52 protein-coding genes and 2 pseudogenes (1 of these 54 running past the window's edge) are annotated in these 57,671 nt (G+C 40.8%); 28 read left to right on the forward strand and 26 right to left on the reverse strand.

What is annotated here, in order from left to right:
• Nucleotides 1-95: 95 nt before the first annotated feature.
• From I8751_RS20865 to I8751_RS20875, 3 genes are all read right to left on the reverse strand, one after another.
• Complete coding sequence (locus I8751_RS20865) at nt 96-542, reverse strand: response regulator (protein ID WP_214441025.1); 447 nt, start codon at nt 540-542, stop codon at nt 96-98.
• Nucleotides 496-2,793: a sensor histidine kinase gene (locus tag I8751_RS20870; RefSeq protein WP_214441026.1), complete on the reverse strand. Its 2,298-nt coding sequence runs from the start codon at nt 2,791-2,793 to the stop codon at nt 496-498. The genes I8751_RS20865 and I8751_RS20870 overlap by 47 nt, the downstream gene beginning before the upstream one ends.
• A 516-nt stretch (nt 2,794-3,309) precedes the next feature.
• Nucleotides 3,310-4,782 carry a dolichyl-phosphate-mannose--protein mannosyltransferase gene (locus I8751_RS20875; protein WP_214441027.1) on the reverse strand — a complete coding sequence of 491 codons (1,473 nt, stop codon included), beginning with the start codon at nt 4,780-4,782 and terminating at the stop codon, nt 3,310-3,312.
• Between the two features lie 169 nt (nt 4,783-4,951).
• Between I8751_RS20875 and I8751_RS20880 the strand changes: the two genes are divergently transcribed.
• Both I8751_RS20880 and I8751_RS20885 read left to right on the forward strand, forming a co-directional pair.
• The gene (locus I8751_RS20880; RefSeq protein ID WP_214441028.1) at nt 4,952-6,601 is read left to right on the forward strand and encodes an ABC transporter substrate-binding protein; all 1,650 of its coding nucleotides are present in this window, start codon (nt 4,952-4,954) and stop codon (nt 6,599-6,601) included.
• A 342-nt stretch (nt 6,602-6,943) separates the two neighbouring features.
• Entirely contained in the window at nt 6,944-7,969 is a 1,026-nt protein-coding gene (locus tag I8751_RS20885; protein ID WP_214441029.1) for an ABC transporter permease, read from the forward strand.
• A 96-nt stretch (nt 7,970-8,065) separates the two neighbouring features.
• Here I8751_RS20885 and I8751_RS20890 read toward each other — a convergent pair whose 3' ends face one another.
• From I8751_RS20890 to hemL, 4 genes are all read right to left on the reverse strand, one after another.
• Entirely contained in the window at nt 8,066-8,842 is a 777-nt protein-coding gene (locus I8751_RS20890; RefSeq protein ID WP_214441030.1) for an SDR family NAD(P)-dependent oxidoreductase, read from the reverse strand.
• A gap of 110 nt (nt 8,843-8,952) precedes the next feature.
• The gene (locus I8751_RS20895; protein ID WP_214441074.1) at nt 8,953-9,738 is read right to left on the reverse strand and encodes an FHA domain-containing protein; all 786 of its coding nucleotides are present in this window, start codon (nt 9,736-9,738) and stop codon (nt 8,953-8,955) included.
• Between the two features lie 433 nt (nt 9,739-10,171).
• Nucleotides 10,172-11,785: a serine/threonine-protein kinase gene (locus I8751_RS20900; RefSeq protein WP_214441031.1), complete on the reverse strand. Its 1,614-nt coding sequence runs from the start codon at nt 11,783-11,785 to the stop codon at nt 10,172-10,174.
• A 405-nt stretch (nt 11,786-12,190) separates the two neighbouring features.
• On the reverse strand, nt 12,191-13,489 hold the full coding sequence (gene hemL / locus I8751_RS20905) for a glutamate-1-semialdehyde 2,1-aminomutase (RefSeq protein ID WP_214441032.1): 1,299 nt from the start codon (nt 13,487-13,489) through the stop codon (nt 12,191-12,193).
• A 119-nt stretch (nt 13,490-13,608) separates the two neighbouring features.
• Here hemL and I8751_RS20910 point away from each other — a divergent pair, with 119 nt between their 5' ends.
• The 4 genes from I8751_RS20910 to I8751_RS20925 all read left to right on the forward strand — a co-directional run bounded on the left by I8751_RS20910 (nt 13,609) and on the right by I8751_RS20925 (nt 16,348).
• Entirely contained in the window at nt 13,609-13,803 is a 195-nt protein-coding gene (locus I8751_RS20910) for a ChaB family protein (RefSeq protein WP_214441033.1), read from the forward strand.
• A 103-nt stretch (nt 13,804-13,906) separates the two neighbouring features.
• The gene (gene hisIE / locus I8751_RS20915) at nt 13,907-14,557 is read left to right on the forward strand and encodes a bifunctional phosphoribosyl-AMP cyclohydrolase/phosphoribosyl-ATP diphosphatase HisIE (RefSeq protein WP_214441034.1); all 651 of its coding nucleotides are present in this window, start codon (nt 13,907-13,909) and stop codon (nt 14,555-14,557) included.
• Nucleotides 14,554-15,570 carry a FecCD family ABC transporter permease gene (locus I8751_RS20920; protein ID WP_214441035.1) on the forward strand — a complete coding sequence of 339 codons (1,017 nt, stop codon included), beginning with the start codon at nt 14,554-14,556 and terminating at the stop codon, nt 15,568-15,570. Before hisIE ends, I8751_RS20920 begins: the two co-directional genes overlap by 4 nt.
• 1 nt (nt 15,571) lies before the next feature.
• A complete protein-coding gene (locus I8751_RS20925; RefSeq protein ID WP_214441036.1) occupies nt 15,572-16,348 on the forward strand; it encodes an ABC transporter ATP-binding protein in 777 nt (258 codons plus the stop codon).
• Nucleotides 16,349-16,443: 95 nt separating this feature from the next.
• Here I8751_RS20925 and I8751_RS20930 read toward each other — a convergent pair whose 3' ends face one another.
• Nucleotides 16,444-18,303: a sensor histidine kinase gene (locus I8751_RS20930; RefSeq protein ID WP_225894297.1), complete on the reverse strand. Its 1,860-nt coding sequence runs from the start codon at nt 18,301-18,303 to the stop codon at nt 16,444-16,446.
• 147 nt (nt 18,304-18,450) lie between these two features.
• Here I8751_RS20930 and I8751_RS20935 point away from each other — a divergent pair, with 147 nt between their 5' ends.
• Nucleotides 18,451-20,085, forward strand: a complete 1,635-nt coding sequence (locus I8751_RS20935) for an alpha/beta hydrolase (protein ID WP_214441038.1) — start codon at nt 18,451-18,453, stop codon at nt 20,083-20,085.
• A 111-nt stretch (nt 20,086-20,196) separates the two neighbouring features.
• Here the strand turns inward: I8751_RS20935 and I8751_RS20940 are convergent, their stop codons facing one another.
• Nucleotides 20,197-21,801, reverse strand: a complete 1,605-nt coding sequence (locus tag I8751_RS20940) for a peptide ligase PGM1-related protein (protein ID WP_214441075.1) — start codon at nt 21,799-21,801, stop codon at nt 20,197-20,199.
• Nucleotides 21,802-22,226: 425 nt separating this feature from the next.
• Here I8751_RS20940 and I8751_RS20945 point away from each other — a divergent pair, with 425 nt between their 5' ends.
• Nucleotides 22,227-23,165 (forward strand): phosphoribulokinase, encoded by a 939-nt coding sequence (locus I8751_RS20945; RefSeq protein WP_214441076.1) that lies wholly within the window; start codon nt 22,227-22,229, stop codon nt 23,163-23,165.
• 116 nt (nt 23,166-23,281) lie between these two features.
• On the opposite strand, the gene I8751_RS20950 is transcribed toward I8751_RS20945, so the two are convergent.
• Nucleotides 23,282-23,476, reverse strand: a complete 195-nt coding sequence (locus I8751_RS20950) for a hypothetical protein (RefSeq protein ID WP_214441039.1) — start codon at nt 23,474-23,476, stop codon at nt 23,282-23,284.
• Between the two features lie 287 nt (nt 23,477-23,763).
• On the opposite strand from I8751_RS20950, the gene radC reads away from it, so the two are divergent.
• The 6 genes and pseudogenes from radC to I8751_RS30500 all read left to right on the forward strand — a co-directional run bounded on the left by radC (nt 23,764) and on the right by I8751_RS30500 (nt 27,702).
• Nucleotides 23,764-24,495: a RadC family protein gene (radC, locus tag I8751_RS20955; RefSeq protein WP_214441040.1), complete on the forward strand. Its 732-nt coding sequence runs from the start codon at nt 23,764-23,766 to the stop codon at nt 24,493-24,495.
• 207 nt (nt 24,496-24,702) lie between these two features.
• On the forward strand, nt 24,703-25,107 hold the full coding sequence (locus tag I8751_RS29790) for a type I restriction-modification system subunit M N-terminal domain-containing protein (RefSeq protein ID WP_225894298.1): 405 nt from the start codon (nt 24,703-24,705) through the stop codon (nt 25,105-25,107).
• A 189-nt stretch (nt 25,108-25,296) separates the two neighbouring features.
• Nucleotides 25,297-26,319 (forward strand): annotated as a pseudogene (locus I8751_RS29795) (HsdM family class I SAM-dependent methyltransferase).
• A 94-nt stretch (nt 26,320-26,413) separates the two neighbouring features.
• Entirely contained in the window at nt 26,414-26,806 is a 393-nt protein-coding gene (locus I8751_RS20965) for a GIY-YIG nuclease family protein (protein ID WP_225894299.1), read from the forward strand.
• Nucleotides 26,803-27,243: pseudogene (locus I8751_RS30495) on the forward strand (DUF1016 N-terminal domain-containing protein); the annotation flags it as partial. The gene I8751_RS20965 and the pseudogene I8751_RS30495, both read left to right, overlap by 4 nt.
• On the forward strand, nt 27,241-27,702 hold the full coding sequence (locus I8751_RS30500) for a type I restriction-modification enzyme R subunit C-terminal domain-containing protein (RefSeq protein WP_404800447.1): 462 nt from the start codon (nt 27,241-27,243) through the stop codon (nt 27,700-27,702). The pseudogene I8751_RS30495 and the gene I8751_RS30500, both read left to right, overlap by 3 nt.
• 446 nt (nt 27,703-28,148) lie before the next feature.
• On the opposite strand, the gene I8751_RS20980 is transcribed toward I8751_RS30500, so the two are convergent.
• The 3 genes from I8751_RS20980 to petC form a co-directional block, all read right to left on the reverse strand.
• On the reverse strand, nt 28,149-29,534 hold the full coding sequence (locus tag I8751_RS20980) for a carotenoid oxygenase family protein (protein WP_214441042.1): 1,386 nt from the start codon (nt 29,532-29,534) through the stop codon (nt 28,149-28,151).
• Between the two features lie 634 nt (nt 29,535-30,168).
• Entirely contained in the window at nt 30,169-31,170 is a 1,002-nt protein-coding gene (petA, locus tag I8751_RS20985; RefSeq protein ID WP_214441043.1) for a cytochrome f, read from the reverse strand.
• 105 nt (nt 31,171-31,275) lie between these two features.
• Complete coding sequence (gene petC, locus I8751_RS20990) at nt 31,276-31,815, reverse strand: cytochrome b6-f complex iron-sulfur subunit (protein ID WP_214441044.1); 540 nt, start codon at nt 31,813-31,815, stop codon at nt 31,276-31,278.
• A 229-nt stretch (nt 31,816-32,044) separates the two neighbouring features.
• On the opposite strand from petC, the gene I8751_RS20995 reads away from it, so the two are divergent.
• Nucleotides 32,045-32,353 carry a DUF3067 family protein gene (locus tag I8751_RS20995; protein ID WP_214441045.1) on the forward strand — a complete coding sequence of 103 codons (309 nt, stop codon included), beginning with the start codon at nt 32,045-32,047 and terminating at the stop codon, nt 32,351-32,353.
• A gap of 69 nt (nt 32,354-32,422) precedes the next feature.
• Here I8751_RS20995 and bioD read toward each other — a convergent pair whose 3' ends face one another.
• Together bioD and I8751_RS21005 are read right to left on the reverse strand one after the other, a co-directional pair.
• On the reverse strand, nt 32,423-33,112 hold the full coding sequence (gene bioD, locus I8751_RS21000) for a dethiobiotin synthase (protein WP_214441046.1): 690 nt from the start codon (nt 33,110-33,112) through the stop codon (nt 32,423-32,425).
• Nucleotides 33,113-33,167: 55 nt separating this feature from the next.
• The gene (locus I8751_RS21005; protein ID WP_214441047.1) at nt 33,168-34,859 is read right to left on the reverse strand and encodes a serine/threonine-protein kinase; all 1,692 of its coding nucleotides are present in this window, start codon (nt 34,857-34,859) and stop codon (nt 33,168-33,170) included.
• Between I8751_RS21005 and I8751_RS21010 the strand changes: the two genes are divergently transcribed.
• On the forward strand, nt 34,858-34,995 hold the full coding sequence (locus I8751_RS21010; RefSeq protein WP_214441048.1) for a hypothetical protein: 138 nt from the start codon (nt 34,858-34,860) through the stop codon (nt 34,993-34,995). The genes I8751_RS21005 and I8751_RS21010 overlap by 2 nt on opposite strands.
• Nucleotides 34,996-35,545: 550 nt before the next feature.
• Nucleotides 35,546-36,562, forward strand: coding sequence for a ribose-phosphate pyrophosphokinase (locus tag I8751_RS21015; RefSeq protein ID WP_214441049.1), 1,017 nt, complete (start codon nt 35,546-35,548; stop codon nt 36,560-36,562).
• A 186-nt stretch (nt 36,563-36,748) separates the two neighbouring features.
• On the opposite strand, the gene I8751_RS21020 is transcribed toward I8751_RS21015, so the two are convergent.
• Nucleotides 36,749-37,171 carry a hypothetical protein gene (locus I8751_RS21020; RefSeq protein ID WP_214441050.1) on the reverse strand — a complete coding sequence of 141 codons (423 nt, stop codon included), beginning with the start codon at nt 37,169-37,171 and terminating at the stop codon, nt 36,749-36,751.
• Between the two features lie 422 nt (nt 37,172-37,593).
• Here I8751_RS21020 and rpsU point away from each other — a divergent pair, with 422 nt between their 5' ends.
• Nucleotides 37,594-37,773, forward strand: coding sequence for a 30S ribosomal protein S21 (rpsU, locus tag I8751_RS21025; RefSeq protein ID WP_086686558.1), 180 nt, complete (start codon nt 37,594-37,596; stop codon nt 37,771-37,773).
• A gap of 152 nt (nt 37,774-37,925) precedes the next feature.
• On the opposite strand, the gene pth is transcribed toward rpsU, so the two are convergent.
• The 3 genes from pth to psbH all read right to left on the reverse strand — a co-directional run bounded on the left by pth (nt 37,926) and on the right by psbH (nt 39,437).
• The gene (pth, locus tag I8751_RS21030) at nt 37,926-38,561 is read right to left on the reverse strand and encodes an aminoacyl-tRNA hydrolase (RefSeq protein WP_214441051.1); all 636 of its coding nucleotides are present in this window, start codon (nt 38,559-38,561) and stop codon (nt 37,926-37,928) included.
• 33 nt (nt 38,562-38,594) lie between these two features.
• The gene (locus tag I8751_RS21035) at nt 38,595-38,867 is read right to left on the reverse strand and encodes a TatA/E family twin arginine-targeting protein translocase (RefSeq protein WP_214441052.1); all 273 of its coding nucleotides are present in this window, start codon (nt 38,865-38,867) and stop codon (nt 38,595-38,597) included.
• 366 nt (nt 38,868-39,233) lie between these two features.
• A complete protein-coding gene (gene psbH / locus I8751_RS21040) occupies nt 39,234-39,437 on the reverse strand; it encodes a photosystem II reaction center phosphoprotein PsbH (RefSeq protein ID WP_214441053.1) in 204 nt (67 codons plus the stop codon).
• An 85-nt stretch (nt 39,438-39,522) separates the two neighbouring features.
• Here psbH and psbN point away from each other — a divergent pair, with 85 nt between their 5' ends.
• Complete coding sequence (psbN, locus tag I8751_RS21045) at nt 39,523-39,654, forward strand: photosystem II reaction center protein PsbN (protein ID WP_214441054.1); 132 nt, start codon at nt 39,523-39,525, stop codon at nt 39,652-39,654.
• A 48-nt stretch (nt 39,655-39,702) separates the two neighbouring features.
• On the opposite strand, the gene I8751_RS21050 is transcribed toward psbN, so the two are convergent.
• Complete coding sequence (locus I8751_RS21050; protein ID WP_214441055.1) at nt 39,703-42,870, reverse strand: alpha-mannosidase; 3,168 nt, start codon at nt 42,868-42,870, stop codon at nt 39,703-39,705.
• 106 nt (nt 42,871-42,976) lie between these two features.
• Here I8751_RS21050 and I8751_RS21055 point away from each other — a divergent pair, with 106 nt between their 5' ends.
• The gene (locus I8751_RS21055; RefSeq protein WP_214441056.1) at nt 42,977-44,611 is read left to right on the forward strand and encodes a hypothetical protein; all 1,635 of its coding nucleotides are present in this window, start codon (nt 42,977-42,979) and stop codon (nt 44,609-44,611) included.
• A gap of 193 nt (nt 44,612-44,804) precedes the next feature.
• On the opposite strand, the gene I8751_RS21060 is transcribed toward I8751_RS21055, so the two are convergent.
• On the reverse strand, nt 44,805-45,704 hold the full coding sequence (locus I8751_RS21060) for a lysophospholipid acyltransferase family protein (protein WP_225894301.1): 900 nt from the start codon (nt 45,702-45,704) through the stop codon (nt 44,805-44,807).
• Nucleotides 45,705-45,886: 182 nt separating this feature from the next.
• Between I8751_RS21060 and I8751_RS21065 the strand changes: the two genes are divergently transcribed.
• Nucleotides 45,887-46,768: an alpha/beta hydrolase gene (locus I8751_RS21065; RefSeq protein ID WP_214441057.1), complete on the forward strand. Its 882-nt coding sequence runs from the start codon at nt 45,887-45,889 to the stop codon at nt 46,766-46,768.
• A gap of 427 nt (nt 46,769-47,195) precedes the next feature.
• A complete protein-coding gene (locus I8751_RS21070) occupies nt 47,196-47,429 on the forward strand; it encodes a Nif11-like leader peptide family natural product precursor (RefSeq protein WP_214441058.1) in 234 nt (77 codons plus the stop codon).
• 138 nt (nt 47,430-47,567) lie between these two features.
• Here the strand turns inward: I8751_RS21070 and I8751_RS21075 are convergent, their stop codons facing one another.
• The 4 genes from I8751_RS21075 to mnmE all read right to left on the reverse strand — a co-directional run bounded on the left by I8751_RS21075 (nt 47,568) and on the right by mnmE (nt 50,747).
• On the reverse strand, nt 47,568-47,897 hold the full coding sequence (locus I8751_RS21075; RefSeq protein ID WP_214441059.1) for a hypothetical protein: 330 nt from the start codon (nt 47,895-47,897) through the stop codon (nt 47,568-47,570).
• A gap of 50 nt (nt 47,898-47,947) precedes the next feature.
• Entirely contained in the window at nt 47,948-48,718 is a 771-nt protein-coding gene (locus I8751_RS21080) for an SDR family NAD(P)-dependent oxidoreductase (RefSeq protein ID WP_214441060.1), read from the reverse strand.
• Nucleotides 48,719-48,794: 76 nt separating this feature from the next.
• On the reverse strand, nt 48,795-49,298 hold the full coding sequence (locus I8751_RS21085; RefSeq protein WP_214441061.1) for a GNAT family N-acetyltransferase: 504 nt from the start codon (nt 49,296-49,298) through the stop codon (nt 48,795-48,797).
• A 57-nt stretch (nt 49,299-49,355) separates the two neighbouring features.
• Nucleotides 49,356-50,747, reverse strand: a complete 1,392-nt coding sequence (gene mnmE / locus I8751_RS21090; RefSeq protein WP_214441062.1) for a tRNA uridine-5-carboxymethylaminomethyl(34) synthesis GTPase MnmE — start codon at nt 50,745-50,747, stop codon at nt 49,356-49,358.
• A 211-nt stretch (nt 50,748-50,958) separates the two neighbouring features.
• Between mnmE and I8751_RS21095 the strand changes: the two genes are divergently transcribed.
• Nucleotides 50,959-51,159, forward strand: a complete 201-nt coding sequence (locus tag I8751_RS21095; RefSeq protein ID WP_214441063.1) for a hypothetical protein — start codon at nt 50,959-50,961, stop codon at nt 51,157-51,159.
• Here the strand turns inward: I8751_RS21095 and I8751_RS21100 are convergent, their stop codons facing one another.
• Entirely contained in the window at nt 51,160-51,849 is a 690-nt protein-coding gene (locus I8751_RS21100; protein ID WP_214441064.1) for a Uma2 family endonuclease, read from the reverse strand.
• Between the two features lie 254 nt (nt 51,850-52,103).
• Between I8751_RS21100 and I8751_RS21105 the strand changes: the two genes are divergently transcribed.
• The 5 genes from I8751_RS21105 to I8751_RS21125 all read left to right on the forward strand — a co-directional run.
• Nucleotides 52,104-53,072, forward strand: a complete 969-nt coding sequence (locus tag I8751_RS21105; protein ID WP_214441065.1) for a phosphate/phosphite/phosphonate ABC transporter substrate-binding protein — start codon at nt 52,104-52,106, stop codon at nt 53,070-53,072.
• 13 nt (nt 53,073-53,085) lie between these two features.
• Nucleotides 53,086-55,332, forward strand: a complete 2,247-nt coding sequence (locus tag I8751_RS21110; protein ID WP_214441066.1) for an ATP-binding protein — start codon at nt 53,086-53,088, stop codon at nt 55,330-55,332.
• Nucleotides 55,329-56,729, forward strand: coding sequence for a hybrid sensor histidine kinase/response regulator (locus tag I8751_RS21115; RefSeq protein WP_214441067.1), 1,401 nt, complete (start codon nt 55,329-55,331; stop codon nt 56,727-56,729). The genes I8751_RS21110 and I8751_RS21115 overlap by 4 nt, the downstream gene beginning before the upstream one ends.
• A gap of 107 nt (nt 56,730-56,836) precedes the next feature.
• Complete coding sequence (locus tag I8751_RS21120; RefSeq protein ID WP_214441068.1) at nt 56,837-57,127, forward strand: hypothetical protein; 291 nt, start codon at nt 56,837-56,839, stop codon at nt 57,125-57,127.
• Between the two features lie 134 nt (nt 57,128-57,261).
• On the forward strand, nt 57,262-57,671 hold the 5' end (the start) of the coding sequence (locus I8751_RS21125) for a CHASE2 domain-containing protein (protein WP_214441069.1). The gene runs 1,810 nt beyond the window's last position; only the first 410 of its 2,220 coding nucleotides appear in the window; the start codon lies at nt 57,262-57,264; its stop codon lies off the right edge, out of view.

Genomic DNA, 57,671 nt, shown 5'->3' on the forward strand with positions numbered 1-57,671 from the left:
GGGTAAAGGGTTTGTTTCTTCATCCTTTACCCTTTAACCTTTCCCCCTGCTCCCTGCCCCCTGCACCTTGTCCTCTTTCCCCTGCTCCCCTACCCTCATTGCGACGGTAAGGTGACGATAGAAAGCCAAAAATCTTCAATTCCCTTAACAATTTGGAAGAGTTGGCTGAGGTTGCGAGATTTAGTGATGTAGCAGTTTACATGCAAGTCGTAGCTATAGAAAATGTCATCCTCGTTTTTTGAGGTTGTCAATACTACTACTGGTATGCGTTTGAGTACAGGGTCAGCTTTAATTTCGGCCAGCACCTCTCGACCATCTTTTTTAGGCAAGTTTAAATCCAGCAAAATCAAGTCAGGGCGGGGTGCATCAGCATACTCGCCCTCTTGGCGTAAAAAAGCCATAGCGTCCACGCCATCCCTAACTGTCACCACTTGATGCGGCACTAAGCTATTTTTTAAGGCTTCTTGAATTAAGCGGATATCGGCTTTATTGTCCTCAACCAAAAATATTGTTTTGTGTTTTTCTTCCGTTTCTACGCTCACGCTCACGTCCTCCGACTGGAATCGTAAAATAGAAGGTTGCGCCTTCACCTAGTTGTGACTCAACCCATATCCGACCCCGGTGACATTCAATAATCTTTTTGCATATAGCTAGGCCCATACCTGTACCAGGATACTCATCCCGCGTGTGCAGACGTTGAAAGATAACGAAAATGCGATCGCTAAATTGGGGATCAATGCCAATACCATTATCTCTTACCCAGAACAACCATTCATCCTCTAGTCTTTCTGCCCCTACATGAATTTGTAGTGGTTGGTCACTACGGAACTTAATGGCGTTGGCAATCAGGTTCTGAAATAGCTGCATCAGTTGCGTGCTACCAGCCATTACCGTCGGCAGAGCATCGTGGGTGATTGTAGCCCCAGTTTCCAAAATGCGTTGGCGTAAATTGCTGAGGGCACGTTCTAAAGCTGTCTCTACTTGAGTGGGTTGAAAAGCGATCGCCTGAGTATCCACTTTAGAGTATACCAGTACGTCATCAATCAACGTCTGCATGAGGCTGACTCCCTCTACAGCGTAGGTAATAAACTCATTAGCATCTTCGTCGAGTTCTCCTTGATAGCGCATCTCCAATAACTGCACGTAATTTGCTACTTGATTGAGTGGTTCTTGCAAATCATGGGAGGCGACGTAGGCAAACTTTTTCAGTTCGGCGTTAGAACGTTCTAAATCTTGAGCTAACTGGGCCAATTCATCGGCTTGACGTAGCACAATATTTACAATGGCTTTGCGTAGTTCTAAGGCTGCTTTTATTTCTACAGCTTGCCAGGGTAAAGAGGTGAGACGAACGGTTTCTTTCCACAGTTCAAATGATTTGCGCGGACACAGGCGCACATTTCCTTCTGTTTGGCTAACTTCAAATGCTTTATGAGGATCACCACCCCAATTAACAGTTTGAATTACTTCCGGTCGAAACCACAAAACATAATTGCGCCGAGAAATGGGAATTGCTAACAAACCGCTGGCAACATTCTTAAATCTTTCGGCATCTGGATAAATTTGTGGGAGAGAATCTGTGTAGAAAACTTCTTCATCAACGTTATTCTTTAACCACTGAACTAAATAATTGAGGTCTTCTTCTTTAGGAGTCTCACCAATTACTGTACAATGGTCGCCAAAACATACAGCGGCTCCTTGAGCGCTGGTTAAATTGAGGAGATTTGGCTGATATTTAACTAAACCATCAATAAAGTTTTCTTCTTGAGACATATATTCAACCAAAAGTGATTGAATATGTGTCAAACTCATTCGATAGTCGTAGTCTTCTGTTTCTTCTCTGGCTGAGATTTCTGAAAATATGACTCGCCCTAAAAATTCACAGGCTTTCCGCAACTCGTAAGAAACATATTTGGGTGATTGATGATGACAAGCAATTAATCCCCAAAGTTTTTGGTCTTTAATCAACGAGATAGTCAACGAAGCACCTACACCCATATTATGTAGGTATTCTGTATGACAAGAAGCAGCACTTCTAAGAATCGAGTTAGTTAAATCAACAGGGCGATCGCTAACCGGATTATTCGCAGGTAAAATCTGTACAGGTTCCGCGTAAGAATCCGGAATTAATCTAATTGAATTGGAAACAAATAATTTTCTGGCTGGTTTGGGTATATCCGATTCGGGATAATGTAGCCCTAGATATGGTTCCATGCTTGCTAGTTTTTCTTCTGCAATCACAGAACCATGTCCATCATCATCAAACTTATAAAGCATCACCCGATCAAATCCAGTGACTTTCCGCACTTCCTGGACAATTATTTGGCAAAAGTCGCGCAAATTAGATGTTTTTTCTAACTGATTAATGGAAGCTCTAGCCAGATGATAAAAGCTTAAAAAGGGAATATTTTCTCGCGAAATCGCGGGTTCTAACTCTAAAATCAAGAATCCTTCGGCATTACGGTGAAAAACTGCGTCGAATACTACGTAATCATCGCCTTTCTTTCTCACCCAAATTTTTGTGGGATTGATAAATTCAAGATTATCTTCTGATAATCCAGTTTTAATTCTCTCAATTTGGAAGGGATCAAGTAAATCTTCAAGCTTTTTGTGCAAAACATTTTCGGGATTAATGCCGAAAATATTCCAAGTATTACTACTAATTTGTAATATTTTTAGCTCAGGTTCCTCTAAAACTAAAAGCACACCGTGGGGCTGAATTTGTCTAAAAAAATGAATCGGAGCTTCTTTTAAGCTAGTTACATTAATATCGGGCAATTGTAAGTCTATTCCCATGATCATCCTCCATTATTTGGGAGCATCCAAAGTAGAGTATATATTCAGGTTGAAACACTACTTAGATGTTAGGTATATAATATTTCTTCGTTTTTACAAGTTGAACTAAATGAAATGATAAAGGCTGCAAAATCTGCCTATTATTTCTTCATTAGGCATTTTGGGTCAATTTTTATCTGATTATAGATATCAGATTCTGAATTTTTCTAACTTGATTAAATTTATAGTCCCTCAGTTAAATTTTGCAGTGTTTACTTTAAGTCACTTGCGATTTACAGTCTAACAGGCAGTAAAGCTTAATTACAGACAAGAAATATAAAAAAATAAGTGATTAGATAATATATCTAATATGTATTAATATTACAAAGCAATACATTTTTTATCAAAATCTTTAGATTATTTTGCTAATCCCAGCTAGAAACTCAGATTAAGTCTGCTAAAAATCAAGATAATTGGCGATTGATACCAGATTTGCCATAGCAACAATGCAACGAATTAACCTTGACACTATGCAAATTAAATCCAAGAGTTAAACCACATCCGCAGTTTATAACCTTCCGCAGAAAGCGGCAAACCTAAATAAACAGGCATCCAAAAAATAAAAGCAGCCAAAATAATAAAGGTAATAGTGACACCAACTACCCGAACTTGCTGATAATAACTGCGAAGACATTGATCTACAAACCAAGCGATCGCTAAAAATGCAAATATTACAGATGTCATGTAATGGTAGATAAAAACGCACCTTGTCACCTTCATCCAAGGTACTAAATTAACAGCATAATTGATCACTAAGTATAGGGCAATCCATGTATCAATACTTAGTGTCTTTTTAACAAACAAACGCTTGTGCTGCACAACATATATAATAATTTTTCCTATTAACAAACCTAATAAAAATATGATCGCCGTGAGACCAAACCACCACAAAAAAGGATTGCCCATTGCATGGATATCATAAATCACTTTTCCAGCACCAGAAGGCAAAGGAGGCCCCAGCACTGGTAGGGGATCAGCGGCACTTTGAGCCGTTTGATAATAATAGGCTATTGGTCGAGCCATCAAAGGCCATTTGTACCAAGCAGCACAATAAGGATGAACTTTGGCAGTATTACCACCAAGACGCTCGTGAAATGCCAATATTTGCTTGTGTACTTCTATAAATCCATATTTGGTATCTAATTGTAAGTGAGGAATCCAAATCACGCTGTAGACTGCAAGTGGAATAATTCCTAGAAAAAATATAATTTGTATAATATTTAGCTGAGTTAAATTTTGCAGCAAAGATTGCTGATAGCTTGGGAAATTAACAGGTAAATCATCTATAACATCCGTTGGTTGGTTTTTTATTATGACTATTCTTTGCCATATCCAACATATACTCCAAATGATATATATACCTAACAGAAAAAATAAACCATTCCATTTCGTAGCAACTGATGCACCAAAAGCTATACCAGCAAATATTAAGTAAAATATTCGTCTTTGTCTTTGGTTTGCCAATGCCAATAAGAACAATAACTGTCCTAACAAACCAAACAAAACTATATAAATATTAATCAGGGCATAGCGTGACTCTACAAGAAATATGCCGTCACAAGCTGTGAATAAGCCGCCGAGTAAAGCAAAGCTGCGACGATAACTTAACTGATAGGCAATACCAGCAACAATTACAGGAATAAATGACCCCAAAAGGGCATTCATCCAACGATAACTCCAAGGCGATCGCAGGGAACCTGTTAGCCCATTTACCGTCTCATGCCCAAAAGGAATATGACTACCTAGCCATATTCCAATCGCTATCATATATTTACCTAGTGGTGGATGACCATCAAAAAACGGAACATGGGTAAGATAGTTATTGCCAAATTTAGCGTAGTAGACTTCATCAAATACCAAAGTGTTAAATCTGTTTATTCCCCAAAACCGTAAGGCGAGTGAGAGTAGAAATATACCCGCAAGTCCAAGTTGGAACCACTTTTTAGTCATTGGTCATTAATCATTGGTCATTGGTCATTTTAAGCCCTGTGATCACAAAAATTAGGCCTATTACTTACGTTAATATGCATATCGCCCACATTAATTGTGAAAAATTTGGGGATATTATCCAAATGTATAGTATGATAACTGACCGCTAATTTCAAAAAATTTAAATAATATGACTTGGTTTTCTTTATCTGCAAGACGCTGGAATCGGATTACACAACTCTTATCTTTATTCTGTGTATGTTTATTTTTAGTTATTAGCTGTGCGCCTCGTCCACAAACAACGACCACATCTAGTTCTGGAAATAGCCCTACAGGAGATGGTCGCATTACTATAGGTACAACGTTAAAGCCGAGAACCCTCGATCCCGCTGACGCTTATGAGTTAGCATCTTTGGGTTTAGTAATTAATTTAAGCGATCGCCTCTACACTTACGAACCAGGAAGTACAGAAATTAAACCCCAGTTGGCTACAGCCTTACCTAAAGTCAGTCCGGATGGTCTAACTTACACAATCCCTTTACGTCAGGGAGTGGTTTTTCACGATGGAACTCCCTTTGACGCTGAAGCAATGACATTTAGCATCCAGCGCTTTATAGAAAATAAGGGTAAGCCCTCCTTCTTACTTGCGGATACAGTGGCATCAGTGAAAGCTACAGGCGACAATGAACTAACAATCCAGTTGAAAAAGCCGTTTGCGGCATTTCCTTCACTTTTAGCATTTTCTGGAGTGTGTGCAGTTTCACCCAAAGCTTACGAAATTGCACCTGGTAAATTTCAGCCGAATCTTTTTGTGGGGACTGGCCCATACAAGTTAGCCCAGTATGGTACAGATTCACTGCGATTTGATGTCTTTGACAAGTATTGGGGAGAAAAACCAGCCAATAAAGGTATTAACGTCCAAATTCAAACTAGTCCGGTGAATTTATTTAATGCCTTCCGCACAGGTGCAGTAGATGTTGCTTACCTATCTTTGCAACCAGATCAAATTCGTAGCCTAGAGGAAACTGCGAAAAAAGGAGATTGGCAAGCAATTAGTGCCCAAAGTAGCGTAGTCAGTTATCTGGTGTTGAACCGAAATCAGCAACCTTTAGATAAAGCAGAAGTCAGACAAGCAATTGCGGCCATAATTGATCGTCCATTAATCAATGAGCGAGTTTTATATAATCAAGCTGATCCGCTTTACAGCATGATTCCCACTACTTTTGATGTTTCCCAGCCATTATTTAAAGATAAATACGGCGATGCTAAATTTGATCAAGCTAAGCAATTATTGACTAGTGCTGGTTTCTCCAAAACAAACCCTGCAAAAATTCAAGTTTGGTATCCTTCTAGTTCACCAACTCGGAGTTTGGCAGCACAGACTCTTAAATCATTAGTTGATACCAAAATGGATGGCATACTTCAATTTGAGGTCATCACTGTAGAAGGGCCTACCTTTTTTAAAGACATCTCTAAGGGTTTATATCCAGCAGCTTTGCTCGATTGGTATCCAGACTTTTTAGACCCAGATAATTATATTCAGCCGTTTTTAGCTTGTCGAAAAGGTTCAGTTGCGAAAGGATGCGAAGATGGTGGCAGTCAAACTCAAGGTTCGTTTTACTATAGCGAAACCATGAATAAATTGATTGATCAAGAACGTAAAGAACAAAACCCCGAAGCGCGTCAAAAGATTTTCACAGAAATTCAAACACAAGTTTCTAATGATGTACCTTATGTTCCCCTTTGGCAAAACAAAGATTATGTATTTGCCCAAAAAGGTATTAGCGACGTAAAACTTGATCCTACTCAAAACCTGATTTACAAAACAATCAAAAAGTAGTCAATTAAAGGATGAAGGATGAAGTGTAAAGGATGAAGTGTAAAGGATGAGGTATTAAAGATAAAATCTTAGCCTTTTCTTTGATCTTTAATCTTGTAACTTCATCCTTTATTTTTCATCCTAGTATTCAGTAATCCGCTTTGCATCTACATCCTTTATCAATAGACATCTTGCATAAATACTTTGGTATTGCTGCAAATATCTTTAAAAGCTCGCGCAAAGGCAAGCCAGTGCGTTGGGTGGGTTCCCCGACTTGTAGCAACTGGCGCGCAAAGACGCAAAGGAGAACGCTAAATCAAGTTCTATATTTCAGTGTTTAAATATTCGTGCAAGAGGTCTAATATGTCTCGCTCTAAAGCTTTACAATATTACATTGTCTCCCGTTTATTGCTTGCTCCATTGCAACTGTTGACTATTATCACAATTGTCTTTTTATTACTACGAGCAACACCAGGAGATCCAGCAGATGCAATTCTCGGTGGACGTGCGCCAGAAGCTGCTAAAGAAGAACTGCGAAAACAACTGGGTTTAAATCTTCCCCTGTGGCTACAGTACTTAAATTATTTGGGAAATATACTGCGTTTTGATTTGGGTACATCTTTAACGAGTCGCGGACAAAATGTTTGGGACATAATTGGACAATATTTTCCGGCGACAGTGGAGTTAGCAGTATTTAGTATGGCGGTTGCACTTACTGTTGGTATTTTGGTTGGGACTCTTTCAGCTTCTCGTCCTGGGACATATTTTGATGTTGGGGGGCGGTTATTTGGGATTATCACCTACGCATTGCCAATGTTTTGGGCGGGAATGCTTTTACAGTTGATTTTTTCAGTTCAACTAGCTTGGTTTCCCAATTCCAACCGTTTTCCACCTAATCTTCCTGCACCCTCTACTATTACTGGACTCTATACAATTGATAGTTTACTTAGTGGTAACTTGAGCCAGTTTTTTACAGCTTTACACCATCTTGCCCTTCCTAGCCTCACTCTAGGTATTTTGCTCAGTGGGATTTTTGAGCGCATTGTAAGAGTCAATTTAAAACAAACCCTCAAAGCAGATTATGTAGAAGCAGCTAGAGCCAGAGGTATTGCTGAAAATAAAATTTTAGTCTCCCATGCCTTAAAAAATGCGTTAATTCCCGTGATCACAGTCTTAGGATTGACCTTTGCTTCTTTATTAGGTGGAGCAATTTTGACTGAGGTTACATTTTCCTGGCCTGGGTTAGCCAATCGACTTTATCAAGCAATTTCCGATCGCGATTATCCCACAGTGCAAGGAGTACTAGTATTTTTCGGTGCGATCGTCGTGAGTGCAAGCATTTTGATAGACATTTTAAATGCTTATGTTGATCCACGTATCCGTTATTAGCAATACAGTTTGATTAGCTTTTGTATCTATTTTAGAAAAGAAGGACTAAAGTCCTTACTACAAACTTATTCATCAAAGCTTGATCAAGAAGTATTCCTAACCTTTAAACTTTTTTGCCAACATAGTTAACAGAATTTTTCTTGGTACTAACTGAGCTAATAAAGTTTGCAATTGAGTACTAACATCACCGATAACCAGAGTTGGTTGCCCATTTTCTAAAGCTTTAAGGGATGCACGTACAACTTCTTCACTTGTAAACATTTGATTCGTACTTCCTGCTAAACCTGGAGGAAAGTTAGCTTCGGCAAAAAAATTTGTTTCTATAGGCCCCGGACAAGCAACGAGAACGCGGACACCATAAGAACGATTTTCGGCCCATAAAGCTTGGCTAAAACTGAGAATAAAAGCTTTGCTGGCAGCATAAACAGAAAGATATGGCATTGGTTGAAATGCAGTGATTGAAGATAAATTAATTATGCTGCCAGAATGTCGTTGCCGCATTAAGGGCAAAAATTTATGGGTTAAATCAACTAAAGTTAAAACGTTTAATTGTACAATTTTAAGTTGTCTTTCTATGTTGCTTTCTGCAAAGTCACCATAGTCACCAAAACCAGCATTATTGATTAGTAAATCAATTGTTAAATTCTTGCTTTTAGTTGCATCAAATATCCCAGCAGATGCATTCGGTTCGGTGAGGTCTTTAACTATAACATCTACTTGAATGTTATGTTGCTCTTGTAATTGTTTGGCTAGTTGATGAAGCTTTTCTTCAGAACGAGACACAAGAACAAGATTTGTCTGACGCGCAGCTAGTTCTTCAGCAAAAGCTTTACCAATACCACTAGATGCACCAGTAATTAAAGCAGTTGGCATCTGATTGCTTAAATTTTTATCTACCTTATAAATACTAACGATATTTACTGCATATTTTAACTACCCAGAGTGATACGCCAAAAAGCTTATACAAGCTATTAATTATTGGGTTATTTAGGATTAAATGATGTTGACCTACTAAAAAAGCGATCTAAAATTTCTGATTGTTGCTCTGTATTTAAACTTGTATGATAATCATCCAAATTTTTAGCTAAGCTTAGGTCTTGGGAAATCTCTAGAGTTTTATTTGATTTTTCAGTTTTTAGTTTTTGCAACTTACCAACAATACCACCTACTGTTTCATCTGTACCTCCCCCTCGTGGTACAAGCTGCATCAGTAACTCCATTGCAACGGTTGGTAATACACGACTGGAATCACTAAGGAAAAAATCAAAAGTCATACTACCTAGGCGGATGCGATCGCCATCTTTTAGTTTGATCGGCTCATGGGTGTGTTCACCATTTACAAAGGAGCCGTTTGTACTGTTGAAGTCGATTAAGTAGAAACCTTCATGCTCAATATATTGAATTGCAGCGTGGCGACGAGATAGATATTGATCACGAATGCAGATACCACTGCTGCGATCGCGACCAATTGTCCAAATTTGTTGGGGTTGTTGTAAAGTTTGTGTCTGATTTTCGTACAAGTTAGTTATTACATAAACAGCAGAGTCATCCATTACACCCTGTAAGTAATGCGTTTTAGCCCTCTTAAGAGACGGCTGATATAGGTTTTCTAATTGAAGAATTTCATCTAAAAGAGTACTATGTTGCTCATATAACTTGAGAAATATCTGATATAAACTTAATTGCTGCTCTAATTCCTGACTCTGCAATTCACTGGTTGCTGCTAAGTCTTTTACTACTAATAAATGTAATCTGCTAATTTCTGACATCATAAATCTTCTATTTCAATCCAATAATCAGGAATAATTATCTTTTTTACCGCCATTATCAAACATTAAAGTTTGGCTTTTGCCTAATAGCAATCTTCATCTAGGTAAATATAATGAAATGTTCCTATAAAAGAATTATTGTGATACTTTATTTTTTATTGTAAAGTATGTTTATTGATTTTTAACAGATAGGAATTTTTAACAGATAGGAATTATTAAAAATATTTTAATAAAATTTTAAGAAATATGAGAATAATTTTATTGCCATAACAACGATCACAACCGTAAAAATGCTTAGCATTCAGGTTGCATAATGCGGTAATTGAAATCGCACTTAATAGGTAGTATTGAAAATTTACTTAAAATAATTTTTGAATTTTAATTTTTAATTTGAAATTGACTTTATCTAAAATTCTAAACTTCAGTCTTCTAATTATAACAAGCCTCGTTTACCATTGGGACGTATTGTCATCCAATTGGTCTTCGCCAGTGCTAGTTGTTCATCAGAAATTTTGGCACCACTAAGATTAGCACCACACAGATTAGTTCCCCGGAGATTAGCATTACTAAGATAAGCATGAGTGAGGTCGGCACCTCGTAAATCTGCCCCTTCTAAATCAGCATGGTTGAAGTAAGCTTTGCTCAAATTAGCGTCTTTGAGATTAGCTTTAGTGAGACTAGCTCTGCCAAAGTCACTATTGTAGAGATTAGCTCCTTGGAGATTGGTTTTTTGCAATTGAGCAGAATGGAAATTTGTTTCAGATAAGTCAACACCTTGGAGATTCAGTAGATTTAAATCATGTAGAGCAAAATCTCGTCTCCCCTTCAAATAGGCTGTAAGTAAACCTTGGGTATCTAATTTGCGTCCAACTTTAGAATGTTGAGTTTGTGAACCATTACTGTTGCTATTAGGCAAAGATGTTGATTTGCCTATTGCAGATCCCTGACGCATTCCTCCTGGTTCTAATCCAGATCCTTCTGCGATTTTGGCTCGTCTGGCTCGAATGGCTGCTGCTACCTGGGCTAAACCAGTTGCAGCAACAGAAGGATTGCTACATAAAATAGCAGAATCTTCCAAACGGTGATATGTTCTTTCTTTAACTTCAATATCAGATTTAATTAGTAACCCCTTAGATAAACTTTCTAGATATGGTTCTATTTCTAATGCCCTAAGTACTTCTTGGGCTGACTGATAGCGATTACGTACAGACACATCTAACATTTTGCGTAGCACACTAATCAAGTGGTCACTGACTTGCACTAGCTGCTCCCACATCATCTCGCCTGTAGTGGGATTGTAATCTATATCTTTAGGAGTTTTACCAGTTAATAAATAAATGCATGTTACGCCTAATGCGTAGATATCACTAGCGTAAACTGGACGCATAGCCATTTGCTCTGGCGGTGCAAACCCAGGAGTACCAATTGCATAAGCAGTTAATGCTGTCTGTCCAAATTGGTTGGTTGCGGCTTGGCTAACTTGATTTTTGACTGCACCAAAGTCAATTAACACCATTCTGGCATCTTGAGTACGGCGAATTAAATTGGCTGGCTTGATATCACGGTGAATTACATTTTGTTCGTGGATATATTGCAGCAATGGCAAAATCTCACTTAAGAATTGTTTGACCCCAGTTTCGCTCAAGATGCCCTTAAGTTTAACTTCTTGTTGCAAGGTAGCACCGCTGATGTACTCCTGGACTAGGTAGAATTGTTCTTGCTCTTCAAAATAGTCAAGTAACCTTGGTACTTGAGGATGATTGCCAATTTGGCCTAGAGTTCTGGCTTCGCGCTCAAACAGTTCTCGCGCCATTTGCAACACGTGTGGTGCAGTTGCTGAGGGACGCAGTTGCTTGATTACACAACTCGGTTCTCCAGGTAAGGCTTCGTCATTGGCTAAGAAAGTGGCTCCAAAACCTCCCTGACCTAATGGTTCAACTACCCGATAGCGATCGCGCAACAGTAGCCGTGAACCACAAGACTGACACCTTTGGATGTATGCCACATTTTCTGGATTTGGACAGATAGGATTTAAGCAGTAGCTCATGCACTGTCAACTCGCTGCACGAATAATCACGGGGAGTATTACACTCCCTTCCAATTATTTAGATAAAAATCAACTATTGCCAGGTGATTTTTGCTGGTAATTATTTGAAGAGTTACTAAAGTCAAGTGGAGAATACGTAAACCAATTTTAAAAAATAAAATTATTTATCGTAATGACACTTCTAACTATTGTCTAGGCTGTTTTTACAGATGAATTACCAATAACTAAAACAATTTTTATCCGTAATTACTAATAATTGGTATTATTTATTTGAGATTTATAAGTGTTTATACAAACTTTCTAAAACTGCATTCATCATCATTATAAATATTAAGTAGAATTACCAACCCTGTTCAGTAGTGAGCAGGGTTGGCTGGCGATTTTTGCCAATAGGCTGTTAACAGATTACAGGTTAGACATTACTTCCTGTGCAACTGCTAAAGTTTGCTCAATATCTTCTTCTGTGTGAGCAAAAGAAGTAAATCCAGCTTCAAACTGAGAAGGTGCTAAGTAGATACCGCGCTCTAACATACCGCGATGGAAGCGCCCAAATTTTGCTGTATCAGATTTTTTGGCATCTTCATAGTTATGAACAGGCCCAGAAGTGAAGAATAAGCCAAACATAGCGCTGATCTGGCCGCCACAAACGCTATGACCAGTTTCTTTGGCAATTTGTAGCAAACCGTCTGCTAGTTTTTTAGTAATTTGATCCAGATACTCGTAAGTACCCGATTTTTGCAGCAATTCCAGCGTCTTAATTCCAGCAGTCATCGCTAGGGGATTACCCGAAAGAGTTCCTGCTTGATACACAGGGCCAGCAGGAGCAACCATTGACATAATATCTCGACGACCGCCATAAGCTCCTACTGGCAAACCGCCACCGATTACCTTACCTAAAGTCGTCAAATCAGGGGTAACGCCAAATTTTTCTTGAGCGCCACCGTAAGCAATCCGGAAGCCAGTCATGACTTCATCAAACACCAACAATGCTCCATGCTCTTGGGTTAGTTCCCGTAACCCTTCTAAAAAACCAGCATCGGGAGGAATAAAGCCAGCATTACCGACAACTGGCTCCAAGATAACACCAGCAATTTCGTCGCGATTTTCTTCAAATAAAGCTTTGACGGCTTCTAGGTCATTGAAAGGCGCAGTTAGTGTGCTGGTAGTTGCCGCTTTAGGTACTCCTGGTGAGTCAGGTAAGCCGAGGGTGGCAACACCAGAACCCGCCTTGACTAAAAACATATCAGCGTGGCCGTGGTAGCAGCCTTCAAACTTGATAATTTTCTCCCGTTGGGTAAAAGCCCGCATCAGCCGCAGCACTGACATACAAGCCTCAGTTCCGGAGTTAACAAATCTTACCATTTCGATGCTGGGAACGGCATCAATGACCATTTCTGCCAGAACATTCTCTAATACTGAGGGCGCACCAAAACTGGTTCCTTTTTCTAAAGCTTCATGGAGCGCTCCAATCACTTCGGGATGAGCATGACCGCAAATGGCTGGGCCCCAAGTGCCTACATAATCAATGTACTGGTTGCCATCCACATCCCAAATGTATGCGCCTTTGACGCGATCAAAAACAATGGGCTGTCCCCCCACAGATTTGAAAGCACGAACTGGAGAACTGACTCCTCCTGGCATGAGATTTTGAGCAGCAGTGAAAATTTCTTGTGATTTTGTTGTTTTAATCGTGGTATTTACCAAGGCTTTCTCCTGATAGTGGGCAACACAAAAGCTGTATCTAAAGCTCTATCTTAGGATAGGGTTAAAAACTGATTGAAACTTCTATCGTATAAAAATAACTAAACCAAAAAAATAACAAAATGTTATACAAGTCTAATGAAGACTTGCCTTTAGAGATTCGGACTCGATTATCTGAGGCATATCAGGATCTTTACCGGGCAGCTTTTAACTCTGCTGCTCATTGGTATGGTGAAGCGCCTAAAGCTCACCAAGTTGCATTAAGTGCTGTGAAGATGCAGTCCGCAATGGACAGGAGCGTTTTGGTTTGGGGCTAGATTATTTAGATATCGGGTTGTTTGGAAAAAATCATGCCAGCTGCCTGGGTAGAGATGGTATGGTGAAACCATGAATCATTCTCATTAGAACAAATTAGCTGGTATGTTTTCCACCGATCCGTATTCATTGCACCAAGCCATCCCTGTTGAAAAAATTCGCTACGATGAACGGGGTTTGGTACCAGCAATTATCCAAGATTATTTGGATGGTACTATTTTGATGATGGCGTGGATGAACCGGGAATCGCTACAAAAGACTTTAGAAACAGGAGAAACTTGTTTTTGGAGTCGTTCCCGTCAGGAGTTATGGCATAAAGGAGCTACTTCTGGTCATATCCAAAAAGTGCAAAGTATTCGTTATGACTGCGATAGTGATGCTTTGTTAATAGGAGTAGAGCAAATAGGAGATATTGCTTGTCATACTGGTGAACGCAGTTGTTTTCATCAGATTGAAGAAAAAGTTGCTCCTCCACCAGGGGATACATTGTCACAAGTGTTTAATGTAATATGCGATCGCCGCGATCATCCTAATGAAAGTTCTTATACCTGTAAGTTATTGGCAGGTGGTGATAATAAAATTTTGAAGAAAATTGGCGAAGAATCTGCGGAAGTCGTAATGGCCTGTAAAGATGATGATGTAGATGCGATCGCAGGCGAAGTTGCAGACTTGTTTTATCATACGCTGGTAGCTTTAGCACATCATCAAGTTGATATCAAAGCAGTTTATCGCAAGTTGCAAGAACGCCGGAAGTGACTAAGCGATTACAGGCAATTTTAAGCAAACATCGCCTATTCTGGGCTATTTTGCTAATATCAACAGCATTGGTAGTAACCCTAGCACTTTCCTTATCTCAAGGAGCAGTACCCTTGAGTATGCCGCAATTGTGGCAAGCAATCCTCCGTCAAGGCGATCCCATTAAACAGACAATTCTTTGGGATTTGCGGCTTCCACGCATTACCGCGGCGATGATTGTTGGCGCGGCCTTGGGAATGTCCGGAGCGCTGCTGCAAGGAATGTTACGTAATAGTCTCGCCGATCCTTTTATTTTGGGCATTTCCGCCGGTGCAGGACTCGTGGTAATTTTAATGATAGTTTGGCAAATATTCCCTATAGCGATTCCTTTGGCGGCGTGGATAGGAGCAATTTTAACTTCAGCTATTGTGATTTTGCTCGGTCGTGCGGGGTCAGGAATCTCTATTGAAAGGTTGATTTTAGGCGGAGTAGCAGTCAGTTCTCTATTAGGTTCAATACAAAGCACATTGCTGCTATTAGCCGAAGACGGTCAAATTCAAATTGCTCTGAGTTGGTTGGTGGGTAGCTTAAATGGACGGGGTTGGAAAGAAATTTCCACCGCTGGCCCTTATATCATTGTTGCTTTACTGGGGGGATGCTTACTGGCGCGATCGGTCAATGTGTTGGCTTTGGGAGATGATTTGGCTGTGGGGTTAGGAGTTTCGTTAACGCGATCGCGTCTTTTAATTGGCGGTGTCGCCACTTTATTAGCCGCAGGTGCAGTTAGCATCAGCGGTTTGATTGGGTTTGTCGGTCTTGTCGTTCCTCACGGTGTACGGATGATTGTTGGCACAGATCACCGCTTTGTTTTACCACTGTCAGCCCTTGCAGGCGCTTGGTTGCTGACTTTCGCAGATTTACTTTCTAGACTAGGAGCAGTAGAACTACCAGTAGGTTCAGTTACTGCCTTACTAGGTTCGCCTTTGTTTATCTGGTTACTTTATCGCCGTTCTGCTGGAGTGAGTAAGTTTTAGAATGCCACTCGAACTACAAAATCTCACTGGTGGTTACACCAAAGCGCCAATTGTCCGAGATATTAACCTTACCCTGCAAACAGGAGAATGGTTGAGTTTAGTCGGTGCTAATGGTTCTGGTAAATCAACATTACTAAAATTAATCAGTCGTATTCTTTCTCCACAGCAGGGAACAGTGCTACTCGATGGTAAAGCCATCCACTCTCAACCCCCGAATTTAGTTGCACAGAAATTGGCATTGTTACCGCAACAACAAACAATTCCTGTTGGTTTAACAGTGCGACAATTAGTTAGTTTAGGACGTACACCGCATCAAGCTTGGTGGCAATGGGAGTTAACAACAGAAGATTGGCAAAAAGTTGCAGATGCAATCAAAAAAACGCAACTAGAAAAAATGAGCGATCGCTTAGTTGAACAACTTTCAGGTGGTGAAAGACAACGGGCTTTTTTAGCTTTAGCACTGGCGCAAGAACCAAAAGTATTACTATTAGATGAACCTACAACTTTTTTAGATATCAACTATCAGTTGCAATTATTGGAACTACTGCAAAATTTAAATCAACAGCAAGAATTAACAATAGTCACAGTTTTACACGAATTGAATTTAGCAGCACGGTATAGTTCCCGTATTGCCTTATTAAAACAAGGTCAGCTTTTGGAAGTTGGTACACCCGAAGAGGTTCTTACACCAAACTCCATAGCACAAGTATTTGGAGTGGAATCTATAATTATTCACACACCTGTTGGTTTACAAGTTTGTGCCATTTCTGCGGTATGAATCAACCGTTTTGTTACATCCACATAAAGCCAGAAGGTGATCACAATCGCCCATCACCTGTGATTAGGCAACATCGGTCAGGTATATGGAACTTATTAGACCGTAACATAGGCTTGCTGTTGAACAGGGATTTGAATAATAAAATCCGTTCCCTCGCCAAGTATTGAAAAACACTCTAACTTACCACTATGTTTTTCAGTGACAATCTGATAGCTAATCGGCATCCCCATTCCTGTTCCTTTACCTACAGCTTTCGTAGTGAAAAATGGATCAAAAATGCGTTTCTTGATATGCTCAGGCATCCCGATTCCATTATCAGAGATCACAATTTTTATCCAGTTTGTATCTAGTTTGGAAGTCCGAATGGTAATTTGGCTAGAGTTGTTCTTACTCTCCTGATACGTCCGTTTGGCATTGACTTCTTCCAGCGCATCAATGGCATTCGCCAGAATATTCATAAACACTTGGTTAAGTTGACCAGGGTAGCATTCCACTAGCGGTAGATTTCCATAATCACGCAATACCTGAATCACTCGCTCCGGTTTATCTTTCAAGCGATGCTGCAAAATCAACAACGTACTATCAATGCCTTCGTGAACATCAACGGCTTTGAAGCCAACTTCATCGGTTCGTGAGAAGTTGCGGAGTGACAAGACAATCTGGTGAATGCGCTCGGTGCCGATCTTCATAGAATCCAGCATTTTGGGCAGGTCGGTTTGGATAAACTCCATATCAAGCGATTCTGCCTCAGCTTGAATTTCAGGTGCTGCTTGGGGATAGTGCTTCTGGTATATCTGCACAAAATTGAGTAAATTATGAGCGTATTCCTGTACATGAGCCAAGTTACCGTGGATGAAGTTGACCGGATTGTTGATTTCGTGTGCCACGCCTGCTACCATTTGTCCCAAAGCAGACATCTTTTCGCTTTGCACCATTTGCACCTGAGTACGTTGCAGTTCTTCTAAGATCTTTTGCAGTTGTGCATTTTTGTCGTTAAGTTCTTGGGTTCTTTCCTCAACTTGAGATTCGAGCGTTTGGCTATAGGTTTCTAGTTGTTCATTAGCTGTTCTCTGTTGCTGTAAAAGTTGCTTAACTGAGTTAATTAGTTGGTTAAAGGCATTGGCAAGCACCCCAATTTCGTCATTTTGCTTAACAGTCGCTTGTAAGTCAAAATTCGACTCTTCAGTGGAGCGTCGGGCAACCTTGGTTAGAGACTGAATCGGTTGGGCAATTGCCCGACTGGTCAAAACTGCCAAAACAATAGCGAGCGCGACCGATAATCCAATACTCGCAATCACAATTTTCTCAGCAACATTGTTTGCTTGTTCATTTGACCTGACTGCTACCTCAAGTTCCTGGTAACTTTGGTCAATTAAATGCACTAAATCATCCGAAATGCCATCAAATTCAAGTGCCAAACTGCTATTGGTAAATTCCAATACTAGTACTTGGGCCTGCTCAACATCAGAGGGTAATGCGAGATTCAGCTTACGAATTCGTTCAACTCGGTATTCTAATTCCTTTGAGTAGCGCTGTGGCACAAGGTCATAGGTTTGTAGGAAGTTTGGAATCATTACTTGATGTATATGATCTTGCAAGCTCGGAGACTTTACCACAAATGCCTTAAGTTCAGCCCAAATTTCTTGGATTTCAGCTTTATGCTTCAACAAGTGAGTATATTCATCTTGAAACTTTTCTGGGTATTGCGCCAGAGGAATGAGTTGTTGTTGATGAGTCCGGGTTTGAAGAACACGAGATTGCAGGCGATGCAGCAGTTCCACCTCGTTACGGATGTGTTTTTCTCGTGCTTCAGCCTGCCGTTGATAGTAATGCCCAACTCGAAAACCAGTAATTGAGCCGGACACAGCAATGCCTAGAGCAAGAGCGTATCCCAGTCCAATTTTTTGCCCAACTTTCAGGCTGGATAGCCATTTTCCTAAACTCTGCTGTACCATACAAAATTCCCAACTCTGACAGGAGCCTGCATGATATAGGATTCCCAGCTTTTTTGCCGGTCTAACTATCTGCATAATTGTTTAGTAATTGGTCAAATACACAAATATCAGCTATATTCCCGTAAGTATTAATTAGTAACGATGTTTATGGGAAAAGGCTGGAAAAGTCTCAAAATAGTTGCAGGTCTATTTTGGGCGATCGCTCTTACACAGTTTTTTGGAGCAAATACCTCTGTACAAGCGGCTGATACAGTTGTTGTGCGTGTTGGACTTTTAGAAGAATCCATCTCCCTAACAGAGTTGCAAAAGGCAGCCGAAACTGGAGAATTACCTGCAAGTTTAGCGCCCTACACTAACAGATTATCTGAACAACAACGCCGCTTTATCTTGGGGGCGCTGAGAATGAGAGTACCAATTAACGTTGTCACTATTAGTCGGTTACTTAATACCCAAATTGGGACAACAATTCTCAACGATCTTTCTAGTGCTGTAGTTAGAAAGGATCAAGCTGGAGTTCAAGCACTTAGAGCTGGATTGGTACTAGGCTCTACTGCGCCGCAAGGTCTTTCAGTATTAAATTTTATTGCTGCCTATCCTAGCCAAAGTCTGAAAATTGATTTACCACAGGCTTTGACCGTAGCCAAGAGTTTGAATACAGCTTTTTGGCGTACCCAACAGTTTATGCTAGCGATCGCACCCCAACTCGATCCTAGAAAATCGCAGATTTCTTTACCCTTTGATCCCACCCAACCGGGAACAGCTTCAGTACAAGTACTCAACTTGCAATGGAATGACCAAAAGCGCCAACGCAATATTCCTGTTGATATTTACTGGTCAACTGCTGTAACTGTTGACAAACCTATAATTATATATAGTCACGGTCTGGGATCAAACCGCACAGACTTGCGTTACTTAGCAGAACATCTCGCATCTCACGGTTATATATTTGTAGCTTTAGAACATTCTGGCAGTAACGGAACCAATATTAACTTAGCAGCAGCCGGTAAAATTAGGTTTTTGAAGCCCCAAGAGTTTTTGGATCGTCCCAAAGATGTGAGTTTTGTTCTTGATCAACTAGAACAACTTAATCAAACAGCTAACAACCCACTGCAAGGAAAACTTGCAACTAATAATGTGATAGTTCTTGGCTATTCTTTTGGCGGTGGTACAGCCTTAGCAGTTGCAGGAGCAGAGTTACAACTAAAAAATCTCAAACAACGTTGTCAAGCTAACTTGGCTGTCTTGAGCCTAGGAGAAACTATCCAATGTGTTGCCCAAGAACTTCCAGAAAATAGTTATCAACTACAAGATACCAGAATAAAACAGGCGATCGCTTTTAGTCCTACAACTTCTCTGATATTTGGGGAAACAGGTTTGACAAAGTTGCAAGTACCTACTCTTGTGTTAGCAGCTTCCGCAGATAAAAGTACGCCAGCTTTAACTGAGCAGATTGTGCCATTTAGTAAAATTCAGTCTCCCAAATGGCTAGTTGGAATAGTTGGAGGTACTCATTTGAGTGTTAAAGACCCCAGCACCACTTTAGATCAGGCCGAACAACCCAACACACCTTTTAGTGGTGGTGAAGTGGTAGGTGAACAAGCCGCTGACGTTCGCAAATTTGCTAAAGCTATAGTTTTGGCAATGGCAGCACAGTTAACTCCAGAAGCTGAAAAATATGCCGTTTTTCTCACTCCAGATTATGCTCAGGTAGCCTCAACTGCGGCATTTCCGTTTCGTCTAGTTAGAGAAATTCCTCTAAATATTTTACCAGTGGATAAATAATGCCCTACTAGATCAGATTTTATTTTTGAGTCAGTTGTTAGTTGTCAGTTGTCAGTTGTTAGTTGTCGGTTGTCATTCTTCTTGCTCCCCCTGCTCCCTGCTCCCTAGCCCCTAATAACTGTACCCGTCTCCAGCAATAGGAAAGACATAATCAGAGAACAAAGGAAAATTATGATTGTCGCTGCGGCTTTCGTCATCTAAAACTTTGACGACTTTATTATAAATATCTTCTGCTTGTTGCGGGGAATCGCCAATGCTGGTTAATCCCAATTTACCAAACTGCGACAGACAACCCATGAGATGAAACACTGTGCCTGTTTCATTGCCACTATCAAAGTGCAGTCTGTGGTGAGCGATGATATCCATCAAATCGTTGGGTAACAATCCTCGATAGCGGTCTTTTTGCAGGTTGTCGGTGGCAATGTAGTATTTTGGACGACCTTGCTGACTGTAAAATAACCCTGTGGAGAGATCATAACGACCAGTGGTTAATAATTTTAGAGTCATAAAAGGATGGGTAGTACCACCCTTACGTAGGTTAATTTCAATCGCCTGAATATCCCAATTACCATTACCTTGGTCAATGGTGATAAAATCAACTCCGAAGCGTTCTAATGCACCTTTTTCTGCCAACTTTCTGCCGACTTGTAATCCTAATTGCTGCAATCGCAACCGATAACTTTCATCAGCAGGAAATCGACAACCTAAATAAATTTGACCGTCTGGGCCACCGAGAATTTGGTCATGGGTTGAAAGAATTTCTACTTCGCCTGAAGGTGTAATGCGTCCTTGGACACTGGGCGATCGCTTGACTTCTCCCTCTACAAATGCTTCTACAATCGCCCCTAATTCTGGAATCCGTCCTGAAAAGTTCTCCCAAGTTTCTTTTTTCGCTTGAAAACGTAAACTTGAGAAGCGATCGCTAATTGCTGTGATTCTTTGGGCACGAGAAGCTTGATCTGGTGCTACATGCATAATGGGTCTGAGATCAAGCAACGCATTTCCTTCTCCCGAAATGCCTTCGTTGAGTTTCACCACCATCCGTTGTAATGTCGGTTGACGTTCCCACAAATCACAAGCGGCTTGTGCTAAATCTTGAGGATTCCAAATTCTTTCACTGCCATCGGGATGAGGAACTCCACTTTCAGCAAAGATTTGTCGACTGCCACTTTTTGTCCCCCAAATTTGTAAGTCTGGTGCGGCTGCATACAACGGTATATTTAATTTGAGAGATAATTCTGCTTCCAAAAAAGTGGCATTGTAACAAGTTATAAATGATTTTTCTAGCCTCACAGCTTGGCGAATTCGTTCTAGTAACCGGGGACGTTCTAAAATCTTTTCGCTTAGAGGTCGCAAGGAGGAATCGTAAGCAGAAAGGAGTAATAAGCGATTACGGGCATGAGAAAAGGGGATTCCGGGTAACAGTTGTAAATAGTAATCAATAATACTGGGATGCAAAGGCATTGATGTAACATAAATCAGCCTAGTGCGAGGATTTCGCAGGCGCATCAAAGAAAATAGTAATCTTTCTTCGTAATGTTCACAGCCTTCAATTTTACGGAGTTCGCGCTGGTCGATACTCAAGGAGGGAATGACAATAATATCCGCCTCACTATTGTCAAATAGCTCGATAGTTTTCCAGCGATCGCGCAAAGTTAACTGAAGATGACGAAACTTATCAACCTGTTCCAACTCGGAAATATTCAACGTCACCATAACCCCTGCCCTATCGTGATCCCAATACAGCTTTATTACTCTGGTATATCCCAAAGCCAGCCAGATACTACTAATGTGCAATACTTCTTTGACTGCGGACATTAAATCAGTAAACAGTCAACAGTTATTAAGTATCTTTTAACTGTTCACTGGTAACTGATAACGCTCTACTTCTGTCATAGTAAGTATTTGTGTAATATATTGCCTATGCTCCCAAAGTAGGAGAAAAGCTATGCAACTAACAAGGTTCTTAAGATAGAAAAATTACCAAAAAATGTGTTTAATAAGCAAAACATATAGAAAATATATGTATAGAGATGTTGCATCCAATGTTTTACTTGATTCACTTGGCCCATTCCCTTCTAGAATGAGGAATATTATCTGCAAAATTGATTACTAGTCTTGCTCGTGTCAGAGGGGGGATGATGAGCCGTCCAATAATTCTAGGTATTGTCGGTGACAGCGCCGCCGGAAAAACAACACTGACTAGAGGAATTGCTCAGGTACTGGGGCCAGAAAATGTCACGCTCATTTGTACGGATGATTACCATCGTTATGATCGTCAGCAAAGAGCAGAAATTGGGATTACAGCTCTCCACCCTGACTGCAACCATCTAGATATTATGCAGCAGCACCTATCACTGCTACGTACAGGACAGCCAATTCTCAAACCAGTTTATAGTCATAAAACTGGTACCTTTGAGGCACCGCACTACATCAAGCCGAATAAATTCGTAATTATTGAAGGATTACTCGGCTATTCTACCCGCGCTGCTCGTGACGCTTACGATGTTAAAGTTTATCTTGCACCTCCTGAACAACTGCGTGCCAAGTGGAAAGTTAAGCGGGATACCCAAAAGCGAGGCTATACCCCTGAACAGGTGCTAGCAGAACTAGAAAAACGCGAACCAGATTCAGAGCAGTATATCCGTCCCCAGCGGCAATGGTCAGATATTGTAGTCAGTTTCTATCCGCCGAGTGAGGAAGAGGATGAAACCAATGGACACCTGAATGTCCGTCTTGTACTTCGTCCGACAATTCCCCACCCAGATTTTACGCCGATTGTCAGCTCTAGCACTGGTAATTCTGAGTCAGCGATCCGCCTCGGATTAGATCGGGATATGAGTAAACCCGTAGATGTCTTGGAAGTTGATGGTCATGCCACCTTGGAACAGGTGAATAAACTAGAGCATATTATGTGTTCTGATATGCCTTACCTACAGAGTGTATGCGATCGCGAAAGTAATCCAGAACTTGGTAAAATTGCGGGTACAACTGGAGAGACATTGCAAAGTTATCCCCTAGCTCTTACTCAGCTAATTATTACTTACCACATGCTCAAAGCAACGCAAATGTATCAGTAATTAGGATAGGGACTGGTATACACAATCGATAAGCTTTCCAGCTTTCCTAGCACTTTGTCTAATGTCATTGCTCAAATGTCGATATTTAGACCAAAATGAGGGCAGCACTGCGGAATTCATAGTTGGTCATAATCCAACGCCTGAGCTTGTCCCTCAGCAATTTCTTGTTTAGCACGTTGTGCAGCAACTACTAGTTTTTGTTGCGTTTTTTGAAAGGATTCGTTCCACTGGATTTCATCTTGCATGTCATGAATATACTCAAGAAGATGCTCTAAAACTTGATTCTGTACCTCAATCGGTAAAGACTCCATTATTTTGACTGCTGTAGTGATTGCTGCGGATGACCGAACAATTCGCAATTGCGAATTGGTGTGACATGGTGTGCTGCTCTTTATATGAAATCTTATTTTTAAACTACCACCAATCACAGCTTAGCTATACCATGCTAGTGATGACCATTTTTTTGTGAAGGCAAAATGTACAAAAAAGAGAAAATTTGCCAAAATTAAAGATTTTCTCAAATAAAGATGATTTATGGAGCAAACAAGGGATAACTAAAGATAGTTCCATTTAGGGTAACTATTCTCTTAGTTCTTCTATGACCTATTGCCTCAGAATTGCTGACATACCAACAAACGAGCGTCCGCGTGAGCGATTGATAACTCATGGCCCCAAAATTTTAGCCACAGCCGAGTTAATAGCAATTCTCTTAGGGACTGGTCAAGGGCCTGGAAAACTTTCAGCCGTGGGTTTGGGACAATATCTGTTGCAGGAATTGGGTAAACACCAACGCGACCCATTGGCAGTTCTACGAGAAGTTACTCCAGCAGAACTAATGCAAATTCCTGGTATTGGCCCAGCGAAAGCGACAACTATTTTAGCGGCGATTGAGTTGGGTAAACGCGCCTTTCAATCCCGTCCCTTAGACCGCACACCCATCGAAAGCCCAATTGCAGCCGCAGCATCACTTAGTCAAGATTTAATGTGGCAGACACAAGAACGTTTTGCAGTAGTGCTATTAGATGTTAAAAATCGCTTATTGGGTACACAAGTAATTACTATTGGCACTGCAACCGAAACTTTAGCATCTCCCCGTGAAATTTTTCGGGAAATTATTCGCCAAGGAGCAACACGGGCAATAGTTGCACATAATCATCCTTCTGGTAATATTGAACCCAGCCAGGAAGATATCGAATTAACACGCCAATTATTAATAGCAGGGCAGTTTTTGGCAATTCCACTGCTAGACCATCTGATTTTGGGTAATGGCAACCACCAAAGTTTGCGTGAGGTGACGACTTTGTGGGACGAGTACCCCCAAGGAGATTAATATCATTGACATATTCCCCTGAATCCGCTTTGCTAAATTCGGGGGATTCTAGCTTCAAACAGCGATTGCAGTTTCAAACTGTCTGGCATCGCCTAAGCCAACAGTTGATGCCCCGACTGCATCAAATTACTCTATAGCTCATTTCACCTTGTAGGTGCAAAATTATGAGTCAAGCTATTAATATTAAAAATCCCACAGTAAGGCTAAATGTTCGAGCAGACTTTTAAAAATATTGATGATGTTCTCTGGAAAGAGGCGGGTTGTACTACAGAGTTAGATTACACCGAGCAAACGTCTTGGTTGCTGTTTTTGAAGTATTTGGATGATTTGGAGCAGGAAAGGGCGTTAGAGGCGGAACTGGCTGGTAAGCCTTATGAATTTATTATTGATGAGGCGCATCGCTGGTCATCTTGGGCAGCACCGAAAAAAGCGGATACTTCGGCTACGCTCAGTAACAATGGTACATTGGATCATGATAATGCGCTAATTAGCGATGATTTGATTGATTATGTCAACCGCAAGTTATTCCCGTATTTACAGAGTTTTAAGCAACGGGCTACCAGTCCAGATACAATCGAATACAAGATTGGGGAAATTTTTAGCGAGATATAAGAATAGGTTTCAAAGCGGCTACAGCTTGCGGGATGCGCTGGAATATATTGATGAGCTACGGTTTAGATCGCAACAGGAGAAACACGAGCTATCGCATCTCTATGAAGCCAAAATCAAAAATATGGGTAATGCAGGGCGTAATGGTGGGGAATATTACACACCGCGTCCGTGGTCACTGAGCTTGTCGAAGTGTTGATTCGAGCAATAATTCAGGTGGTAAAGCCGAAGATTGGCGATCGCATTTATGATGGTGCTTGTGGTTCGGCTGGGTTTTTGTGTGAGAGTTACGACTATTTACGTCGGGGTAAGCTGACAACAAAAGAGCTTGAGATTCTTCAAAAACATACGTTTACGGGGAAGGAAAAGAAAAGTTTGGCGTATGTGATTGCCATCATGAATATGATTTTGCATGGCATTGATGCGCCGAATATTATCCACACCAACACGCTGACAGAAAACCTCAGTGATATTCAAGACAAGAATCGTTTTGATGTCATCTTAGCTAATCCGCCATTTGGGGGGAAGGAACGCAAGGAAGTATAGCAGAATTTCCCGATTAAAACAGGGGAAACGGCGTTTCTGTTTTTGCAGCATTTCATCAAAATGCTGAAGATAGGCGGTAGGGCTACGGTGGTAATTAAAAATACGTTTCTGTCAAATTCTGATAATGCTTCGCGGGCGTTGCGTCAAGAGCTTTTGAGTAGTTGCAATCTGCACACGATTTTGGATTGTCCAAGTGGGACTTTTATCGGGGCGGGTGTAAAAACGGTGGTGCTGTTTTTTGAGAAACGTCTTCTGAGCGAAGTCGAAGAGGGCATTCCCTTTGACTTCGCTCAGGGAACGGGAACGCCTTTATCTTTTCAGGGAAAAACTTTAACTCAGGGAATGGCTACTCAGAAAATTTGGTATTACCAACTGAATCCAGGGCGTAGTTTGGGGAAAACAAATGCGCTGAATGATGAAGATTTGCGCGAGTTTGTGGAGTTACAGGCTACATTTGCGGAAACGGAACACTTCGACTTCGCTCAGTGTAAAAACGCTTGGGTGGTGGATATTGCTGATGTGGATCGGGAGACGTTCGATTTGTCAGTGAACAATCCGAATAAGGCTGAGGAATCACTGTTAAGAGAACCGCAGGAAATTTTAGATGAAATTGCGGCTTTAGATGCGGAGAGTGCAGAGATTTTGGCTGGTATTGCGGGAATGCTATAGGAAGCTGGTTTCGGCTTCGCTCAACCAGCTAGAGATGAGGACTGAGCGAAGTCGAAGTCCGTTTTTTGGCACAAGGTTATAAATAATGCCATATATGTATATTCTGGAATGTGCTGATGGTTCTTTCTATACAGGTAGTACAAAGGATTTACCTCGTCGTTTATGGCGACATCAAAATGGCTTAGGTGCAAATCATATCAAGAAGCGATTACCTGTAAAGTTAGTTTATGCAGAGCATTATGATCATGTGGCGGATGCTTTCTATCGGGAAAAACAGGTGCAAGGTTGGAGTCGGGCTAAGAAGATTGCTTTAATGAATAGTGATTGGGATCGCCTTCATATTTTGGCGGAATGTCAGAATTATTCCATCTACTGCCAAAAAATCGCCGCACTCAACGAACTCAAACAATCCATCCTGCAAAAAGCATTTACTGGCGAACTCACCGCAGATACCGCAAAAACTGCTAAACAGGAAATTGCAGCATGAGTGATGACCTGACACAACCAAACGATCTGTTATTTCAAGAAATCCGCCAATTAATTGACACTGCCAAACAACGCGCCGCCGTTGCCATCAATGCAGAAATAACCTTGTTATATTGGCAAGTTGGTAAACGCATCCAAACCGAAGTTTTACAAGGTCAACGCGCTGAATATGGCAAACAAATCATTGTTTCTTTATCTCAGCAACTAACCCAAACCTATGGTAAAGACTGGGGTGAAAGACAACTGCGACATTGCCTCCAGTTTGCCGAAACATTTCCAAATATCGAGATTGTGAACACACTGTGTTCCAAATTGAGTTGGTTACATCTGCGACTTTTAACAGCAATAGATGATCCCCTAAAACGAGAATTTTATATTGAAATTGCCCAACTGGAACGATGGAGCGTCCGCCAACTGCAAGAATGCATCAACTCCATGCTCTTCGAGCGCACTGCCCTATCCCGCAAACCCGAAGAAACCATCCGCAATGATTTAGAGCAACTGCGCCAACCTCAACAGGTATCACCCGATATTTTACTAAAAGACCCTTATATTTTAGATTTTCTGGATTTACGCGATCGCTTTGCTGCCATCCCCTTTGAAGACAAAAGCGGCACATGGGAAGCCCGTTATTATCAACACAATGCCATTAAGCATGTCCTAGAAGCAATCTACCAACGCTATATCGGCAAACAGCAAAAATTTCTCGACTTTATACTCGAACAATACATCAAAGCTGGGGTGGGGGAACTTGATCGCACTAAATTACCGCAACTGTTAGAGTTGAAATATCATACCGTTCGTGATGCTGTTGAAGAACTAGGGAGTGTTGCGAATATCAGTGCAGTATTTATCGGGTTTCAGCAGTATTTGTATTCACACAACAGGGTAGCTTAATTAGGGCTTGCTGAAAAAGTCCTTTAGTGTGGGTAGGGAACAGGGAACAGTTTCACCCTTATTGTTTCCAGTTTTTTGAAGTCCAAAAAATTGTCAATGCAAGGTTTTTAAAGCTTCTACCTGTATTCTTTTGCACTTTTTTCTCCAAAAATAGCCTGGAAAGCTTACAACATAAGAGTTTTAAAGCTATTCAGCAGACCCTAATTAGGCAGATAGCTAAAATAAAGCACCCCAGTTAGCCGATTAACTTAAAGCTAAATAACCATAGCTAAAAATAGCGATCGCCTATCAAATCAAAATACTTCAAAGCTATTAATTTGTATGTATAAATTAAAACTTACTTCTTATATTCTATCTTTTCAATTCTTCGCAGTTGTACAATTATTTATTAGGTAATAGGGGCACAAAATGCTGTGCCCCTACTTGTATGTTATTAACTAGAAAAACTACAGCTGTTCCTCCGAAACCCAAGTGCCGTGGAATCCATAAGGCACTCGCTGGGGAATTAACACCCGCGCCACAGGTTCAGTAGTCATCTCTTGGGCATTCACTACTATCATTTCAGAAGTTTTTGAACTTTGATCATGGACAAAAGTGATTAGCCAGCCGTCATCCTCAACTGTGGAACCAGGACGTGGGACAAACACAGCCTCACCGCCATAGCAACCCTCTCCGAATTCATGGGTTTGGGACTTGCCATTACTAAGGTCGTACTTAATTATGCCATCAACCAGAGGCTCACTACTGCCTGCCATCCTAGCAGCGTAACCATATCGGGTTTTTTGCCCTAAAAAGTTTTCGTTGACGCGGGGAAATTCCGCAGGTACATCATCTAGCATTTCTTCGCGCACTGTTCCGTCAGTCAGGTTAAACCGCCAGCGATGTAGACGGGGAATATCTCCTTCTGGATCGAGTTGGGTGTCTTTATTGATTAAAACATTAGTGGAACTCATACGACAGGCGATAAGTACTACTTCGTCTTCCTCTTCATAGGCGTTGAAGGTATGGAAAACATAACAAGAGGGACTCTCAAACCAGTAGATACTACTATTATCACCGTAACGCGGAACAATGCCAAAGCGACTGGGGCGATCGCGCTCAAACATTATTGGAGATTTTCCCCGTTGCGCTCGTTTCGCGCTAAAAGTCAACGGTAAATCCATAAAAATCGTGTAGTTTTCAGTGATGGCGAAATCGTGCATCATCACACCCATCGGTAAGTTAATTGGTACTGTCCGCACTAATTTACCTTCTGCGGAAACTATACTGTATTGCAAATATGGCGGCTCGAAGGAGTAGCCAAAGAACATCATCTCACCGATGATTGGATCTATCTTGGGATGAGCAGTAAAGGCAGAAGTTAGTTGGCCATGATAGGTATACTCACCAACTGTCTTTAAATCAGGAAGTTTGATCACATAAGGCGCACCTCCTTCCCACAGCGCCAACAGTTGACCTGCGTGCCACACAAGAGCAGTATTGGCAGTATTTTTGCTAATACCGTGGGGGACTTTTGTCTGCTGTGGTTCTAGAAGTCCAGTCCAGATAGCCTTACCTGCTTGTTTCTCGATTTTCCATCCGGTTGTCCGCACATAGCGATTGCAATAAGTTGCTTTGCCGTCGCTAATTCGCACACCATGTAACATGCCATCTCCATCAAACCAGTGATACTGGCCAATAGGCGAATGCTGAGGATTAGGCCCATTACGCACAAACATACCCGATAGTTCGGGGGGGAGATGCCCTATTACTTCTAAGGTGTCACTGGTAATTTCTTTACGAACAGGGGCAAAATTTCCTTTTAGATATGGATTGGTGGCAGTTATTGTCATTGTGTTAATTGTGAGAGCGAGTGAATCTGATAGTGGCACTTTTTCAATAATAATTAGCGATCGCCTTTATGGTTCTTCGCAATACATTTTTTATTTTTAGATATTACCTATCACGCCCTAATATTAAGTATTTTTATTCATAACCAACACTACACCCTAGACATTTTAGATTTTTGGTGGTGGTGCTAAAAACCTCAAGCATTGACATAGCGATCGCTGACTCTACACTAGTCTAGCTTTCATAACGTCTTCTGTTTGGCAATATGGCGATCGCAAGCAAATTGTTTAATTCTTGTTTGTTACATCATTATTAATGATATTTACGACATATTTGAAAAAATTATAGTAATATGCCACAGGCATGAACTAACTTGAGCCATTTCTAATTGATTGCTACTCTGACAACATCTCAAGTTCAAATCCGGTGAGATAAAAACCTTGAAGCTAAATATTTATTTACTTTGTCACGGACAGACAGAATGCAGTCGGAATAATACTTTTTGCGGTTCGTAGACTCTGCACTTTTTTTTAAAAAAGGTCTCTTTTGTTTGCATTTTTAAAGCATTTACGCTAATAGATCTTAAAAAAGACAGGCAAGTTGCCTGTCTTGGTAAGTAATAATTTAGCAAAGAATTTAGAAATTCATTTCGGCAGCTTGGACTTTCTCAACCTGCTTCTTCTTCAACACCAACATCACCTGAGCTAACATTACTAAAGCAACGAAGGCGATCATCCATCCCACTCGGCTGGCATCTTGCAACACGATTTCTGCATCTTGTTGGCCGAATCCACCGACGTTTGGATTGTTGGTTAAAGCGTCACCAGCATTCACTGCTTGTCCTTCAGAAACAATTAACTCTGGGCCTAAAGGAATAGTATCAGAAACAACTTCACCAGATTCAGTTTTGATGTTTACTGTATATTTGACGTTACCGTCTCCGTCTTCCTCTTTAGCAATTTTGCTAATTGTACCAGCAGCGGAAGCGCTGTAAACTGAGTTGTTGCTCTTTTCGCCAGTAGGATAAACTTGTCCGCGTCCTCTGTTACCACCCACATGAACCGCATATTTACCGAAGTGGATGTTTTTATCGGTTGCGGGGTTGGGAGAAAGCACTGGGAAGACGATTTCCTGATACTGTTCACCAGGTAGGGGCCCGACGATGACGACGTTTTCTTTTTCTTCGCTGTAGTTTTGGAAGTAAGTGTCGCCGATTTCTTCTTTCAGTTCTTCGGAAATGCGGTCTTCAGGAGCAATCTTGAAGCCTTCAGGTAGCATCAAGACAGCACCGACATTCAAGCCAACTTTAGAACCATCGGCACCCACCTGTTGCAGGCTGGTATCGTAGGGAATTTTCACTACAGCTTTAAACACAGTGTCAGGTAGTACCGATTGGGGAACTTCCACTTCTGTTGGCTTGGCTGCTAGGTGACAGTTGGCGCAAACAATTCGTCCGGTAGGTTCACGAGGAGTTTCGGGATAGGTTTGCTGTGCCCAAAAAGGATAAGCAGCAGCAGACTGGGGAAGAATTAGATCGCTGGTGAAGAAAATAGTCACAGTAGCGATCGCTATAAACAATGTTTTTAGCATTGCTTTAGCATTGCGAGTTAACCTCGCTGTTGAACAGGCATTTCTCATCTCTATAAGGACAACGATTCTCTGATGAATTAGTCAAGGGTCATTGGTCATTGGTCATTGGTCATTAGTCCTGATCAAAGGACGAAGGACGAAGGACTAAAATCATTAAGCCCACCAAGGTTCTTCACCTGTGCGGAAGTCTGTTTCTGTCCAAGGGGTCAAGACGATTTTGTCGTCGTTTACTTGGGCATGGGCCAAAGCCAAAGACAGGGGTGCTGGGCCTCGGACAACCTTACCAGTTGCATCGTATTGGGAACCGTGACAAGGGCATTTAAACTTGTTCTCAGCTACATTCCAGGGAACTACACAACCTAAGTGGGTGCAGATAGCATTAATGCCATAATCGGCAATGGCTTCTTTGCTTTCCACCACAATATAGGTAGGGTCGCCCTTTAGCCCTTGAACTAAGGTGCGATCGCCTACATTATGGCTTTCTAGAAAATTAGCGATGCTAACATCGTTGCCTAGCTCATCTTTTGCCGTTGTGCCGCCTCCAGCGCCACCGCTAGCGGGTGGGATAAAGTACTTGACAACGGGATACAATGCACCCAGAGCCACTCCAGTAACAGTGCCAAAAGTGAGCAGATTCATGAACTGACGACGACCCATATCGGGCACGTCCATTGATTCAGAAAATTGAGCCATAATCTACGCGCTTTTTGTGTATTTTGTTAAGCATTTTGACAAGAGTACCAGTACTTGATCAACCCCTGTCTGAGTTGAAATGCTAACGCCTACAACGATGCCATATTTCTTTATTCCAAGATATTTTTAGCATCCTTTCTGTTAGCATTACATTTCTTTATATCCCTATCATACTTGAGTTACGGAACTTAACATCATAACTAAATGTAAAATCTAATTGAGAAAAACTATGACAGGACAGGAATTACGCCAACTATTGCTTGATAAGTGGGGATATTCTTATGATGTCCAGTTTCGACGGACACAGGGGAAAATATTTCTACAAGTAATGTGGAAGTACCTAGAACAAGCTTCTTTTCCTTTAAGTGAGGCAGAGTACCAAGAACATCTTGATAGTATTGCTAATTATCTTCATGCTTTAGGTGGAGCAGCACAGGTACAAACATTTATTGCCCAAACACGCGATCGCCCCCGACTTGGTAAAGCAGTCAGTATTCCTCTAGACTTGGGTGAACGCTCGTCAGAATGGATTATTTAATGGGGCATGGGGCATGGGGCATCTTTTCGGGAATGAAAAATGAAATCGAATCAATTCAATTTTTAATTTTTAATTCTTAATTTTTATTAATGTTTCCCAATCCAAATTTGATGCTACTTGGGCAAGTTTATCTAAATCATCTAAGTTATCTAGATAAGGTAAACAGCCTAAAACAGGTGTGTTAGTTAGTGATTGAATTAAATCTGATGGTGTCCAATCGGCTATTTCATCATCCGAACGGGGTTGTACGCAGTTTAGTACAATGCCTTTGAGGTTTACCTTGGTTTGTCTCGCTAATGCCACATTAGCTACTGCTTGGGCGATTGCTCCCAATCTTACCGGAACCACCAAAACCGTAGGTAAGCGCCATTCTCCTGCTAAATCGGCTACCGTTAATTCTTCGGTTACTGGTGAACCTAAACCCCCCAAAGCTTCTATAAGAACAAAATCACGACGTTTTTGTAGTTCTGATAAAGCTTGCCAAACCACAGCTAAATCGACTCGGCGATTTTCCCTAGCGGCGGCGACTGGAGGTGCTAGAGGTGCTTGAAAGTACAAAGGCGTAATTTCTTCAGCAGATTGATTGAGAGAAAATAGTCTTTGATACCATTCGCGATCGCCAATTCCCGATTGAATTGGCTTCATGATTCCCCAACTAAGCTGCGGGTAATATTTTTGGTAATAGGCTGCCAATGCTGTTGTCAAAACAGTTTTGCCAGCCTCCGTATCAGTGCCCGTAATCAATAGTGATTTTAACAATTTCACTTAAACAAGATGATTGTAACTGTGTGCAGGTGGACATCATACTACAAAGTTAAGGCGAACTATTTTGATCGGGAACTGCATCTAAGGTATTGTCACTAGGCAAATTGTTGTTTTCTTCACCAAAAGTTGGGAATTGTGTAGGTGTCTCTATAGGTGTTGGCGTTGAGATTTCCGGGAATGTTGGGGTTGGTGTGAATGTGTCTGTAGGTGTTGGTGTCAGGGTCGGCGTAGGTATCTGCGTTGGGGTTGGTTCAATCGGGTTTTCTAATGCAACATTGAGGCTGTAATAGCTTTCAGTAATTTCGGGAACCATAGTTAATTGAATAGTATATCTACCACTAACTGGCAATAAACCGGTGTAGGATGTTACTTCCTGAGCGCTGTTGTCAATTGGTTGTTGATTTGTATCTAAAACTGTTAGCGATACGCCGTTTGATTGGTCAAGAAATGTAGTTAACTTAGCTCCTTCTTCACCAAAAAAGGTGTATTGGATGATTTGATTTGCTTTGAGAGTATCTTCAACTATGGTTGTACTATCTGGTTTAACAATCAGGCGTTTACTAGATATAACTGGTTGATCAATAGTGGGTGTGGGCGTAGGAGAGAATGTAGTTCCACCAGACACAACTGGTGAAGGAAAAGATTGTGGTGGTGCTTCATCTCCTGGTGATTTTGACTGACTGCGGATGGAACTGACCAGCGCCCATGAACCGAATCCCGCCAAAACAACTACAGCACTGCCAATTGCCCCGATCGCCAATGGACTATCTAAAATTGAGCTAGGACGGCTTGGTGGAATAACGGGAGCCGATTTGTTGGGTGCAACTGGTGGTATGGGATCAAGACGACGACCAACAGCCATTGTTTGAAGATTGGACAATTCAGGACTAGGGATACGGGGTTGATCTAGATATTGCAATGCTTGGCTTACATCATTAGCAGTTTGGTAGCGCTCGCCCGGTACCCGATTTAACATCCGATGTAAAACTTGAGCAAATTGCGGATTCACGCTGACCCACCTTTGCCAATTCCAAGTTAGTTGATTTTCATCAAACAGCTCGCTTGGTTCTTTACCAGTCAATAAAACAATTGCTGTAACTGCTAGTGCATATAAGTCACTATTAGGATAAGCTCGCCCCGCTTGCATTTGCTCACTGGGAGAGTAGCCTAACTTTCCTACCGTGGTAACTGACGCGGTACTATCTAGAGATTGCAAACGCGTTGCCAATTCTTTAACTACCCCGAAGTCAATTAACACAGGTTTAGCATCACTATCTCGCAAAATAATGTTTTCTGGCGAGATATCTCGGTGAATAATACCGCGACTGTGAATATGCTCTAACACAGGTAACAAGGAGCGCAGCAGCTGTAATACTTCTGTCTCGCTAAAGGTTTGACCAATAGTCTGGCGCTCACTTAATAGAGTCCGGTAGCTTTTACCTGCAACATAATCTTCCACCAAAAATAAGCGTTGGTCTTGTTCAAAGCGTTCTCGGAACTTAGGTACTTGTGGGTGTTCAATTTGATACAAAATAGTTGCTTCTCGTCCGAAAAGCTCCTGTGCCTTTTCCCAGCCATGAGCTACCGTTGTTACTGGAATCAATTCTTTCAGCGCGCAAAGTTCGTTAAAACGCCTCTGATCTTCTGCCAGATAGGTTCTAGCAAATCCTCCTTGTCCGAGAATTTGAATTATGCGGTAACGGTTTTGCAGGACAGTGCTAACTGTAATAGGTGGTTGCATGATGGATCAGTTTAGTGTGGTAGCAACTGAGAATGAAGTCACCCCAAAGATAAGTTCCAGCGGCGACAAACAGTTACCTGCGGCAATATTCTACCCTACCCCACGGGTACACCCTTGGTTAGAGGTTAAAGGTTAAGTTGAAAAGAGTAGATTTTCCATAATTTCTTCTTTATTCCCTTGTTTACTTCGTCTTTCTCTCTCCTTGGATTGTGAAAACTTAACTAGTTTGGCAGGTTATTTCAGTTTTTTGCGTGATTTACAATTAAAAATATAGTCTACTTAGTTTATAATTTTGCAGCTAGGACTATAGAATATTTCGCAAACATTCTTATGCTTCTAAGATATTTGTTTGATTCTTGGGTATTTCTACATTTATGAGTACCCATTCAATATTTCTCAGGCTATGAAGGGAAATGAGTAGAAAAATATTCTACCTAAGTAAACTCTAAGGATTTGAGTTTTTTAAAGTATCCTTGACCAAAATATCTCAATTATGGAAAGAGTTCTCATACTTAATGTTTGCTTAAGCAAGCATATAAATTATTTACCACAAGGACTACAAATGAGCCAATGATAATTTTATAGATAAATGTTTAAAGTTTGTATGAAAGCTTTAACAAAACTCACAGATGTTTTTTTTAGGTTATTTGAGTTAAATCTGTTAAATATCTAATGATAAGATTGCCATGAATGCACATCGAGGATCTGCTGTGCTGAGTTCTGCAACTTTAAAAATGCAGCCAGTTGCAACAGGACTGACTGAAAATCAACGCCTGCGGCTATTTTCTGGCTCTGCCAATTTACATCTGTCTCAAGAAGTCGCTCGTTATCTGGGCATGGACTTGGGGCCAATGATTCGTAAAAGATTTGCGGATGGAGAACTATATGTTCAAATCCAAGAATCAATTCGGGGTTGTGATGTCTATTTAATCCAGCCATCTTGTCAACCTGTAAACGATCACTTAATGGAATTGCTGATTATGGTTGATGCCTGTCGTCGGGCTTCGGCGCGACAGATAACGGCAGTAATTCCCTACTATGGTTATGCTCGCGCCGATAGAAAAACAGCAGGACGAGAGTCAATCACTGCTAAGTTGGTGGCTAACCTGATTACTAAAGCAGGTGCTAACCGCGTTCTAGCAATGGATTTGCACTCGGCTCAAATTCAAGGCTATTTCGACATACCCTTTGATCATGTTTATGGTTCGCCAGTATTGCTGGATTATCTGGTGAGTAAACAATTGTCTGACATTGTGGTTGTTTCTCCCGATGTCGGCGGTGTAGCGCGAGCTAGGGCATTTGCGAAAAAGCTAGATGATGCCCCACTAGCTATTATTGATAAACGCCGCCAAGCTCACAATGTTGCTGAAGTCTTAAATGTCATCGGTGATGTTGAAGGCAAAACTGCAATTTTAGTGGATGACATGATTGACACCGGTGGCACAATTGCTGAAGGGGCAAGGTTGCTGCGTGAAGAAGGAGCAAGTCAGGTGTATGCCTGTGCAACTCATGCAGTTTTTTCTCCGCCTGCAATTGAGCGTTTGTCTAGTGGCTTATTTGAGGAAGTCATTGTGACAAATACGATTCCCATAGCAGAAACCAGTCGATTTCCCCAATTAGTGGTGCTTTCAGTAGCTAATCTGCTAGGGGAAACTATCTGGCGGATTCATGAAGATACCTCAGTTAGTAGTATGTTCCGCTAGGAATGAAAAGACTGTTATTCCTGCTATAGTCTTGCACAAACAAGTATGAAGTATGAAGTTTTTCAGGCTTCATACTTCATTTTTTATTGATTACTGATTACCTTTCAAAAGGTGAATCAAGACGACATAGGCTCTGAACCAGAATATATACAAAACCTCTGAAATAATAAGTTATTAGCCATTCGGCTATAACTCTACGCCATATTTTGTCGCAATTTGAGTAAATTTCTCACATTGCTCTTGTGATGCTTGAGTAATGATTGCTTCTGCTTGTTCTGGAGTATTACCTTCTTTAGGAATTAAATACTTGACATAAAGTGATACAAAATCGGCTACGATCGCCAAACCGGATAAAGCGTGCTTATCAGCTTCCTTTCCAGCGATCGCTGCAACAAGACCTGCCTGAATTGGATCTGGTTTAACTTTCATAAACTGATCAACAAGTTTCGGGATGTATTCTCCTGGCGGTAAGTTATTTAACTTACTTGTATCTGGAGTAAATTTACATCCTGCCGCTTTTGACTGCTCTAAAACACACCATTCTATAAATTCTTGTAGTGCTGCTTCAGGAAGACGAGGAAGATATTTGTGTAGCGCTATATCAGACACAAGCTTACCGTGTAAATTTTTGTTTGGTTGGAGTGCATTAACGCAAGCCTAACGCACTGTTTCTAGAAGTTTTAGTGTGTTACGCTACGACTTTTGAACAAATATTTAAACTGTTAGACTTCACCAATGAAAATCACCCTTGGTGAGGGCGATCGCACATCAGTACAAAACCATGCTACATTTCAACCCTATCTCTAACTTCGTCCAAGATTTCATCTCAAGTTATACAAAACTAGCTGATCTTGAATTTATAGGGGGTTCCCGCATCAGTAAGCTACAAAAAAACAATTAATCACAGATGAATATATAAATTGTCTTAAGTAAATAAACTGTCTTTTATCCCGGCTTGTGTATAGGGGAGTTTGGCTAAGTTTGAGGCTAAAATTACAATGGAAATTATTGATTTTGAGGACAATGCCAGAATGACCCAAGTGCTTCTAGGAGAAAATGAAGGTATAGATTCAGCTTTGCGTCGGTTTAAACGCCAGGTCTCTAAAGCTGGTATATTAGCTGATGTTAAGTATCATCGTCACTTTGAAACTCCGTTGGAAAAGCGCAAACGTAAGGCAGTGGCAGCTAGACGCAAACGACGTTTTAAATAAACCTATTCGGTTTGGTACTGCGGTTGCTTGAAGATATCAACTGAAACAAGCAATAGCGCGTTGCCTTATATTCTTAAATAAAATTAAGCAATATACCCACACCCATAATAAGTGTGGGTATATTGCTTTAAAAAACCTTTTAGCTTTATTAATCAAGAAGATTCGATAGTGCGGCTATTACAACGATTCATAGCCTTTTCTACTCCTTGTTTAAGGCTGAGTTCAACGCACTCAACTACAAACTGAAGCACAAGCGACATTAGCTGAGTTTCGCCAACGGAAAATCTTCCTAATACATGAGAGATAGACTCAGAATTATCACTATTCGCAGCATCTTTGGGTTTGCCAATGCCGATTCGTAAACGGGGAAAGTTTTGGCTGCTAAGATGAGCGATCGCACTCTTCATCCCATTATGTCCCCCAGCAGAACCAGACAAGCGTAGGCGAGTTTTTCCCAAAGGCAAATCCATATCGTCATAAATCACCAACACTGACTCTGGCGGCAATTTATACCAACTTGTCACCGCTTGGATTGACTGTCCTGAGCGATTCATATAAGTCAACGGCTTTAGTAAACGGATTTTACCTCCACCTGGTGCTGTACCCTCGCCATACTGTCCTTGAAACTTGCGATTTTCCGCTAATGGAATTTGCCAAAACCGGGAAAGAGCATCTATAGCAGCAAAGCCAATGTTGTGGCGTGTTTGGTCATATTTAGGCTCTGGATTCCCCAACCCGACGATTAGTTGGGGAATTACCAAAGCAGGTTGTGTAACAGTTTCTGTCATTTCGCTACAATCAATCGATTAGCAGTACCTTCCTTAGGTAGTTTGGGAAGAACCAGCAGTATCTTGATTTGATTGAGCTGCTTCGATTTGCTTGGGTTCAATTTCGGCAGTAGTTTTCACGGCTTGTTCTATTTGTTCGGCTTCACGCTTAAACTCGCTTTGGAATTCATTAGAAGCTTCTTGAAAACCGCGAATTGCCTTTCCTACACTCCGGCCAATCTCTGGTAACTTCTTCGGCCCAAAGATTAACAGCGCTACTACCATAATTAGAGCCATTTCCGGCAGACCGATACCAAATATATTCACGCGATTTCTCCTGTAAGTATGCGTGTAGTTAGAGTTTTGTCAGTGGTGAGGCAGCGCTGCGGGAGGGTTTCCCTCCGCAGACGACTGCGAACCCGAAGGGTTAGTGGTCAGTGGTCAGTAGTTAGTAGTCAGTCGTAAGGATGTTTTTAAGATCGCCCACTCTTGGGTTGGGGTATTAAACCAGATCAAAAGCAACTGACAACTGACTATTGACAACTGACCCGCGCAGCGTGAATAAAAAGTTTCTCATTTATCCATGCTTACTTTTTTAAGACTAACTTTATTTCAGTATAAAACTCATAAAAAAACCCGGACAAGCCGGGTGTCGGTTCGCTGATTACACAAGCTTAAGTAGTTGTGTATCAGTTAGCCGCCTAAACTCCGCCAATCGACAAGTACATCCTGAATTAACAGTGATCTATTGTAAAGTTGCAGAATAATTAACAAAAACACGAAAAATAGCAGCATAAAAACAGCCATTACAGGGGTTGTACCCCAACCTGGAGCTACCTTACCATACTCAGAATTCAGAGGTCTCAGGATATCTCCCAACCTAGTCCGTTGTGCCATAGTTCACCTAAGATTGGTTGCCAAAGCTTTTTTTAATCTTCTGTAATATTCTATAAGAATAGCACTCATAATTTATCCCTAACTTATGGAACCCGCAATAGTTCTTAGTATTTCCGTGGCCATTGCCTTAGTTGCCATCACTGCATTTGCGATTTATACCTCCTTTGGGCCTCCTAGCAAGCAATTAGCAGACCCTTTTGAAGATCACGAAGATTAAGTTAAAAATCACTGGTCAATGACCAGTGACCAGTGACATTTACTTATGTTAAAGATTAGCCACTGGTTTGACTTTGAAATTGGCGATTTTCCAAGGCTGTATTTTCAAAATTTGTGTATCAAATGAGGATTCAGTGCTGGAAATATGACGCTCTAATAAATCTACTCCATCCCCTAGATTCAACTCTAAATCACTTTGCAAGCATAACTCTGCTGTTTCTCCGTGAGACTCGTAACACCGTAGAATCAACTGTTGTGGGTCATCCTCCGATAGCTTCAGCGCCATTAAAATTAAATTTTCCGCAGATAAATCTAGAAAACTTACCCTGTCAGAAGTGAAGAGTGATGAATCAGAAGTAGTGAGCAGTGGATTTAAGATTACTTGTAATGGAGTATTCAATTCATAACCACGTCTTACCGTCTGGGCTGCTTCCCAACTACCAGTGTGAGGATACAAGGCGTAGGTAAATTCGTGAAAGCCTCGGTCAGTCTCTGGGTCTGGCCAGTTGGGACTACGTAGTAATGTTAAACGTAGCTGATGGGGTTGACTATCGTAACCATATTTGCAATCATTCAGCAAACTTACACCGTAGATACCCGCTTCTGTTTCTTCAGTCAAATCAGCCCAACGCAAGGCGGGAACTTCCCATTTTGCTGTTTCTGCGGGTGTTTGTGGCTTAGTGGAACGACGAATTGCACCACAGGGAATTTCATAGGTAGCAAAGTCTGCTTCCACGTTGAGAGGAAAAGCTGCTTTCACTAATACCTGATTTTCTTGCCAATTAACAATAGAGGCAATTTTGAGCATGGGTGAATTAGTTGGCAAAATATAATCTTGGCAAAATTCTGAATCACCCAATTGACGCACCACGCGCACACGACTTTGCACCAACCCTTGTTCTAGCCATTGAATAGATTTAAGGTTAGTTGCGGGTAATGGATGCTGAGTGTAATTAGGGTCTATATTCCAAGCATCCCAATACTGACCACTATCTTTAAAACCTTGCAGCTGATTACCCGCACCACTTAAAATTTCTCTTTGATAAGTTTTATCAAAAACACTAGATAAATCTCCCGTATCAGGATCAATAACAACCCGCAGAAATTCGTTTTCTAAAACCCAGTCTACGGAGGATGATGGGGATAAGGGGGATAAGAAAGATGACGGGGAAAGCCAAAATATACGGTAGCCTACGGGTGGAATATCAGAAGCTAAAAATACTAATACTGCTGGTTCAGATAATTGAGAGATAATTTGCTGTCCAGAACAATCATAAATCTGCCATTCTTGGTTAGCTTCTTTTGTTGTAGGTAAAGCAACCGAGACTACCTCAGAACGCACCCAATTAAGAGAATTAAAGATGAATATCGGCTGGGCTTCAGGATGTGGAGGTGGAGGTAAAATGGTTTGGGATGCGATCGCTAGCAATGATTCCTGTAATATCTTCGTGCCTACTTGTTCTACTTGTTGCCACTGGGGCAATGCATCTGTATAAACTTGAGTAATTGAAGAACCAGGTAAAATATCATGAAACTGCTGAAATAACACTTGCTTCCAAGCTGCTTCGATTTCTGCTTTGGGATATGTCAAGCCACAGCTTAGGGTTGCCAAAGTAGCAAATAATTCAGCCTCATATAATAGAACTTCACAACGCCGATTCCAGTGTTTTTGATCTGCGTGGGTAGTGTAGCAACCACGATGAAATTCTAGGTATAGTTCATCATCCCAAGTAGGAAAGGAAGTTTGGGAATTTTCTCCTGATTGGATTTGCTGTAAATACTTTTGGGACGTTGTAAATTCTAAATCTGGGAAGAAAGGCGACTTTTGCCAGCGTTGGGCGGTTTCTAACATATCACGAGTGGGGCCGCCGCCGTGATCGCCGACACCGGGAAGCCAAAGAGAATCACTTAAATTAGTTTGGGTTTGCCATTCCAGAGAATAGGATGCCATTTTAACAGGGTCAATACCTTCACCAATGAGTGCAGACATCAAACTAAAGACTTCACTACCATCAGGCGATCGCCACCAAAAAGCCCCATAATCAAACTTAGTAGTATCATTCCACCGCAATTTTTGGGTGACAAAATACTCAATACCTGCATTCACAAAAAACTGCGGTAAAGTTGCACAAAAACCAAAAGTATCTGGTAGCCATGCAACAGGCGAAATCTTACCGAATTTTTCCTGTACATAGCGCTGACCGTACAATAATTGACGGACTATGGATTCACCAGCAATTAAATTCAGTTCTGGTTCCACCCACAAACCGCCAACGACTTCCCAACGTCCAGTAGCTACCGCCTGTTGAATTGCTTGAAACAAATCTGGGCGATGTTCTTCCACCCAAGCATAAAGTGCCGGAGTTGAATGACAGAAAATTAACTCAGGAAAATCTTGTTGCAACTTCAGCACAGACTCAAAAGTATTTTGGGCTGCACTCCAAGTTTCATTTACAGGCCAAAGCCATGCTAAATCTAAATGAGCGTGACCTAATAAATATATTTTCGATTTTAGATTAGGAATTTGGAATTGAAAAAGACTCTGACGAACAGCAGCAAGTGTTCTTTTCCATTCCTCCTCTGTGTCCTCTGCGCCTCGGCGGTTCGTCATCTCCGCCACCGCCTCACCCAACACATCCAACCTTTCTGGTGCAAACTTTTCTAAAAAAAGCTGTATTACCGCTAATTCATCAGCCACAAACCCCGGATCAGGATTATTATCATCTATAGATTCATATACAAGGAGCGATCGCACTAAAGCACCATGATCATGTCCCGGACTCACTAACCGCACAGCTACAATAAATTCTTCTCCTGGCGTTACTCCCTGACTCAGAAGCACTCTAGGCGAACAATCAAATAAATCTCCCTCCAGCACCAATTCCCCATTCACATAAATTTCGGCAGAGTCCGCCCACCAAACTAACGCCAGTCGTAAAGATAAACCCGTTAAAGGATAACCCTGTAACTCCTGGGGAACTACCAATCTTTGCGCCAGCCACAATACTTTTTTCCCACCTGTCCAAGCAATATGTTTTTTCTCATTTAGCTGTACAAGTTGCCAATTAGACCAATCAGATGCGACAACATCAGTAATAGTCTGGTTAGATTCTTGGTATAACCAAGTGAACTGAACATTGACTTGACAACAAGAACGCAATTGCTCAATTGTTTCTGATATTAATTGGGTATGGGATTGAGATACAGTTGGGGTCATATTTTCGTTAAGATAAGGGCACTTACGATAATTAACAGTTTGTCGTTTTTATTGTTTGGCGGGAGTCTCACAACTCAACAAGACTCAAACTAAATAAATCACTACCATGTCTTCTGGTTCTTCTGGTCGTTATCAAAGCAGACTATTTAACTTTGTCCACCAGCAATCTCGGCGGTTGACACAACAGTGGGAAAGTAGCTTCCGGCATTTGCAAGTTGCTACCAAGCGGGGTGTGGGAGTACTACTTTATCCGATATATCTACTGTTTCAGTCAACTGAATCAGCAGGGAAAGCGCTACACACCAAAGAACCACAATCCAGACTTCAGTTACAATCAAATGATACTGATTTTCAGCCGGAAAATCCCCCAAATGCTGATACCCCTATTCAGCGATTATTAGAAGCAGTCGAGAGTTTGCCATCTGCTGAAAGCGTTGCTACTCCAGAACAGAAAATTAAAAATGGCGGATGGGGGAGAAATCTCTTCAAAATTCGAGAAAAGTTACAATCCCCTGCTGATTCTGAATTGTCTCAATCTCTAGTTCCCTTGAGGGCTTGGTGGCAGAAATTTTTTCATCATCCCACAACTAAACCTGATATTCCTCAATCCTTAACGATTACAGATAATTCGGTAGCAAGTCTCAACCAGCATTTCCCAGTAGTGCGGGGAATTGCCACAAACTTGGTAAATCGTCATTTGGTGCTTGTCGCTGCTAACAATGACATTCTAGATATTTTGACACCGCAGCAGCAGGCAAAATTAGAAGACAAAATTATTAGTGAAGTTGCAGATTACTGGCATTATTGGCAATTGACAGCAGCTAACAAAGCAACTGAGTTGTTACCAGAAATTGACCGCTTATTAACAAAATTAACAGGTGAAAATACAGCTAATACACCAGCTTTAGCAGAAGGAACACCAAAATATTTACTCCGTAAAGATAAGGTAATAGCATTATTGGACACTGCTGTTGCTAAGTTGGAAGTAAATGCAATTAGACCTATCCAGCAGCATAGTCAAGAACTTGTCCGAGTTGCTCAAACTCAGCTAAACATATTTATGTATGGTCAAGAGCAATTAGGTGTTAAAAGAGAAATTGCAGTTGCTGATGGATTAGAAACTCAAAAAATCAATTTTCAGGCATTAATTGAAGCGGCACTCAATTATTTTTTTGGTGTTAGTAAAAATAAAACACTGGAGTCAAAAGGTAATCATTGGCAGAAAGGTAATCCATTGCCCCATCACAGTTACAGCGTTTTGCCCAAAAGCAGTCAATTAGAACCAGAAAATCTCATAGTTGCAGATCCTTGGCTAAATTGGAATGATTTGTTTGGTGACTCCCAAATGATGGGTGACAAGTTAGTTAAGCCATATTCAAGGAAAAAACCTGCTTTAACTAACAGCCCGTCACAAGTAATTCCTCCGCCCCAAAAGCCAAACCGTAATCTTAAATCAAATCAAAAAACATCTAAAAAAGTAAACTCTGGCAAACAAACTAAAGTTAGTAGTTCCTCTGCTAAAACTGACAATCGCCAATGGGAAAATTCCCAAATGCAATTTCACCAAAGTAATCAAGTTGAAGCAGCACCAGACTGGATAGAAACCACAGCAACTTTAATGGGCTATGAGAAGCATCTTTTAGAGCAACTTCTAGAATGGCTTGATCGGGCTATGCTTTGGCTAGAAAAAATATTTGTAAACATGCTTCATTTCTTACAAGGTTTGTTGGGAGTTAAGTGAAGAAAAGGGGCTAGGGGCTAGTAGTTCTAGCTAGTTTGTCAATAAATAATTGACGAATAAATTTTCTGTAGAGACGGCGATTTATCGCGTCTCGCCAACCATCAAAATGAATTTGACAGACCGCTAGGGATTAGAGTGGTGTATTCCATCCATAGAAAAACTGCTATAAGTTGATGATCATAAAAGTAATTCTTTACCAAAGTATATGGTTAAGGAAAGAACGAAATAGCTTGATTTCTTTTGGTTCCTGGTAATCAATTGGCAACAGAGTTAATATTGCGTTTTGTAATGTTTCTAAGGCTGCATCTACTTCCTGTCGCTTGGGTCTAGTAGTTGGAGAAAAATATAACGGCTCACCTACACGAATGGCTAACTCCTTACCTAAATAAAGATCATGAGTTCCAACTAATGCTATTGGCACTATCGGCACACCAGCGCGCAAAGCGTACATCACAGTCCCTCGCTTCAGGGGAAGGTGCAACTTACCTTCGGTGGCTCCGAGTCGTCCTTCAGGAAAAAGAACTATCCCATCGCCGTGAGTTAAAATTCCCAAAATAATACGGTCGATTTTTCGTAGTGTCTGTATATCTCCTCCGGTAGGTACAGTCTTTTCTATCTCTGCGGCTAGCTCAACGAGTTCTTGCTGTCCGGCTTTAGCTGCTGCGATGACAGCGACTTCTTCTTTCCATATTCGTTCTAAAGGAACAACACCCCCCGCCAAACGCAGGATGAAACGCTTCCACCACTTGTTATAAAGGGTGCGAGCATCCCCTAAGAAGTAGTAGTGGGGTTGGGTCGGGATTTCAGCTAGCAGGAGGAACGGATCAATGTGGTGGAGATGATTAACTGCTAAGATTGCTGGTTTTGGTGGTATTCTTTCTAGGTGTTCGACACGTACTCGAAAAAGAGCGTGGATTAGCGATCGCAACGCACACCGACGCACTGTAGCATTAATTCTGGGTTCCGGATGCCCTTGATTAATAGCTTCTAGGCGATTGAGAATTTCCTCAATTGTATTACGAACAGCGCGATCGCCTGCTGCCGCCACACCCTCCTTTACCCGCTTGATGGTTGCATCTGTTAAGGTTGGCAAAGTTTCTGATGGTGTAGTGTTTTCCTGCTGATGGCTGGCTTGAACGTTGGCCGTTTTTTCATCAGCTAGATCTTCTTGATCAGATTCGTTAGAAGAATTGTTAATAGTACCCTCGTTGAATTCATGAACCGATCATAATTCTTGATTGCACACTAGATAAATGATCTACAGTTATAAGCTCTATGATTAATCACAGCGATCGCGTAATGTCTTATCAAGAAGGCACATTCAAAGGAGTTGGAGGACTCGACCTGTATTACCAAAGCTGGCATCCAGAAGGTAAGCTGAAGGGAATATTAGCGATCATACATGGTCTGGGGGCGCACAGTGGCCGCTATGGTAATGTAATTCAACATTTGATACCTAAGCAATATGCAGTCTACGCCTTAGACTTACGTGGTCATGGACGTTCACCAGGTCAACGAGGTTACATAAATTCTTGGGCTGATTTTCGCGAAGACTTACGAGCTTTTTTGGAGTTAATTAAAACTCAGCAGCCACAAAGCCCCATTTTTGTTTTAGGTCATAGCTTAGGTGCGGTAATTGTTTTAGACTATGTGCTGCGCTATCCTCAAGAAGCATCTAAATTACACGGTGCGATCGCTTTAGCACCAGCTATAGGCAAAGTTGGAGTTTCAAAATTCCGGTTACTGGTAGGAAAGTTACTCTCGCGGGTTTGGCCGCGTTTCACATTGAATACTGGTATTGACTTCACTGCTGCTTCACGGGACGAGAAGGTTTTAGCTGCCTATGCTCAGGATACGTTACGGCATACCCTAGCAACTGCTCGGTTAGCTACGGAGTTTTTTTCCACAGTTGATTGGGTGAATGCTCACGCAGCTGATTGGCAATTGCCTTTATTAATTCTCCACGGTGGAGCAGACCGAGTGGCGCTACCCGAAGGAGGTGAAATTTTTTGCCAGCGGGTAAGCGGTGTAGATAAGTCAATAGTGAAGTACCCAGAGGCATATCATGAACTTCAGAATGACCTCAACTACCAAGAGGTACTAACTGATTTAGAAGATTGGTTGGAACGACATCTACAACCTGATAATTCCAATTGAGTAGGCAAAGCAGATAAATACTATATATCCTGCTGATTCTACCAACAGCCGTCAATAGCTTTCTAATCCTTATTTTCAAAGCACTATAGCAGTCTGCCTTAATCTTTGAATTTACTTGCATACTCAGGCAATAAGCAATAGGAAATAAGACTCTTTAAGTTGTACTAAGTTTCTTTAAAACTCAAATAAAATCCTCGTACCAATGCTTTGTGACTAAATACTACCTCCTTAAGGCTTAATTTCAAAAAATAACACAAATATTAGCCTAAAACTTATATTTTTTTGTCTAAATCAATATATTTTTCTACTTCGTCTTAAAATCAAACGTATAGCCATAAATCAAAATATCTTTTACGAACTTTGTCAAAACGACAAAAGTCAAATTACTACATTCAAACCTGATATTTCAAGCTGGAGATAAATGATCATGACACAGCAAAATGCTGCCAGGCTTTTTCAAGCCGTAAAAGAAGATCAAGCATTACAGCAAAGACTTAAAGCCACATCTAACCCAGAAGCTTTCATCAAAATTGCTCAAGATCGTGGCTATGAGTTTACTGCTGAAGAACTAGATAGTGAAATCAGTAAATTGTCTGAAGAAGATTTAGCTGCTATTGTCAATCCAGGATGGGGGACTAGAAGACACATTAATCCTAGATAATTTCTGCATAAGCAGACTAAGACAAAAACAAGTAAGCGTTTCGACTTAACAAGTCAAGCGTTTACTTGTTTTCATGTAACTCTAAATAATTTCATTCGCACAAATAATTACATCTGCATTACCAGTTAAAATACAGATTTAATTATTTGTATGATCTGAAAAATAAGTTGCTGAAGATTGAGAGTTTTTTTCAACCAAAACAGGTTCTCCTTTTACTCCTCCACGGGTAAGAGTACAAATCTTATAAAGGCCTTCGCACTCAAAGATTGCGAGAACTAACTCTTTTCCTGTTTGGTAATAGGATGGTAAAGTTTTCCCTACCTCACATTCCATATTTATTCCATTGTGAAGCCACTGTAACTTCCAAATCCGCTTCTCAGTTATTGGTGCTTGGGCATACTTAGCAATAGCATAATATACATGCTCTGCTCTGGTGTGGTCATTGGCTGCTGGAACAAAAAATTTCATAAATTTTGGTTACAAGTAAGGTAGGTTTTATTAGCACAAGCGTAACGTAGTTACCAAGGTAATTTGCTACCATCCCATGAAAAAAATTGCCCACTGTCGCCTTCTTGAAGTTGTTCAATGACAGTTAATAATTGGTCAACCGTGCGTTCCACTGAGAATAACTTTTCCGGAGGTACATTGTTTTGAAATGGACGAGAAAGGCGTGTATTGGTTGTTCCAGGATGCAATGTTATGACCAAAGCTTGAGGACAACTCCTCCCATACTCAATTGCTGCTGTTCGCATAAACATGTTGAGTGCAGCTTTAGAGGCGCGGTAGCCATACCAACCGCCAAGCTGATTATCACCAATACTACCGATTTTGGCAGAAATAGTTGCAAATACGCTGCGTTCTTGATGACGAAATAGAGGTAATAAGTGTTTAGCTAACAAGACAGCACCAATACTATTTACCTGAAAATAGCGCAGCAAATTTTCTGAGTTAAGTTGTCTTAAGCTTTTTTCGGGTTGTAAATTCCCTTCATGTAGTAATCCCACACAGTTAATTACTAAATGTAGCTTGTTAACTTGGGTACGTATCTGTTGGACACATTCACTAATCTGCAATTCGTCAGTAATATCTATCGATAAACAAATTAATCGCTCAGAATGTTTATCTGCAAGAGTCATTAACTCTATAGATGATTCACTTTGACGATAAGTTGCATAAATTTTAGTAACTTTTTCATTTTGCAATAATTTTTTGACAAAACCTAAACCAATGCCTTGATTAGCTCCCACAATCAATGCATTAATATGATGTATCTCATTTAAAAAAGACATATAAGTAAATTAAAATTGGGCATAGGGCATAAGGTAGAAGAAAATAAAGTTGGATTTAATTATGTTTAATCACTTATCAAGTTAGTTTTGGAGGTATTTTATATTCGTAGCGAGAGGCAAAAAAAGCACCGACTTGTCTATCACTATGATGACGGAAACCAAAGCTTTCATATACTGCTCTCAGGCAAAGACGTGAAGCTTGGCAATCTAGCCGTAAATAACATCTACCAAGTGTTTGTGCGTGTTCGATTGCCCAATTAATTAGTGCCGAAGAGACTTTACCTCCAGAGTAACGCCGCCGAATAGCTAGGCGATGTACAAATGCTGACTCCTCCTGAGAAATGTCAGGCCAGAAAAGCAAATCCTCAAGCTGAAACTTGATTGTACCAGCTGGTTCACCAGCCCATTCAGCAATGAAAAACAAGCCTTTAGCAACATCTTCAGAGATACTTGCTGGTGAAACTTCGCTATCATGCCATAAAGGTATACTACGCTGCTGAAGCCATGAAGCTGCTTCTAATAGCACATCGGAGACGATCACGGTATCTTGTATGGTTGCTTGGCGAATTGAAATGGACATAAGGTAGGATGCGGTCTAAAAATTCTTACAGGATTTTATCAGCCTGCCATATCTAGTTTATTTTCCAATACAAAATTTACTGAAAATTCTATCTAAGACTGATTCTGTAACTTCTTCTCCGGTAATTTCGCCTAATGCATGAATTGCACCCCGTAAGTCAATTGTCCAGAAATCAAGAGGTAATTTTTCTGTAATTGTTGTTTGTACTTGTTCTAACGAGATTTTAGCTTGAATTAAGGCTGATGCTTGCCTTTGATTAATCGCTAAGTCTATGTCAGCAGCTTGGATTTTTTCAGTTTGAATTATCTCTAAAATTGCTTTTTCTAAGGTATCAATACCTTGGTTTTGTGCTGCTATTGTGGTGACAACTTGATTAATTTGATGAGGATATTCCCAAGACGCGAGCAATCGCGTTTCTACTAGATCAATTTTATTGATGACTAAAATCAAAGGACGATGTTGTACCTGTGCGTAAATTTCTCGATCGCCTGCCGTCCAACCTGCTGAAGCATCAATGGTCAACAGCACTAAATCAGCGGCATTTGCGGCACGACGCGATCGCTCTACGCCAATTTTTTCTACTTGGTCTACTGTTTCCCGAATACCTGCTGTATCTAGTACTTGCACAGGAATCCCCCCGACAATTAACTGAGATTCCACAACATCGCGGGTTGTACCAGGTAAATCAGTAACGATCGCGCGATCGCTCTGGCTCCAAGCATTCAACAAGCTCGATTTCCCAACATTTGGGCGACCAACAATCGCCACTTTCAAACCTGTACGTAGCAGTTCACCTTTATCTTTTGTGGCTAGTAATTTGGTGATTTCTGCGGCAATGTTCTCAATTTCTGATACGATACCTTTATCGTCCAGCGGGGGTAAATCTTCCTCAAAATCAATTCTGGCTTCGATTTCTGCCAAAATATTTAGACAGTTAGCCCGTAACTGACGGATCGGATGAGCTAATTTTCCCTGTAAACCCACTAAAGCAGTTTGAGCAGCTTGGGGCGATCGCGCTCCCACTAAATCAGCAATACTTTCGGCTTGAGTCAGATCCAACCGTCCATTCAAAAATGCTCGTAGGGTAAATTCTCCTGGTTGGGCTAGTCTAGCTCCATTTTCCAGACACAGTTGCAGTACCTGTTGTACTGCCATAATGCCGCCGTGGCAATGTAATTCCACCACATCTTCACGGGTGTAAGAACGAGGTGCTTTCATGATCAACAACAGTGCTTCATCTACCAATTGTTGTGTTTGGGGATGGCGGATATAACCGTAGAGAATCCGATGAGTTTCCCAAACTTGCTGCCCAGGTGCATGAAAGAGAGTTTCGGCGATCGCGATCGCTTGGGAACCAGACACTCGCACAATACCCACGCTACCCTGTTGCGGGACAACAGCAGTAGCGATCGCGGCAATGGTTCCAGTATTAGCTAAGAGTTGCGACATGAGCGCCCTTTTTGGCAAGACATTGCATATATATAGTTAGCGTAGCAGGAGTGCTATGACTAAAGGTTCCTATATTAAATAGTAAGTATTTAGACTATTTAGATAGCCACTGGCAAGGTAAGATTTATCTGTAAGGTAATACCTGAGAGTAAGGAGTTAGGAGTGAATATCATAACTCATAACTCATAACTTTGAGAGAGAGGAATTTACTGTGGAGCCAAAAATTAATTGTGCTGAAGCTTGCGTCAATGGGTGCGTTTTAGGAGATAAATGCCCCAATATTGAGTTTAGAGAAGCAGCCGCAAAATTCATTGAAGACACTTCCTTAGACGAAATGCTGCAAATGGCTGAAGAACGCCTGCGGAAAAAAATGATGGAACCACCAAAATGGGTTTTGCCTGAAGATCTATAACTAAATAGTATTTGGATCTATACCTAATTCTTGCAGTTTTGCTGCCAAGCGATCGCTGCGCTGCTTTTCTTGTTCAGCTCTTTGTATCTCCTGTTGTGCAGTTTCTTCTGGTGTGGGTACTAGTTGTCCTTCAGCGGTGTAAAAGCGTAAATTTCTTGGATCAACTCCCAAATATAACTCTAATTGTTGGCTCCATAACCAACCTTGGGAATTAGATTCTATTGGTTGATATTTACCAGCTAACAACACAAATCCAGCAAATTCTAAATTATTAGGGTCAAACCAGAAGTATTCTGGTGTACGAAAAGTGTCTTGGTAAATTTGCTTTTTCAAACCCTTGTCAGTGTTTGCTGTAGAGTCTGATAAAAGTTCTACAATGACGTTAGGGTATTTACCATCTTCTTCCCAAACAACCCAGCTTTTACGCGGTTGGCGTTCGGTTCCCAGTACCACAAAAAAATCTGGGCCTCGGAAGTCTTGTGATTTGATTTGGCGCGGACTGTAATAGATTGTAAGATTGCCTGCGGCAAAAAAGTCATGGCGATCGCGCCACCACCAATCAAGGCATTTTAATAACAACAGCATTTGCTGCAAATGTAGGTAACTTTCCAATTGCGGCTCGTCACTATATAAATCCCCTGGAGGAAAGATAACATTTTCTGAGGTTGGTAAATCTTTGGCGATAGACATGGCAACAGGTTGTCTAGGTGCTATAAGTTTAGCGTAGCAGTAAAGCAAAACTGCTGTTGTTGAAGGGATATGTACAGGCTGAACCGCTTCAACGCTTCATTAAATGCAGAGATCGAAAATAGCGTTAGCATAGATTTTCTCAGTTGGAAATAGATGTACATTTTTACAAATTTATGTGAGAAGATGCACTGGTTTGGGATTAATAGATATGGAATTGCTTCTTCAGAGAACAGGCTTCAAAAGCAAGAAAAACCATGCACCAGCAACTTTGTTGTCAAGTTGTCAAAAATATCCCTGGTAAAAAGACTACTTCTTTAATTTCAGTATTAGCGATTGCTATCTTCGGTTCAGCCTGTACTCCCATTCGTGAAAGTTCATCTGTGACTTTACCAAATGCGGCTCAATCACCTGCTAATACCACCAAGCAATCTGGAGAGGAACAAGCGACTGTCACGATGGCAATTAATCCTTGGCAAGTTTCAGTTGATCAAGAACAGAAACTCCAGCCTTTAGCTGACTATCTCAGCAAAGCTTTAAAACGACCCTTTAAATTTAAAATTACCAAGGACTACCAAACAGCGGTTGATTCCCTAGTTGAGGGGAAAGTAGAACTTGCCTACATTGGGCCTGGTAGCTATATTGCAGCTCATCTGCGTGACCCTAAAATTGAGCCACTTGTGTCATCAATTAACCAAGATACTAAACGACCTTGGTACACATCTGTGATTATTGCCAATAAAGCCAGCGGTATTAAGACCATCCCAGATTTAAAAGGCAAACGATTTGCCTTTGTTAGTAAATTGTCAACTTCTGGATATATCGCACCAATGGCTCATTTTCAGAAACTGGGCATTAATCCTGAAAAATATTTTGGTTCGGTAATCATGGCTGGTAGTCATGATAAATCAAAACAAGCCTTAGCAAAAGGGGAAGTAGATGCGATCGCAGATGATCGCAGATCATATACACAACAAGTAAAAGAAGGGAAAATGAGCCCCAAAAAATACACAATTATTTGGGAATCTGTTCCTTTACCTAGTGTCCCCATAGTTGCTTCCAGCAAGCTCTCAGTCGAATTAAAGGATGCTTTGAAAAAAGCCCTAATTGAAGCACCAGAAGGCCTCATCGACCCTAGTGGAGCAGCGGGAGTTGGATACACTTTGGTGCAAGACGGAGACTACAACATTATCAGAGAGTTTCAAAAGCGCGTTTCTAGTAAATGAGGCGAACTAAGATATGCGGATAACGACCAAATTAATTGGGTCGTCTTTGCTCGTCGTGGGATTAGTTACCACTACTTTGATTGGTGGCGACCTTTTCATCAGGCGAGCAGAACAGACATCTCAGGATAATCAAGCCAAAAATGCCCAAGCTTTGACAATTATTCTGCAAATCAATATCGCTTTAAATAACCAGGTAGCTGCGCTCAAAGACATGATTTTGCTGAAGCGCGATGGTTCTAATTGGGTGAAGTACCAAGAAGCTTTATCTGAATTTATCAAAGATTTAGCTGAGCTAGAAAATTTAAAGCCGCAGACAACCTCTGAGTTAGCCAGAATTCGTACCCGCCATAGCCTGCTTGCCAACCTAGCAATAGAGTTAACTAGTCAATCTCAAGCAAACAAACCCTTAGAATTAGCTGAATCTCAGCAAGATTTTCGAGTAATTAACGCTTTTTCTAGGGACATTGAACTTTATTTGCATTCATTAACTCAGAAACTCCAGAAACAAGATGCCTTAGCAAAGCAAGAATTTGATCAGTTTAAGCAGACTACCCAACTTGCTCGACAAATTCTGATCTTGTCAATTTTGTTGTTTTTTGTCGCTCAATTATTGCTGATACTTCTACCAGTGATTCGCTCGATTCAAAAGCTGCAACTAGGAGCCACAAAAATCGGCAATGGAAATTTAGCGTATCGCTTAGATATCCAAACCAAAGATGAAATTGAACAGTTGGCAAACGCATTCAATCAGATGGCAGCAACTCTAGCTGAATCTTATCACTCTCTAGAGTTGAAGAAAGAACTTGCTGATACTGCTAATCATGCCAAAAGTGAATTTTTAGCAAATATGAGCCACGAACTACGAACACCATTGAACGGTATCCTCGGTTATGCTCAAATTCTCCAACAAGATAAAAGCCTGACTTCTAAACAGCAGAATGCTTTAAGAATTATTTATCAATGTGGTTCACATTTGCTAACACTAATCAACGATATTTTGGATTTATCCAAAATTGAAGCCCAGAAAACAGAACTATACAAAAATGATTTTCATTTTCCAGCATTACTTCAGAGTGTGGTAGAAATTTGTCGTATTCGTGCTGAACAAAAAACTATTTCATTTATTTATCAGCCAAGCTCTGAGTTACCTGTTGGTATTTGGGCAGATGAAAAACGCCTACGCCAAGTTTTAATTAACCTCTTGGGTAATGCCGTTAAATTTACAGAAAAAGGAGGTGTGAAGTTTACTGTTAGTTTGGTAGATCAGTCCTCATCAGTAATTAAAAACAACCAAAAAAATATTCACAAAATTCGATTCCAAATTACTGATACAGGAATTGGGATGAATCAAGAACAAATAGCAAAAATATTTTTACCCTTTGAACAAGTAGGAGACAGTAAAAAGCAAGCAGAAGGTACTGGTCTAGGTTTAGCTATTAGCCAAAAAATTGTGAAATTAATGGGGAGTACAATCCAAATCAAAAGTGAGCTAGGTCAAGGTAGTACATTTTGGATTGATTTGGATTTACAAGAGTCAGTGGATTGGATACAGATACAGTCTGCTAAAGTCATAAATAGTGCCAAAATTGTGGGTATAGTTGGTAGTAAAAAGAAAATTCTCATAGTAGATGATAAATGGGAGAATCGTTCTGTTTTAACCAATCTGCTGGAGGAAATTGGGTTTGAAATGGCAGAGGCTGCTGATGGTCAAGAAGGTTGGGAAAAAGCGATACAACTTTTGCCTGACTTAATTATTACTGACCTGACAATGCCTGTTATGGATGGTTTTGAGCTAACCCGTCGCCTCCGACAATACCCAAAGTTTCAGAATTTACCAATCATTGTTTCATCTGCTAGTGTGTTTGAGTCTGACCAGCATAAAAGTATAGGAATTGGTGCAGATGATTTTCTGCCTAAGCCAGTACAAGTAGATGATTTATTACAGAAACTACAAAAATATTTGCAATGTGAATGGATTTATGAATCTCCACAAACCCTAAAAAACACAGGTGAAGTTCAGTTGCAAGAAGCGAAAAAAACTACAAATGAATTAATACCTCCTTCTCCCGAAGAAGTTGAAAAATTGTTTGAATTAGCAATGAGAGGTAACATCCGAGGCATTCGTGAAACCGCCCAACATCTAATACAATCAAATGAAAACTTGATACCATTTGCTGAACAATTACAGCAACTAGCTAAAAGCTTTCAAATCGAAAAAATTAAGGAATTTATTCAACCATATCGGGGAGAAAAAGTATGAACTTACCTGTTTTAGAGACAGGAGTAATTTTAATTGTGGATGATAACCCCAATAATTTGGAAGTGCTATCTGAAACATTAATCGATACAGGTTGGGAAACCTTAATTGCTGTGAATGGCGAGGGTGCGATCGCCCAAGCAGAATATGCTTGTCCTAATATCATACTTTTAGATGTAATGATGCCTGGCATTGACGGATTTACAACCTGTAAACGTTTAAAATCAAATCCGACAACCTGTAATATTCCCATAATTTTTATGACAGCTCTTTCTGAAACTGTCGATAAAATCAAAGGTTTCAATTTGGGAGCCGTAGATTACATCACTAAACCATTTGAGCAAGAAGAAGTATTAGCTCGCGTCAAAACTCATCTGAAAATTCATAATCTAAGTCAGCAACTCCAAACTCAAAATCAACAACTTAAACAAGAAATAGCCGAACGTCTGGCAGTCGAAGCCCAGTTACAAAAACTGACTCAAGAATTAGAAAAACGAGTAAAAGAACGAACTTTTCAACTACAGCAAGCTCAAGTTAGTTTGGTACAACAAGAAAAAATGTCTGCTCTAGGTGAATTAGTTGCAGGGATAGCTCATGAAATTAATAATCCAGTTAACTTTATTCTAGGTAATCTGAACCACGCCTCAGAATATGCTCAAAATTTTATTGATTTATTTTCTTTATATCAGCAATATTATCCTCATCCTAAAGTTGAGATTTCTCAAAAAATAGATGAAATCGATATTAATTTCTTAATTCAAGACTTTCCGCAAATCATCTCATCTATGCATAAAGGCACAAAGCGTCTAGCACAGATGATTCATTCCCTGAGGCACTTCTCTCGTCGAGATGATTCAGCAGCCAAACCTACAGATATTCATGAAGGTATTGAAAGCACACTGTCGATTTTGCAGTATCGCTTGAAAGCCAATCCAGAGCGTCCGGCAATTGAAGTGATTAGAGAGTATGAAAATTTGCCCCTTGTAGAATGTTTTCCAGGGCCAATGAATCAAGTTTTCATGAACCTCCTCGCCAATGCCATTGATGCACTAGAGGAGGGGCTGGGGATTGCAAACAGGGGATTGGAGAAAGGCTTTTGCAAACCAATCACCCCGACCATTTGGATTCGCACTAGTGTACAAGCACAAGGCTCATCTGTGACAATTGAAATTGCTGATAATGGTATTGGCATGACAGAGGAAGTTAAACAACGTTTATCTGAACCGATGTTTACTACTAAACCAGTAGGAAAGGGAACAGGGTTGGGTTTATCTATCACTCGGCAAATTATTGAGGAAAAACATGGTGGAGCTATCTGGTTTGTATCTGAGGCGGGACAAGGCACAGAATTTTGGATTGAAATTCCTTTGACTAGACGTGAATCACAGAAACACAACTAAGGTAAAATATGATTCTTTACTTAAAGATTGTGATTCGATTGGACATCAACTATTATGCAAGCTGGCTACTCTATTAGTAGAGCTGCTGACACGCAGGAGATGAAAAAATGAAGGTTTGGCTTGCCTGCTTTGTAGTGCTGTTTGCTTTGGCAGAACTGTTTGACTGGTTACAAGAATTCGCACTGCCATTGCCTATTTATATTTTAGGTGGGGCTTTTTTAGCCGTTGCTTCTAACTATGACAAAATTATTGGCTCTTATTTAAGTGATCCAACTATTATTGACGCATCACTCGAACAACCCCAGTTAGATTCGCTAACTCAATCGCCTAACTCGATTTCTTTTCAAATAGCTAATCCTGCCGAAAATACTCAACAGAAATTAGAAAGTGGGGAGTAGGGGAAGAAGAGCAGGGGAGCAGAGGAGCAGAGGAGAAATAACTAAATAACTCTTGCTATTGCCTATTGCCTATTGCCTATTGTCTATTGCCCAATACAATTAACAATTAAAATTTAGGCTACCGCTACAATGCTGTGATTAGTGGAATATTAGAAAAACTCCGAGCCGCGTTGGCAAAATATCAAGGTTATGGTGATAGCCCTGCCAATAAAAATTGGTGGCAAATTATTCTATTTACAAGTTTAGGTGTCACTACCTTGATATGGGGAGTTCGAGAACTGAAAGAGTTGCAGTCTTGGGAGTTAAAAGCTTATGATCAAATGCTGCGATCGCGTCCTATAGAGCCACCTGACCCCCGGATTTTACTAGTAACTATTACTGAAGAGGATCTAGCGCGCCAGAAGTGGCCTCTGCCAGATGCCACAATTAATCAACTACTATTAAAATTAGAGTCTTATCAGCCGCGTATTATTGCTCTAAATCTTTATAGACCAGAACAAAAAAATTTGGCAGCAGATTTAAAAAATCAAAAAAATATCATTAG

The sequence above is a fragment of the Atlanticothrix silvestris CENA357 genome (assembly GCF_016056295.1).
Taxonomy (GTDB): domain Bacteria; phylum Cyanobacteriota; class Cyanobacteriia; order Cyanobacteriales; family Nostocaceae; genus Atlanticothrix; species Atlanticothrix silvestris.

Bases quoted from the DNA above. Each gene is read 5' to 3' on its own strand.
- I8751_RS20930 (WP_225894297.1), bottom strand. From the start codon at position 18,303: ATGGTACAGCAGAGTTTAGGAAAATGGCTATCCAGCCTGAAAGTTGGG.
- psbN (WP_214441054.1), top strand. From the start codon at position 39,523: ATGGAACCCGCAATAGTTCTTAGTATTTCCGTGGCCATTGCCTTAGTT.
- I8751_RS21015 (WP_214441049.1), top strand. From the start codon at position 35,546: ATGAATGCACATCGAGGATCTGCTGTGCTGAGTTCTGCAACTTTAAAA.
- I8751_RS21050 (WP_214441055.1), bottom strand. From the start codon at position 42,870: ATGACCCCAACTGTATCTCAATCCCATACCCAATTAATATCAGAAACA.
- I8751_RS21075 (WP_214441059.1), bottom strand. From the start codon at position 47,897: ATGAAATTTTTTGTTCCAGCAGCCAATGACCACACCAGAGCAGAGCAT.
- I8751_RS21110 (WP_214441066.1), top strand. From the start codon at position 53,086: ATGCGGATAACGACCAAATTAATTGGGTCGTCTTTGCTCGTCGTGGGA.
- I8751_RS21120 (WP_214441068.1), top strand. From the start codon at position 56,837: ATGAAGGTTTGGCTTGCCTGCTTTGTAGTGCTGTTTGCTTTGGCAGAA.
- I8751_RS20940 (WP_214441075.1), bottom strand. From the start codon at position 21,801: ATGGTGACGTTGAATATTTCCGAGTTGGAACAGGTTGATAAGTTTCGT.
- I8751_RS20995 (WP_214441045.1), top strand. From the start codon at position 32,045: ATGACAGGACAGGAATTACGCCAACTATTGCTTGATAAGTGGGGATAT.
- I8751_RS21080 (WP_214441060.1), bottom strand. From the start codon at position 48,718: ATGTCTTTTTTAAATGAGATACATCATATTAATGCATTGATTGTGGGA.
- I8751_RS21105 (WP_214441065.1), top strand. From the start codon at position 52,104: ATGCACCAGCAACTTTGTTGTCAAGTTGTCAAAAATATCCCTGGTAAA.
- pth (WP_214441051.1), bottom strand. From the start codon at position 38,561: ATGACAGAAACTGTTACACAACCTGCTTTGGTAATTCCCCAACTAATC.
- I8751_RS21005 (WP_214441047.1), bottom strand. From the start codon at position 34,859: ATGCAACCACCTATTACAGTTAGCACTGTCCTGCAAAACCGTTACCGC.
- petA (WP_214441043.1), bottom strand. From the start codon at position 31,170: ATGAGAAATGCCTGTTCAACAGCGAGGTTAACTCGCAATGCTAAAGCA.
- psbH (WP_214441053.1), bottom strand. From the start codon at position 39,437: ATGGCACAACGGACTAGGTTGGGAGATATCCTGAGACCTCTGAATTCT.
- I8751_RS21115 (WP_214441067.1), top strand. From the start codon at position 55,329: ATGAACTTACCTGTTTTAGAGACAGGAGTAATTTTAATTGTGGATGAT.
- I8751_RS20925 (WP_214441036.1), top strand. From the start codon at position 15,572: ATGCCACTCGAACTACAAAATCTCACTGGTGGTTACACCAAAGCGCCA.
- I8751_RS20875 (WP_214441027.1), bottom strand. From the start codon at position 4,782: ATGACTAAAAAGTGGTTCCAACTTGGACTTGCGGGTATATTTCTACTC.
- radC (WP_214441040.1), top strand. From the start codon at position 23,764: ATGACCTATTGCCTCAGAATTGCTGACATACCAACAAACGAGCGTCCG.
- I8751_RS20980 (WP_214441042.1), bottom strand. From the start codon at position 29,534: ATGACAATAACTGCCACCAATCCATATCTAAAAGGAAATTTTGCCCCT.
- I8751_RS21100 (WP_214441064.1), bottom strand. From the start codon at position 51,849: ATGTCTATCGCCAAAGATTTACCAACCTCAGAAAATGTTATCTTTCCT.
- I8751_RS20890 (WP_214441030.1), bottom strand. From the start codon at position 8,842: ATGCCAACTGCTTTAATTACTGGTGCATCTAGTGGTATTGGTAAAGCT.
- mnmE (WP_214441062.1), bottom strand. From the start codon at position 50,747: ATGTCGCAACTCTTAGCTAATACTGGAACCATTGCCGCGATCGCTACT.
- hisIE (WP_214441034.1), top strand. From the start codon at position 13,907: ATGTTTTCCACCGATCCGTATTCATTGCACCAAGCCATCCCTGTTGAA.
- petC (WP_214441044.1), bottom strand. From the start codon at position 31,815: ATGGCTCAATTTTCTGAATCAATGGACGTGCCCGATATGGGTCGTCGT.
- I8751_RS20900 (WP_214441031.1), bottom strand. From the start codon at position 11,785: ATGAGCTACTGCTTAAATCCTATCTGTCCAAATCCAGAAAATGTGGCA.
- I8751_RS21055 (WP_214441056.1), top strand. From the start codon at position 42,977: ATGTCTTCTGGTTCTTCTGGTCGTTATCAAAGCAGACTATTTAACTTT.
- I8751_RS21065 (WP_214441057.1), top strand. From the start codon at position 45,887: ATGATTAATCACAGCGATCGCGTAATGTCTTATCAAGAAGGCACATTC.
- I8751_RS21070 (WP_214441058.1), top strand. From the start codon at position 47,196: ATGACACAGCAAAATGCTGCCAGGCTTTTTCAAGCCGTAAAAGAAGAT.
- I8751_RS20910 (WP_214441033.1), top strand. From the start codon at position 13,609: ATGTTATACAAGTCTAATGAAGACTTGCCTTTAGAGATTCGGACTCGA.
- rpsU (WP_086686558.1), top strand. From the start codon at position 37,594: ATGACCCAAGTGCTTCTAGGAGAAAATGAAGGTATAGATTCAGCTTTG.
- I8751_RS20870 (WP_214441026.1), bottom strand. From the start codon at position 2,793: ATGGGAATAGACTTACAATTGCCCGATATTAATGTAACTAGCTTAAAA.
- I8751_RS30500 (WP_404800447.1), top strand. From the start codon at position 27,241: ATGCTCTTCGAGCGCACTGCCCTATCCCGCAAACCCGAAGAAACCATC.
- I8751_RS21085 (WP_214441061.1), bottom strand. From the start codon at position 49,298: ATGTCCATTTCAATTCGCCAAGCAACCATACAAGATACCGTGATCGTC.
- I8751_RS20935 (WP_214441038.1), top strand. From the start codon at position 18,451: ATGGGAAAAGGCTGGAAAAGTCTCAAAATAGTTGCAGGTCTATTTTGG.
- I8751_RS21010 (WP_214441048.1), top strand. From the start codon at position 34,858: ATGATGGATCAGTTTAGTGTGGTAGCAACTGAGAATGAAGTCACCCCA.
- I8751_RS20950 (WP_214441039.1), bottom strand. From the start codon at position 23,476: ATGGAGTCTTTACCGATTGAGGTACAGAATCAAGTTTTAGAGCATCTT.
- I8751_RS20880 (WP_214441028.1), top strand. From the start codon at position 4,952: ATGACTTGGTTTTCTTTATCTGCAAGACGCTGGAATCGGATTACACAA.
- I8751_RS20965 (WP_225894299.1), top strand. From the start codon at position 26,414: ATGTATATTCTGGAATGTGCTGATGGTTCTTTCTATACAGGTAGTACA.
- I8751_RS20885 (WP_214441029.1), top strand. From the start codon at position 6,944: ATGTCTCGCTCTAAAGCTTTACAATATTACATTGTCTCCCGTTTATTG.
- I8751_RS29790 (WP_225894298.1), top strand. From the start codon at position 24,703: ATGTTCGAGCAGACTTTTAAAAATATTGATGATGTTCTCTGGAAAGAG.
- I8751_RS20895 (WP_214441074.1), bottom strand. From the start codon at position 9,738: ATGTCAGAAATTAGCAGATTACATTTATTAGTAGTAAAAGACTTAGCA.
- I8751_RS20945 (WP_214441076.1), top strand. From the start codon at position 22,227: ATGAGCCGTCCAATAATTCTAGGTATTGTCGGTGACAGCGCCGCCGGA.